The following is a 57,671-nucleotide window of genomic DNA, read 5'->3' on the forward strand; positions in this document are numbered from 1 at the left end:
CCAGCCCCGGCCCCGGCCCCGGCCCCGAGGCAGCCAAGGTCGAGACCAAAGAGTCCATGGCCAAGGTCGACCCCGTAGGAGCCTTGGACCAGCGGGAGTTCTGGTCCCCGTCACCCCGTACCGCCCTGCTGCGCCTACTGCACCTGACCACCGCGCTCGCGGTGGTCACGATGCTCGTCTCCCACCTGTCCACCCACCAGGTGGACGGCCTCGCTCCGGCCTACGGCTGGTCCCACACCGCACTGCGGACGCTGTTCTGGGTGGCCCTCGCGATCGCCGGCTGGTGCCTCGTGGCCACGGCGGCGGGCCACGCGCTCCTGGCGAAGGACGCGGATGCCGCCGTCGACCCGAGCGCCGTCCCCGCCGCCTACCGATGGTTGAACAGGGTCGCCTGGGCGGTCTTCGCCGGTGTCGTGGTGATCGCGGCCTGCTGGGGCAGCCGTGCCGAACCGACGCCGCAGACGCGCCTCGTGTCGATGGCGGAGAAGCGTCCAGAGCGTCTGACGGGCTTCGACTGGGCGTTCCAGGCCCACTACGCGGCCGCCGCCCTGCTCCTGGTCGTCCTCGCCGCGGCCAACTTCGCCCTGTCCCGCCGGAGCCCCGCCCGGACCGCGCCCGTCGTCCCGCTCCCGTACCGGCGCATGTGGTCCGGCATGGCGTGCACGGTCCTCACGGGCTTCGCGGTGCTCCTGGCCACCGGCTTCACCTCCGGGTTCGCCCTCCAGACAGCCCGGCTCCTCGGACACGCGGACAGGGCCACGCCGGCCGAACGGCAACCGCTGGAACTGCCGGACCTGTTCCATGTGACGGCCCTGCTGTGGGGCCTGCTGGTCGTCCCGCTGGCCCTCGCGGCCGCCGTCCTCCTGGCCTGCCACTACCTGTGGCCGGGGCTGCCCAAGGGCATGGACCTCGTCGAGAGGATCAGGGCCGACTACCCCGCCCGGCCACCGGTACCCTCACGCACGGTCAAGGGCATCGGCGCGGCCTGGCGAGGCGCCCGGCTCAAGTACCGGCTGCCCTTCTGGCTGGCGTCCCTGGGGATCGTCGGCGCGGTCGCCTCGGCGATACAGGGCGCTCTCGCCGTCGTCGCGGTCGTCCCCGGCCGGGACCCGGGCCCTGACTGGATCCGTCGGCACGTGTACGGCACGAGCACCGGAACGGGTACAGGGGCAGGCACGGGCGCGGGCGCCGACACCAGCGGACGAGAGGACTTCTTCTCGTTCTGCAGCGAGGTGCTCGGGACCTGGGTGCTCACGGGCATCGCCGTCGGCCTGGCGTTTCTCGGCCTACGCGCCTTCCGCAGCCCCAGCTGGCGCCGCAGCGTGGGCATCCTGTGGGACCTGCTCGCCTTCTGGCCCCGCCTGACCCACCCGATCGTGCCTCCCCCTTACGGGGGCCGCGCGGTCCTCGCGCTCGCCCAGCGCATCGAGGACAAGACCCGCGACGGCGGAAAGGTCGTCCTGTCGGGCCACAGCCAGGGCAGCCTGATCTGCGTGGCCGCGGCCCTCACCGTCACTCCGGGCGCCCGCGAACGGCTCGCCCTGGTCACCCATGGTTCACAGCTGATGTGGGCCTACGCACGGCTGTTCCCGGCGTACGTCGGCCACGCCACCCTCAACGGCCTGTACCGCCAACTCTCCCCCCGCTGGCGGAACCTGCACCGATGGAGCGACTACATCGGCGGCCCGGTCCTGGCGCACCCGGAGCGGGGCCTGCTGGGTCCCGCACCCACCGGTGCGGCGTGGAGGCTGATCGACGGCACATCGGTGAACGGGGACGGAGAGAGGGACGTGGACGTGGACGTGGACGGCGTCTGGCTGCGCAAGATGGGCGACGAGTACCAACTGCGCGACCCGCACAACGTCAACGCCCGTGACGGTCACCCCGCTTCACCGCTCCTGGCCCATAGTTCGTACTACGCCGATCCCGCGTACGACGTCGTGGTCCGGGAGCTGGTGGCCTCCATCGGCTCACCCGACTCCCGGACCGTCAACCGGACGTCCACCCCTCCAGCGTGAGGAGTCGCTGCTTGCGCTCCAGCCCACCCGCGTAGCCGGTGAGGGAGCCGTCCGCACCGATCACCCGATGGCACGGGCGGACGATCAGCAGAGGATTGGCACCGACCGCACCACCGATGGCCCGTACGGCGGCACGCGATGCCCCGATCCGTGCGGCGACCTCGCCGTACGTGGTGGTCGCGCCGTACGGAACGGAGTCGAGCGCGGCCCAGACCTTCTCCCGGAACTCGGTGCCGACAGCTCTCAACTCCAGCTGGAACTCCTTCAGTTCACCGGCGAAATAGGCGGCGAGTTGCCGCTCGGCATCCCGGAAGAGATCCGGGGCGTGCCGCCAGTCGGGCCGCACGCTGCGACCGCCTTTCTGACCGGGCACGGAGAGGGAGGTCAGAGCCCCGAACTCATCGGCGGTCAGCAGGAGTTGGCCAACGGGGCTGTCGACGTGCGCGTACTGGGTGCGGGCCATGGTCACTGCTCTTCCACTTCCGACTCGGCCGTCGTGGCGGGGTCTTGCCGGGCGGGGTCTTGCGGAACGGGGTCTTGCGGGGCGGGGCCGGCGGCTGCCAGGTGGCGCAGGGCGTACGAACGCCAGGGCCGCCAGGCGTCGGGAACGGACGCGTCCGGTGGGGCCACGTCGGGGTCGCCGAGGGCACGGGTCCGGATGACGGCGACCGTACGGGAATCCATACCGGGGAGGGTGAGCAGGACCTCCTCTGCCTCATCGCGATCGGCGCCGGAGTCGAGACGCAGCCGGCCGTCGGCGAGAGCGGCGGCGAGTTCGGTGAGTGCGGCGACAGTACCGGTGAGTGCGGTGAGAGCGCCGCCTGCCCTCGCGTCGGCCGCCTCTCCCGCCTCGGCGAGAACGGCCGACTCCGGGAAGACATGCGTGAGCCCTCCGCAGGGCGCGTCCAGCGCCTTCCCGTACTCCCGTACGAGCCGCTCGGCCCCATCCCGTCCGACGAGCGCGCGCACGGCGAGTTCCTCCGGGTCGGCGGCCCCCGGCGAACGCAGCCCGGGCCTGGCAGCCACCAGCGGAGCCAGCCGTGAATCGGCGCCCAGCCGCTCGTCGACGGCATACGGGTCGGCGTCGAGGTCGAAGAGCCGCCGCAGCCGCTGTACGGCGGTGGTGAGATCACGAAGATCCGTGAGGTGCAGCCGTGCGTCGAGCCAGCCGCCTGTATGTGTGGAGCTCACTCGCGACGGCTGCCCCGGGGCGCCCAGGGGCCGCTCCTCCACGGCCACGATGCCGGTGCCGTACGGGAGACGGAGGGTGCGCCGGTAGGTCCGGGAGCCCGGCGCACCGGACACGTCCTCGATGCCCGGCAGAGCCTCGGCCGCCAGCAGGTCGAAGACGGCCGTGGCCTGGTACGGGCCGCGGTGGGCGAGGCGCAGCGGGATCCCCGCCGAAGGAGTGGCCGTACGACGCGAGGCGGCGCCCCGGCGGGGCGCGGCGGCGCGCAGTTCGCTCGGGGTCGAGGCGTACACCGTGCGGATGGTGTCGTTGAACTGCCGCACGCTCGCGAAGCCGGCCGCGAACGCGATCTCCGTGATCGGCAGTTCCGTGGTCTGCAGCAGCACCCGCGCGGTGTGGGACCGCTGGGCGCGGGCCAGGGCCACCGGGCCCGCGCCCACCTCGGCGGTGAGCTGCCGCTGCACCTGGCGGGCGCTGTATCCGAGCCGCAGCGCGAGTCCGGCGACGCCCTCGCGGTCCACGATCCCGTCGCCGATCATGCGCATCGCCCGTCCTACGACGTCCGCGCGTACGTTCCACTCGGCGGAACCCGGTGCGGCGTCCGGGCGGCAGCGGCGGCAGGCCCGGAATCCGGAGCCCTGGGCGGCGGCGGCCGTCGGGTAGAACCGTACGTTCTGGCGTTTCGGCGTCACTGCGGGGCAGCTTGGGCGGCAGTAGATACCCGTCGTCTCGACGGCGAAGAAGAACTCACCGTCGAAGCGGGCGTCTCTGCTGCGCACGGCTTCGTATCTGGTGTCTTCGTTAATCACGCCTTCTATTGTGCGGGGGTGCCTGCGGCTGGGCTGGCGGGAATCGGACGTGGCGTTGTCTGCGGGTTGGGTGGGGGCTGGTCGCGCAGTTCCTCGCGCCCCTGGGGTGGTGGGTGGTGGGGTCGGTGCCGCGACGGGATATCCAGTCATGGCACGTTGCCGCGGCGATCGGACACCCCGACACGACCCCTCACGCCGGAAGGCCGAGTGCGGCTGGGTGGGGCCTGCGGTGCAGACCCCACCCGGCCGTTGTCTTTTGTCCTTTAGGGGCGCGGGGAACTGCGCACCCAGCCCCCACCGGGCCCGCACTGTCCACACCGTCCCAAGCCACCCCAATCTTTTAGGGGCGCGGGGAACTGCGCGACCAGCCACAGCGGGCCCGCACCCGACTACGCACGCCCAAGGTCACTGCCACCGACCCCGCTTGACCTCCATCGCAGCCCGCCCCTCAGCCCCCCGCCGCTTCCAGTCCTTCCGAATCTCCGCCCGAGCCCGCGCATCGGTCTTGGCCACAATCCGCTGGTTCTCCCGCAACAGCTTGCGATAACTCGTGAGCCGCCGCTCGGGAAGCACACCGGAGGACACCGCCTCCAGAACGGCACACCCCGGCTCCGCCACATGCGCACAGTCCTGGAACCGACACGACGCGCCAAGCTCCTCGATCTCGGAGAACACCTGCCCGACCCCACTCTCGGCGTCGAAGAGCCCCACGCCCCGAAGCCCGGGCGTATCGATGAGGACACCCCCGCCGGGAAGGACGAGCAGGTTACGGGTCGTGGTGGTGTGCCGCCCCTTCCCGTCCACGTCACGCGCGGCCTGCACGGCCATCACGTCCTCGCCGAGCAGAGCGTTGGCGAGCGTCGACTTGCCGGCCCCGGACTGCCCGAGCAACACCGACGTACCGCCGGAGGCAACCGCGGCGAGGACATCGAGCCCGTCCCCGTCCGTGGAGCTGACCGCCAGCACCGTCACACCGGGCGCCGCGGTCTCCACGTCCCGCACCAGATAGGACAAGGTCACCGCGTCCGGCACGAGGTCCGCCTTGGTCAGTACGACCAAGGGCTGCGCCCCCGATTCCCAGGCAAGCGCGAGAAACCGCTCGATCCGTCCGAGATCGAGCTCCACCGCCAACGACACCGCGACGATGGCGAAGTCGACGTTGGCGGCAAGGATCTGCCCTTCCGACCGCTTGGACGAGGTCGACCGCACGAAGGCGGTACGGCGTGGCAGATACGACTGGACGTACCGGGGATCGCCGCCGGCGTCGACGGCGGCCCAGTCCCCGGTGCAGATGACCCGCAAGGGGTCGTTCGGCGTCACGAACTCGGTGTCGACCCGGACGAGCCCGTCGGCGGTGATCACATCGCACTGTCCGCGATCGACCCGCACGACTCGGCCCGCCACGAGCCCGCGTTCGAGATAGGGGAGGAATTCATCCGCCCACGCGTCGTCCCAGCCGTAGGGCGCGAGCGGGTCAGCGGAGGAAAAGGTGGAGAGGGGTGGAGAGGAAAACAAGGGTGACCCTTCGAAGGGCGGCCCCGGCCGCGCGCACTCGGGCGCGGTGAAGAAGGGTGTCAGCCGGTGACCACGGAGGTGGATTCGATGAACTTCCGGATGCGGGCAGCGCCCATCTCAACGACAGCCATCGGTCACACCTCCCTGTTCACACCGGTACTACACCTGCGACGGGACAGCACCCGCCGCGAGAACGCCTTCACCCTAGCCCGCACCCCTCCGACCGGGCCAACGGTTTTTTGGCCTCGCTCCGACGTCAGGCGCCGGCCCCGCCCCGTCAGCCCGTGTACGTGCAGCTCCGCCCGTTCAACGTGAACTCGGACGGGGCCGTGTTCCCGTTCTTCAGCGAGGCGAGGAACCCGACTGCGAGGGAGTCCCCCGCGTCGACGGACTTGTTGTAGTCGGCCGGGGTGGCGGTCACCCGTGCGCCGTCCTGATCGAAGCTGCCGTCCCACATCTGGGTCACCTGCTGCCCGTCGGGGAACTTCCAGCCGACGCGCCAGGTGTCGAGGGCGTACAGGGACTTGACGATGACAGTGGCCTGGAAGCCGTCCGGCCACTCGTTGACCAGCTCGTACCGGGCATGGCAGACGGCGGGCTCACTGGGGTTGGTGTCGATGTCGTCGTGCTGTTCGGCGGAGGATGTGGAGTCCCCCTGGGGTTCCTTGTCAGCATCCGCCGCCCCCGCGCCCTTCCCCGATCCGGAGTCCGATTCCGATTCCGAGTCCGATGGTTTCGGTGAGGACGTGGACGAGGACACTGCGTCCGACGAGCCGGCCGGTGGAGAGTCGAACGAAGGCACCTCCTCCCCCACCGACTGCCGCCCCGCGGACTCCTCCTCCACGGATCCGTCGCCGGAATCGAAGGGCGCCAGGGAAACGACGAGCGCCAGCAGGGATACGACGACGGCCGTGACGAGCATCCCGGCACGGCCAATCCCGGCCTTGTCCTCCCGGTGTCCGGGTACGGACCCGTCCGGGTCGTCGCCGTCGGTCGCTCTTCGGCTGAGCCCCGACTCGACGGCTCTGCGCCGCCGCTCCAGATAGGCGAGCCCGCTCCAGCCGATCACCCCGCCCGCGAGCGCCGCGGGCAGGCCCGCCCCGCCGAGCCGCATACAGGCGGCGGCCTCGGCGCATTCGACGCACCGCGCGAGATGCCGCGACAGGTCGTCGGGCACGTCGGCACCGGGCGAGCGGGTGACCGCGTCGAGGAGCCGGGCGTAGCTGCGGCACTCCTCGGAGAGCGGAGTGTCCAGGTGGTTGCGGTGGCAGCGGTCGCGGAACACGCCGCGCACCTGCTGGAGTTCGTCGGCGGCACCCTCCGGGTCGAGACCGAGCCGCCGGGCCACGGCGGCGATCGGCAGCGCCTCGACCTCGGCCAGCCAGAGCAGCGCGGCGTCCGGTTCCTGCATGTCCCGCAGCCCGCGCAGCGCGAGCGGCCGGTTCAGGGGCGGCCCCGAAAAGCGGGCCGCCTTCTCGGAGTTGAGCCACAGGCGCAGTTCGGGGTCGAGGCGGTCGCCCAGGCCCCTGGCCTCCCAGGCGGCGGTCGTCTGGCGTACGGCGGTCAGGAGCAGCGGGATTCGGGGCAGCCGGGGCGTGCGGGCTCGGCGTCCGAAGCTGTTGCCGCCGGTCTCGGTCTCCGCGGCGCGGGCTTCGCGTACGCCCAGGGAGAACGCCTCGGAGGCAAGTTGGCGGGCGGTGGCGGAACCGCCGGTGCAGAGGTCGGCGTACGAAAGGACGGCGTCCCAGCACTCCGAGAACAGTGTTGCCTCGGCGGCGTCCTGAGGGGTCGGCAGGTCGGGCATGGGTGGGGACTTCACCTGCATCCACAAACGGGGTCAACTCACCTGGGTAATACGGGAGTTGGAGGGGACGTCTCGCGACGGACCCCGAGTTTTTCACGGTCCCTGCACAACTGACAAGCGGGACCGCCAAATCCGGTTACCCCCGGTCGTGCGTCCTCACCAGCCAACACGGCCCCGGACGCACGTCCCCACCAGGCCCTTGAACCCCATGAGCCCCCGGTTCTCAGCCCACAGAAACCTCGTTCGCCGGAAGACTGTCCATGAACGAACTCACCGAGAAGACCGCGTTCCCCGGCCCGGGAGGACCGTATCCGGGCGGCGAGGAGAGCCCGAACTCCTCCATCGTCGCGCGGTAGGCCTCCAGCAGCCGGATGTGGTACTCCAGCGGCGCGCCCTGCGGATTGGCCTTGCCGAGCGGCGTCGTCACCTCGGGGCACCACGTCGTGAAGCGGGGCGTGATGCCCTGGGACATGAAGAAGCGCAGCCCTTCGGTCGTCGACGCGATGGCCTCGTCGACCGTCGTGAAACCGAAGGGTTCCGCCATCTCCACGCCCGCCACGAAGTTGGGGATGACGTTGCGCGCGCCGAAGATCTCCGCCGAGTCGAGGATCCGCCTGTGCCACTCGTCGCGGCCTACGTATCGCGCCTTGCCGGGGCAGTACAGCTCGAACAGGCGGCGGTCCCACACCTCGTAGTTGGGGTGGTAGATCTGCACGCCGTAGTCCTTGAAGCGCTGTACGTCGTCGCGCGGGAGTGCCTGGGCGACCACCTTGCCGATCCACCGGCCCGGGAAGCGCTCCTCGATCGCCTTGGCGTAGTGCCCGTAGAAGTCGGCCTCGTCGCGCCCGGCGACCTTGGACGTGATCGCGCCACCGGTGAGTGTGTACGCGGTGGACGCCTTCGCGGTGTCGTAGCGGTCGATGATCTCCAGCGCTTCGAGGACCTCCTCGACGTCCTTCACACCGGTGTACGGCCGGCCCGCCGCCTTGTGCTGGCGCCAGTTGTGGTTGATGTCGCAGTACTGGCACTCCTCCTTGGCGCCGAAGTACTGGCAGACCCGGAAGACGGTGAGGTAGATCAGGTAGCCCCACTGGATCGTCGGGGCCACCTCCATCACGGACTTCCCGTTGGAGAGCGTGTGCCGGTAGTACTCCGGCATCGGGGGCACCCCGACGTCGGAGATCCGCTTCCCGTCTAGGTAGAGCCCGAGCATGCCGTGCTCGTCGGAGGCCACCCGGTACGGCGAGGCGGGATTGACGCGCACGGACACGACGGTGCGCCGCAGGTCGTACGGGCCGCCGGTGAGGATGATCTCCTCGGGCGGCCGCCTGAGCGCCGCCTCGCCCAGTTCGGGCAGGGTGCCGTGGTCGAAGGAGAAGATGAAGTACGACTTCGGTTTGACGTCCCCGTCCTCGTTGTCGGAGAGGGCCGAGTCGTCGAAGGCCACACCCCCACGGAGCAGGTCCTCCTTGAAGACGGCCTCCCGCGGTACGTGCGGGAACCTCTCCATCAGATCCTCGACCAGCGCGGTACGGCCGCCCATCCCGTCCTCCTCGCTCCCGGTGCTGCGTGCGACTCCTCACGGTATGCCCCGCCTGCCCGTCCTGGGGTGCCGGGTCCCCTCGGAGTGCGACTGGGCCCGACTGGTGCGATGCCCGTCTAGAGTCGCGCGCGTGACCTCCACCCCACCGGTACGCCTGCACCACGCGGATCACCCCGGTACGGCCCCGGCACTCCTCCTCGTCCACGGCTGGGGCGGCGACGGCGACGACTGGGTGCCCACCCTCCCGCACTGGCGGCATCGTGCGATCGTCCCGGACCTGCGGGGGCACGGCCGCTCCCCGAAGCCGGCGAAGGGGTACGGTCCGCACGACTTCGCCGCCGACCTGGCGGAGCTGCTGGGTCGGCTCGGTCCCGGCCCGGTGGTCGCCGTCGGCCACTCGATGGGCGGACAGGCGGTCACCGCACTCGCGGTGGAACACCCGGATCTCGTACGGGCGTTGGTGGTCGTCGATCCGGCGTACGGCGCCGACGAGGCGGAGGCGGTACGGATTCCCGGGGAGCAGCGCGAGCTCCGACGGGAGGGCTCGGAGTGGGCGGCACGTTTCGTGGAGGGGGCGTTCGTGGGTGGTACGCACGCTCGACTCCGGGACCGGCAGCGGGCGTTGATGGCGGCCATGGACCCGGACGTGCTCACTCAGTGCCGCGACGGTATGTACCTCGACCCGGACGCCTTCGGCCTGCGGCCCGCCACCCGCGCCTACCTCGCCCGCCGGACCCACCCCGTGCTGGGTGTGTATTCGAACGCCCTCGCCGCCGACTTCGAGCGCGGCACGCTCACGCATCCGGCGTCCCGCGTCGAGGTGTTCGAGGGGTGCGGGCACTTCCTGCACGAGGAGCGGCCCCGGGACTTCGCCGGTCTGGTCGAGGGCTGGCTGAGCGACATCTGATGTACGGGTGCTCGGCGGGGGTCAGTCGCCCCAGTCGAGCTGAGACTCCGGCACCCCCACCGACCTGCCGTACTCCACCGCGGCGGCGCGCCCCTCCGCGTCGCCGCGCGCGTAGCGGAAGACCCGGTCGGCGAAGACCACGAACACCTCGTCCGCCGTGTGGAAGTCGACGTACCAACCGCCTTGCCGGGCAAGTCCGTTGGCGAGAGATGCCGCCAGTGGTCCGGCGTCCTCGTCCGGTGCCTCGAAGTCCAGGAGGGTCCACTCCCCCGGCTGGGCGGGGGACGCGGAGGGCATCGAGATCCGTGACACCTTGGTCACCCGCAGGGGCACCGAGTCCAACTCGGCGCCCACCCGCAGGCTTTCGGCGATCAGTACTCCGGTAAGCATTCAGCGAGGCTACAACTGGGTGTGCGGGTCTACCGCGGTGCCTCGTCGGGGAGTTGGTACCAGAACTCGACCTCGGAGAAGTTGCAGCGGCCGTCGTGGGCGTCGTACACGCGGATCCGCCGGTACGAGACACGCTCGGGGAGCTTGACCTCGTACCACTGGGCGGCGGCGATCCCGCCGAGCGGGTGGAGGTCGGTCCACGTGGTGCCGTCGTCGTTCGAGCCGCGGAGGACCGTGCCGTTGGCGCGGGTCGGGTGGGTGGCGCGGGGGAAGACGCGGATGCGGTCGACGGTGATCGGACCGGCGGTGCCCGCGTCGATGTCGATCCAGCTCTCGGTGGCCGTCAGGTCCGTGTACGTGGCCGGGTCGCCGTCGAAGGCCCGCCAGCCCGCCGCCTCCTTGGTGCCGGTACCGGGCCACTGGGTGGTGGACGCCACGACCATGGACTGGGTCACGGCGAACTTCCGCAGCAACGTCTCGACGGAGACGAGGAGTTCGTGTGCGGTGTACACGTCGTCGATGCGCTGGTCCTCGCTCTCGCCGGTCGCCTTCTCGATGCGGTCGAGTTCGGTGGTGAAGGCCGCGTACGACTTCTTCGTCCAGTCGGCGGGGTTCGTCTTCCGTGCCCTGGTGAGGACTTGGGGGAGCGTCTCCGCGACGGCCACGGTCACGGCGGAGTCGCGGGTGCCGCCGCCGACGAGTGCCGCCGACACCTTGTAGGAGCGCGTGCCGTGGCGCAGGCCCTTGTCCTCGTAGGAGTACGAACGCGTGTCCTCCTCCACAACCTCCCACTCCCCGCCACCTGTTGAGCGGGAGAGCGTGAAGGTCAGGGCGTCCTCGGGCTTGTTCCAGCGGACGGTCGCGGTGTCGGCGTCGCGTTCGACGGAGAGCAGCACGGTCTGGGCCCCGAGGCGGTCCGCTGTCACCTCCGCGAACTCCGCGTCGCCCGTTGCCGCTAGGCCGGCGTGGACCGCGTAGGGGAAGGGCGTGAAGAGTGACGCGACGGTCACCCAGGTCTTTCCGTCCGCCGACACCTGGCCGTGCACGCGGTGGGTGCTGAGGTCCCGGACGATCCGCAGGTACGGCGTCGCGGCCAGGGTCTGCCCGTCGAGCCGTCGCGTGATCGGTGAGCGCGCGTCGTCCTGCCAGTCGTGGCGGCTGTCCCGGGTGCGGTTGTGGAAGACGAGCCGGCCGTCGCTGTCCGCCCCGAAGAAGAGGTGGCGGGTGTCGGCGGCGATCCGGTCGCGGAGCATCAGTCCGGTGAGCGGGCCGCGCGCGCCGGACACCCGGGCGGTGAGGGTGAAGCTGCCCGTCAACGGGCGGCTCACGTAGTGGAGTTCGTCCTCGATGGCACGGGACGGCACCTTGTAGTCGTCACCCTCGCCCAGCCCGTCGCCGCGTGCACCGAGTATCCGGACCGTCGAGCCGCGTACCGCCGCGCTGCCCGGCCGGGCCTTGAAGAGGGCGTCGTCCCGCCAGCCCGACTTCCTGAGGCCGGCCGAGACGGGAGCCGGCAACCGGGTCCGAATGGTGTGTGAAGTCCAGCCGGGGCCCTGGCCGTTGACCGCCGTGACCGTGTAGAAGTACGTCTCGCCGGGGCGCGCGGTCGTGTCGGTGAAGTGACGGCCCGTCTCCCTCGCCGAGAGGACCTCGTACGGGCCCTGCCGCCGGGTCGCCCGCCGCACCGCGTAGTGCGACGCGCCCGCGGTCGTCTGCCAGGTCACCGTGACGGCGCCGTCGCCGGGCAGGGTGTGCACGAAGTCGACGTGTGCGGGCGGGAGTTCGGCCTCGGACGCCGTGGGCAGCTTGAGGACCAGGCCGGTCTTCGGCGGCACGCTCACCTTGCCGCCGCGCACCGGGAGTTCCTTCCCGCTCACCAGGTCGAGGACCGAGGAGCTCGTCGATCCGGCGGCCGACTCCACCTCCACCTCGTACGCCCGCTCGTTCCCGTACGCCTTCCGCGTCGTGTTGAAGACGAAGAGGTAGCGGCCGTAGCGGGCCGTCAGCAGGTCCGGGTAGCCCGAATACGCGTGGTCCGCCTCGAAGTTCTCCCGGCGGACCGTTCCGACGCCCGGCTGGAACGTGATGGGTGCCAGTTCGCCGGCGAGGGCCTGCGGGGCCGAGGAGTCCCCGGTCTGCTGGTCCTCCATGAAGTCGACGTCGATGTTGTCCATGCGGGCCCAGTAATCCTCGTAATGGAAGCGCCCGTTGGTGTTGATCTGCACGATGTGGTCGCGGTTCGCCCGGCGGACGTGCAGGCGTCCGTTGCGGGCGAACCCCCGCTGGCGTTCGTTGAGTTGGCCCCACAGATGGAGGTCGCCGTCTCGCAGCGAGACGAACATGCAGTCCACATCCACCCAGGCGAACCGCTCGTAGTCGCCCGGCTTCACTCCGAGGGCCGTCAGCTCGGTCGGCGTGTAGTACGCGAAGTCCGTGTGCGGGTGGACGATTCCGGTCGGTTGCTGGGATTTCAGGTAGGCGTAGGTCTCGCCGAGGGTGAGGTCGTACTTGTTCTTGCCGGTGACCGATCCGAACGAGCTGAAGTACTGGTGGTCGGCGATCTGCTGCTGCGCGAAGCCGACCGCCTCGCGGGCGTGAGCGCGGGTGGCCGCCCAGTCGTCACCGGTGTACCGGTCGGTGTGCTCGGCCATGTGCCGTGCCAGGGACACGTAGTTGAGGATCCTGCCCTCGGAGATCCGCAACGCGTACCCGGGGAATCCGGGGAAGTTGGTGTTGCGCTCGTCGATCACCATCTCCATGCGCATGGTGCGCTTGAGGTTGTCGTCGAGGTCGGTCATACGGGCGAGGGAGCGGGCGTGCAGATTGCGCAGTGCCAGCTCCAGGATCCGGTCGTTGAGCTCCTCGTCGCCCCGGTGGCCCCAGGTCCGGTGGAACCACTCGGGCAGGTAGTTCGTGGCTTCACCGTAGTTGGCGACATAGCCGTTCTCGCGGGTGTGGCCCGCCTCGGTGATCGTGGTGAAGTGCTCGCCGAGGGGCAGTCGGCGCACCACGTTGCCGTCCTTGTCGAGCTTGGACCTGGCGAGGCCCTTGATGACGTACTTGAGGTAGTCCTCGGTCCAGCGGGCCGTGGCGTCGTGGTAGAAGAGCGAGTGGAAAAGGTCCAGGTCCTGGCCGTCCGGGCCGACGAGCACCTCCTCGCCGAGGAAGGGCAGCCAGCCGAGCGCCTCGCCCGCGATGCGGTGGCTGCGCGCCTTGCCCTCGTAGAAGCCGGAACCGATGACCCGCAGCCCTTCGTGGGCCTCCCAGGCACCCTCGTACGTGTACATCACCTGGTTGTAGATGTACGAGAGCCGTGAGCGGGCGTAGTCGAAGTTGGCCTTCAGCACCCGGCCCCAGGCGGCCCGGCGGGTGAGCGCTGAGCCGTCGAGGTCGACGCCCTTCAAAGACGTCTCCCCTTCCTCAGTGCCCGTCACGAACTCCTCGTCCAGGAACGCCTCGAAGGCCTCCCGGCCGTGGACATCGTTGTCGGCGATCAGGTTCTCGACGACGTAGAGGGCCTCGCCGAGCGCCCCGTAGTACCCGCCCCAGTCGCCCTGGTGGCCGCCGCGTGCGAGGAGCCTGGTGTCGGCGTAGTAGTCCCTGGTGTGGTTGTCGACGCACTTGAAGACACGCAGCAGCGCGGCCTTCCGCTCGGCGGCGGATCGCGCCGGGCACCAGCTCGACTGGGTCAACGCGGTGGCGTAGAAGCGGAGTTCGTCCTGGTAGCGGACGATGCTGAGCCGGGCGGTCGGCGACGCGTCGACCTTCGCCGAGTAGTCGTTGAAGAGCTTCACCTGTCCCGCCACATAGCCGTCGACCAGCGCCTGCTTCTGCTCGTCCGACACGTCCGCGACCGTGTCCGTGGGTGGCGTGAAGTCGGCCTGCGGTTCGTCGCTCACGTCGAGATACGCGCCGGTGTGGGTGTAAGCCCGGTAGTAGCCACGGGAGTTGGCGATGGCCTTGGCAACGAAGGCGTTGTCGTACGTCCGCAGGGTGATCTCGGCCTGCTCCCGCCCCTTCGTGTGTTCCAGCGGCAGCATCACCGTCGCGTAGAAGAAGCGGCCGGGCAGCGGGCGGTTGGTGCCGGTGTTCAGCGCCTCGTAGTCGCCGGAGCGGCGGTAGCCGATCTGCTCGCCGTTGATGTACGCGATCGTCTTGTACGTGGAGGTGTCACCGCCCCAGAACTTCACGGTGAGGTAGTTCTGGTGCAGCGGATCGACCTTCATGGTGAAGCGGAGGTCGCCGGTCTTGATGTCCGGCGTGGCGAGCGGTTTCGCCACCCGGGCCCGGTCGCCCACGTTGCCCTCCACGACCGCCGAGTCCGGGGCTTCCAGGCCGTGCGCCGCCTCGGAGTCCGGGTCGCCGAAGTCGACGAGGTCGAGGCGTCCGGCACCCGCGCCCTCCTCGTCCCCGGCGGCGGACGCCTGCTCGGGGGCCGCCCAGGACCAACCGGTGAGCGCGAGGGTGCCGGTGCCGGCGGCGGCTCCGGCGAGGACGGATCTTCTGGTGACGGACATGCGTGATCCTAACGAGACGGCACGGCACGATAGAAACCGATCTCTACGGAAGCTAGGGGTGACCGTTCGGAGTCGGCAAGACGTCGTACCGAAATTGATGCGCTCGATTCCACAATCCCCCAGGTCTGCGCGAGATTTCGAACCGACAACCGCTGACACGGCAGCCAGCCGTCCTACGAGAGACCGGTTGCTGGAAAAGGGGCAGCGATGCGCCCCTTTTAGGGGCGCGGGGAACTGCGCGACCAGCCCCAACCGGCCCGCAGCCTACGAACCGGCCTAAGCCGAGCGCCGCGTGGAGTCCCGCAACACCACATGCGTGCCAAGCACCAGATGCTGGCTGTCAGGAAGCTCCTCGCGGTGCAGCGCCAGCCGCACGGCCGCCCGGCCCAGCTCCTCCTGCGGAATGTTGACGGTGGTGAGCGACGGATAGACGTCCTTGGCGACCGGGATGTCGTCGTATCCCGCGACGGCCACGTCGTCGGGGATCCGCCGCCCGGCCTCGCGCAGGGCCTGGATCACGCCCGCCGCGACCATGTCCGTGCCCGCGAACACGGCGGTGAACTTCCGCCCCGAGGCGAGGAGTTCACGGGCGCCCTGATAGCCGTACGAGCGGGTGAAGGGACCGTCCAGGATCAGTTCGGGATCCGGGGTAAGACCCAGCAGTTCATGAGCCCGGGTGAAGCCGCTGATGCGCTGGCTGCTGGTGGACAGGGCGGGCGTCCGGCCCACGTAGGCGATGCTCCGGTGTCCCGCCGACAGCAGGTGCGTGGTCATCGCGAAGGCGCCGCCCTCGTTGTCGTAGTCGACGACCGTGGCCGGCACACCCGGGCCGAGCGGCGGCCGGCCCACCAGCACGAGCCGCGAGCCCACCCGGTCCAGGGCGTGCGCGAAGTGCGTCATACGGTCCTGGTACGCCTTGTCCTCCCAGGCACCGCCGACCACGATCACGGCGTCCGCGCGCTGCTCGCGCATCGTCTCCACCACGGCGAGAACCCGTTGCGGATCACCGTGCGTGGTGCACAGCATGCAGAGCCTGCCCTCGGCCGACGCCTGCTCCTCGACGCCGCGCGCGATGTGCGCGTAGAAGGGCCCGGTGACGTCGTCGACGACGAACGCCACGGTCTTGTTCGTCGAGCCGCCCAGCGCGCGGGCGTGCGCGTTGACCACGTAGTCGAGGTCCCGGATGGCCTTGAGCACCCTGCCGCGGGTGCTCGCGGCGACCGGGTAGGTGCCGCCCAGGACGCGGGAGACGGTCGAGGCGGAGACCCCCGCCCGCGCGGCGACGTCCCTGACCGTGGACGCGTCCCTGCTCGCCTCGGGCTCCGTCTTCTTGGCCACCGCTCGGCTCCCTCCCCGCATTGGTGCACGTCACCCTACGAGACGCCCGGGACGAGCCGGGCGCCGCGCTCCCCGCACGGGACGGGCACCGCGTATTGGAAGGTGACCGGGAAGGTGCGGGCTCATGCCGTGCGCTCCAGCGCCGTCTGGTCGATTCCGTGGGCCAACTCCCGTCCGGACAGCAGTCGTTCGGCCTCTTCCGCGACCGTGAGGCCGAGCCTGGCCACCTCGTTGCCCTGCGAGCCCGCGAGGTGTGGCGTGATGAACGCGTTCGGCAGGTCGAAGAGCGGCGAGTCGGCCGGCAGCGGCTCCGGGTCCGTGACGTCGAGGATCGCGCCGAGCCGGTCGGCGCGCAGCTCGTCGATGAGCGCGTCGTGGTCGAGGAGGGCGCCGCGTGCCGTGTTGATGAGCACGGACCCCGTGGGCATCAGGGCGAGCTCGCGGCGACCGATCAGGTGGTGGGTCTCGGGGGTCTGCGGGGCGTGGACGGTCACGATGTCACTGGTGCGCAGCAGGTCGTCGAGCGGCAGCAGGGGTACGCCGAGTGCGGCGGCCTCCGCCTCGGTCACGTACGGGTCGGCGAGGCTCACCCTCAGGTCGAAGGGGCGCAGCAGTTCGATGAGCCGCCGTCCGATGCGGGAGGCTCCGACGACGCCCACGCGGCGGCCGAAGTTGCCGACGCCCTGGACGATCTCCCCGTACGGGAAGGCGCGCTGGGCGCGGAAGCGGTCGCGGTGGGCGAAGAGGTCCTTGCCGGCGAGCAGGATCATCGCGAGCGTGTACTCGGCCACGGGCAGCGCGTTGGCGCCGGCCGCCGACGACACGACGAGCCCGCGCTCCCAGACGGCGGGTGCGGTGAGTCCCTTGACCGAGCCCGCCGCGTGCAGCACGGCCCGCAGTTTCGGGGCCGCGTCCAGCACGGTCTCGTCGATGCGGGGGCAGCCCCAGCCGGTGATCAGGATCTCGGCCTCGGCGAGCGCGTCCCGTACGCGGGGGTCGGTGAAGTCCTCGACCACCAGAGTGGGATCGATTTCTACCGCGTCACGCAGGCGGGCCAGTACCTCCGGTGGGAAGATCTGGGGCACGTTCTCGGGGGTCATGGCGAACAGTGCCAGGGGGCGGTCGGGCAAGGGAGGAGCCTTCCGGCTTGGTGAGTTCGTGGATAGCAACCGGTCTCTACGGTAGATGTCGGGGTGGAGGGGGTCAATGGACGGGTTCTTCGGGTCGTTTGTTTCTGCGGGTTCGTTGTGGCTGGTCGCGCAGTTCCCCGCGCCCCTGAAGGGGCGCGGCCAAGGTAGCTTCCATCCGTGGCCGGTCCTGCCGGCCATGGAGACTTCAACGGGAGGGTCGACCGATGGCAGAGCCGCTGACCAACTGGGCGGGCAACATCACGTACTCCGCCAAGGAGCTGCACCGGCCGCATTCGCTCGACGCGCTCCGGGCCCTCGTCGCGCGGAGTGAGCGGGTGCGGGTGCTCGGCAGTGGGCACTCGTTCAACGAGATCGCCGATCCGGGCAGCGGGGGCACGCTGCTCTCGCTGACCGCGCTGCCGCCGTCGGTGCAGGTGGACGCGGCGGCCCGTACCGTCCGGGTGGCGGGCGGAGTGCGGTACGCGGAGCTGGCACGGGTGGTGCACAGGCACGGGTTCGCGCTGCCCAACATGGCCTCGCTGCCGCACATCTCGGTGGCGGGCTCGGTGGCCACGGGCACGCACGGTTCGGGCAACGCCAACGGCTCGCTGGCCTCGGCCGTACGGGAGGTCGAGCTGGTCCTCGCCGACGGATCGACCCTCGCCATCGGTCGGGGTGACGAGCGCTTCGACGGGTCCGTGACCGCCCTGGGCGCACTCGGTGTCGTCACCGCGCTCACCCTGGACCTGGAGCCCGACTTCGAGGTCGCCCAGCATGTGTTCACCGGGTTCCCGCTCGCGGAACTGGACTTCGAGGCGGTGTCGGCGTCGGCGTACAGCGTGAGTCTGTTCACCGACTGGCGGCAGTCCGGCTTCGTCCAGGCGTGGGTCAAGCAGCGCGCGGACCAGCCGTGGGACGGCTTCCCGTGGGCCGCGCCCGCCACCGAGGCCATGCACCCGGTGCCGGGCATGCCGGCGGTCAACTGCACCCAGCAGTTCGGTGTGCCGGGGCCCTGGCACGAGCGGCTGCCGCACTTCCGGCCCGAGTTCACGCCGAGCAGCGGCGCCGAACTCCAGTCGGAGTACCTGTTGCCGCGCACGTACGCCCTCGACGCCCTGCGCGCCGTCGACGGGATCCGTGAGTCGATCGCGCCGGTGCTGCAGATCTGCGAGGTCCGCACGGTCGCCGCCGACCGGCAGTGGCTGAGCCCCTCGTACGGGCGCGACACCGTGGCCTTCCACTTCACCTGGGTCGAGGACACGGCGGCCGTGCTGCCCGTGGTGCAGCGGTTGGAGGAGGCGCTCGCGCCCTTCGATCCGCGGCCGCACTGGGGCAAGGTGTTCACCGTGCCGCCGGCCGTGGTGCGCGGGCGCTACCCGCGGATCGGTGAATTCAGGGCCCTGGCCGAGGAGTTGGACCCAGCGGGCACGTTCCGTAACGCGTTCGTCGGCGAGGTGCTCGGCGGGTGAGGGCGCAGACGACGGGCGGGTGACGGCTCCTGGCGGGTGACAGCTCGCGGGATCGGCGGGTGGCGGTCCGCGTGATCGGCAGTTGTCCCGCCGCGAGCGCCGGAGACTTTGTAAAGCCCCTTTCCTAACCCCTTGTCGAAAGTCCTCGCGGGTCATAGCCTTGCGCCGCGCCGGGGCCCCGTGGGTTCCGCCATGGCCTGAGGGACCGAGGGGGCACATTCTGGTGAAGCGCACGTCACGTGACATTCGCACCGCGAACCGCTACGGGGTGCTGCGCCAGATCATCGCCCACTCGCCCACGTCCCGGCAGGAGCTGGCGGCCGCGACCGGGCTGAGTCTCGCCACGGTCGCCACGCTGGTCGGTGAGCTGCTCGACCTCGGGATGCTGACGGAGGTCGGGTTCGAGGACTCCGCGGGTGGCCGCCCGCGGGGGCTCGTGGCCGTCAACGCGTCGGGGGGCGCGTTGATCGGCGTCGATCTGGCGGAGACGTACGTACGCGTCGAGCTGTTCGACCTCGCGCTGAACGTGCTGGCCCGCGCCGCCGTGGAGATGCGCCCCGGGGAGAGCCTGCCGGAGCAGGTGGTCGGCCATGTGGCCGCCGCCGTCGGGTCGGTGGTCGCGCAGGCCGGGATCGAGGGCGCGCGGGTGCTCGGCGTCGGGGTGAGCGTGCCGGGGCAGGTCGACCGGGCCACCGGGATCTCGGAGTACGCGCCCAACTCGGACTGGCACGACGTGCCGCTGCTCGACCTCCTCACCGGCCACATCGCCTACCCCCTGTACCTGGACAACTCCCTGCGTGCCGTCGCGGTGGCCGAGCTGTGGTTCGGGGCCGCGCGCGGGCGCGGGGACGCCGTGGTGGTCAACCTCGGGACCGGGGTGGGCGCCGGGCTCGTGCTGGGCGGCGGGCTGCACCGGGGGGTGAGCAACAGCGCCGGCGAATGGGGCCACACCACGATCGTCCTGGACGGACGGCTGTGCCACTGCGGCAACCACGGCTGCGTGGAGACGTACGTCGGCGCGCCCGGCATCATGCTGAACCTGCGGGAGCTCAGCCCGGACAGCGCGCTGCTGCACCCCGAGGACCAGACGGCCACCATCGACGCGCTGGCCCGCGCGACGCTCGAACACGACCCGGTGGCGCTCAAGGTGGTCCGTGACACCGCCCGTTACCTCGGCGCCGGTATCGCCGACCTGGTCAACCTGTTCAACCCCGAGGTGGTCGTGCTCAGCAGCTGGGTCGCGGCCACCCTCGGCGAGCCGCTGCTCGCCGAGGTGCGCGAGGCCGTCGCCCGGCACGCGCTGCCGCGGCCGCTGGCCGCCACCGAGATCGTGCTCTCCCTCATCCCCACCGATCCGGCCTGCCTGGGCGCCGCGACGTTCGCGCTTGAGGGAGCCCTCTCCTCGGCCGGCCAGAAACCCGGCGGCTCCAGGGCCGACCCGCGGAGACCCGGAGGCGACAGGGCCGCTCTGCGTCGCGTCTCCCCCGCGACGACCCGAACAGCACCGCCTTCCTGACTTCTTCCCCGCCTGAACGAGGCGCTCGCACGTCTCCCATGTCCGGTATCCCGGACGCTCCACAACACTTCGAACAGGCTTCGTCCAACCCCTTGCCGAAGCATTAGCCGAAGGTTAACGTCCCGCACCGCACCGCGATTTCGAGCCGCAGCTACCCAAGCCGTACTCAAGACAAGGACGTCAGCATGTCGGCACTGAGCAACAGCAACTGGAACCGTCGATCCGTACTGCGAGCCACCGCCGGGCTCGCCGCCCTCGGCCCGCTGGCCGCGTGCGGGGGCAACACCGGCCGGGAGGGCGGGGGTTCTTCGGGCAAGGCCCTCACGCAGTACTTCCACGCGTACGGCGAGGCCGGCACGCAGGAGGCCATCAAGAGGTACGCGAAGGCCTACGACGACGCCCGCGTGACCACCCAGTGGATCACCGGCAACAACTTCGAGAGCAAGCTGTTCTCGTCGCTGCTCACCGACAACGCGCCGGACGTCTTCGAGTTCCACCCTCAGCTCCAGCTGATCGAGAGCGGTCAGGTGGCGCCGCTGGACGACATCATCAATCCGGTCAAGGACGACTTCAACCCGGCCGACATCAAGTCGCACACGGTCGACGGCAAGGTCTACGGCGTCCGGATGATCGACGACCCGCAGTTCTTCTTCTACCGCAAGTCGCTGCTGGAGAAGGCGGGCGTGGGCGTCCCCCAGACCCTCGAAGAGCTCGCCGAGGCCGCCGCCAAGCTCACCACCGACAAGGTCAAGGGCCTGTTCATCGGCAACAACATGGTGTCGACGAACTACGCCCTGGTCTGGGCGGCCGGCGCCGACCAGCTGAACGCCAAGAACGAGATCGCCTACCACACCGACGACGTGGCCGAGGCGCTGAGGGTGTACCGCAAGATGTTCACCAGCGGCCACCTGCTCCTTGACGCCCCCGCCGACTACTGGGACCCCTCCGCCCTGGTCCAGGGCCTGGCCGCGATCCAGTGGTGCGGCATGTGGGCCATGCCCGTGATGCAGAAGGCCCTCGGCGACGACCTCGGGATATTCCCCTTCCCGTCGGCCGCCTCCGGCGCCAAGCCCGCGGTGTACAACGGCGGTTGGTCGATGTTCGTCAACGCCAAGGGCAAGAACGTCGACCTGGCCAAGGAGTACGTGAAGTGGCTCTGGATCGACCAGAAGGAGTACCAGGAGGACTGGGCGCTCAGCTACGGCTTCCACATCCCGCCGCGCAAGTCGATCGCCGAGTCCGCCGAGAAGCTGAAGTCGGGTCTGCCCGCTGAGGGCGTCAAGCTCTTCACCGACTACGGGCGCTTCGACAACATCTCCTGGACCCAGGCGATGATCACCGCGCTCGAAGATGTGATCGCCGAGTCGGTCCGCAAGGGCACGAACCCGGAGAAGGCCCTCGACGCCGCGGACAAGAAGGTCAACCGCGAGCTGACGAAGCTCTTCGGATAGGCCGACGGACAGGTATCGAGATGTCGACCACCACGACGCGCGATGCCACGCGCCCCGCCCCGGCCAAGGTCTCCAAGACCAAGCCGCGGCGGGGTCTGCACGGCAGCACGCTCAACTTCTGGCTCTTCACCGGCCCGTTCCTCATCGGCCTGGTGATCTTCGTCTACATCCCCATCGGGTGGAGTGTCTGGCTCAGCTTCTTCGAGGCGCGCTACACGGTCACGCCCGACAAGTTCATCGGCTTCGACAACTACAAGCTGATGCTGACGAACGGCGACTTCACCAAGTCGCTCGTCACCTTCACCGTCTTCGCCGTGATCATCGTGCCGGTCACCTGGGCACTGTCGCTCGGCCTCGCGCTGATGGTGCACCGGCTGCGGTTCATGAAGGCGTTCTTCCGGTCCGTCTTCTTCCTGCCGACCGCGTGCAGCTTCGTCGCCGCCTCGCTGATCTGGAAGATGTCCATCTTCAGCGGTGTCCGCTTCGGTCTGATGAACACCATCCTCAACGTGTTCGGGATCGAGAACGTCGCCTGGCTGGCCGACCCCAACCCGCCCTGGTACTGGCTGGTCATCGTCACCGTCCGACTGTGGCTCCAGGCCGGCTTCTACATGATCCTCTTCCTGGCCGCGCTGCAGAACATCCCGTCGGAGCTCTACGAGGCCGCCGCGATCGACGGCGCCAAGCCGGGCTGGCAGACCTTCCGCTACATCACGCTGCCCCAGCTGCGGGCCACGTCGACGGCGGTGATCCTGCTGCTCCTGGTGGCCGCGTACCAGGCGTTCGACGAGTTCTTCAACCTCCTCTCCAAGACGACCTGGGGCCGCCCGCCCCTCGTCGAGCTCTACTACACCGCCCTGGGCGACGACCAGGACTACGGCGCCGGCAGCGCGGGAGCGGTCATCCTGACCCTGCTGATCTGCATGGTGACGATGCTCCAGGGCAAGTTCATGGGCTTCGGAAGGGGGGAGGAGACCAAGTGACGACCCTCATGGAAACCCGCAAGACCGACGCGGAGCCTCAGAAGAAGCGCGAGCGCAGGCGCGACCGGCGTGGGGTCCTCGGCTCCGCCGGTCTCTACATCGCGACCGGCATCTGCGCCCTGCTCTTCCTGGTCCCCTTCTACCTGATCGTCCGCAACGCCCTCTCCACGGACGCCGAGATCACCGGCGAGGACTGGCAGTTCTTCCCCACGGACATCCAGTGGGGCAACATCACGGAGCTGTTCGACGACCCGACGGTCCCGTTCGCCCAGTCCCTGTGGAACTCGACGGTCGTCGGCGTCCTGCACACCGTCGGCACGCTGCTGGTCTGCTCGCTCGCGGGCTACGGCCTCGCCCGGATCCCGTACAAGCACGCGAACAAGATCTTCTACGCGGTTCTGGTGACCCTGATGGTCCCGGCCGCGGTGACCTTCGTACCGAGCTTCGTGCTGGTCTCGTCACTCGGCTGGGTGTCGAGTATGCAAGGTCTCATCGTTCCGGGGCTCTTCAGTGGTTTCACCTGCTTCCTGTTCCGGCAGTACTTCTTGGGGTTCCCCAAGGAGCTGGAGGAGGCGGCGCGCGTGGACGGGCTCGGGTACTGGGGTGCGTACTGGCGCATCGTCGTGCCCAACTCGCTGAACTTCTTCGCCGCGATCGCCACCATCACCTTCATCAGCGGCTGGAACGCCTTCCTGTGGCCGCTGGTCATCGGCCAGGACCAGGAGGCGTGGACCGTGCAGGTCGCGCTCTCCTCGTACATGACCAACCAGACCGTCAACTTCCACCTGATCTTCATGGCCACCGCCATCTCGATCCTGCCCCTGGTGCTCGTGTTCCTCTTCCTCCAGCGCTGGCTGGTGCAGGGGGTCGCGCAGACCGGCATCAAGGGCTGACCTAGGAGACCGATGTCCCTCCGCACCACCTCTTCCGTCGACTACGTCGAGGATGTCTCGCCCGGGAGCGGCGCGCTGCCGCCCCGGGCGTGGTACGCGTCCTCGGACGCCGCTTCCCTTTCGCTGAACGGCAGTTGGCGTTTCCGGCTGTCGCCGACCGCCGACGCCGAGGACGACTCCTTCGCGGCACAGGGGTACGACGCCGGGGGCTGGGCCGAGGTGTCGGTCCCCGGCCACTGGCCGCTCCAGGGGTACGGCTCGCCGATCTACACCAACCACCTCTACCCCTTCCCGGTCGACCCGCCCCGGGTGCCGACGGAGAACCCGACCGGTGACCATCTGCGGGTCTTCGACCTGCCGGACGGCTGGCCCGCCTCCTCGTCTTCGGGCGGGGGCGCGGTCCTCCGGTTCGACGGGGTCGAGTCCTGTGCCCGGGTGTGGCTCAACGGCACGGACATCGGTGAGTTCAAGGGGTCCCGGCTGCCGCACGAGTTCGCGGTGGGGCAGCTGCTGAAGCCGACGGGGAACGTGCTCGCCGTCCGTGTCCACCAGTGGTCGGCGGGTTCGTACCTGGAGGACCAGGACCAGTGGTGGCTGCCGGGCATTTTCCGGGACGTCACGCTGCTTCACCGGCCCGCGGGCAGCGCGCTCGACTTCTTCACGCACTCGTCGTACGACCATCTCGAAGGCGCCGGGACCCTGCGCGTCGACTCGGACGTCGACGGCCGGGTCCTCGTGCCCGAGCTGGACATCGATGTCGCGACCGGCGAGTCCGTGACCGTGCCGGTCCAGCCGTGGACCGCCGAGACGCCCCGGCTGTACGACGGGACGCTGGTCACGGAGGGCGAGCGGGTGCCGCTGCGCATCGGCTTCCGTACGGTCGCGCTTGAGGACGGCCTGATCAAGGTCAACGGCAAGGCGGTCCTCTTCAAGGGCGTCAACCGGCACGAGTGGCACCCCGAGCGGGGCCGCGCCCTGGACCTGGAGACCATGCGCCAGGACGTGCTGCTCATGAAGCGGTACAACATCAACGCCGTGCGCACCTCCCACTATCCGCCGCACCCGGCCTTCCTCGACCTGTGCGACGAGTACGGGCTGTGGGTCATCGACGAGTGCGACCTGGAGACCCACGGCTTCAGCGAGCAGGCCTGGCGCGACAACCCGGTGGACGACGACCGCTGGACCCCGGCGCTGCTCGACCGGGCGTCCCGCATGGTCGAGCGCGACAAGAACCACCCGTCGATCGTCATCTGGTCCCTCGGCAACGAGGCCGGAACCGGGCGCGGGCTCACCGCCATGGCCGAGTGGATCCGCGGCCGGGACGCATCGCGGCTCATCCACTACGAGGGCGACTGGGACTGCCGCGACACGGACATGTACTCGCGGATGTACGCCGACCACGCCGAGGTCGAGCGGATCGGCCGGGGCCTGGACGGCGGCCCGCTCAAGCGCCGCCAACTGCCCTTCATCCAGTGCGAGTACGGGCACGCCATGGGCAACGGCCCCGGCGGGCTCGCCGACTATCAGCGGATCTTCGAGGCGCACGACCGGCTCCAGGGCGGCTTCATCTGGGAGTGGATCGACCACGGCGTCAAGGACGAGCGGTACGGCTTCGCGTACGGCGGTGACTTCGGCGAGGAGCTGCACGACGGGAACTTCGTCTGCGACGGGCTGCTCTTCCCGGACCGGAAGCCGTCGCCGGGGCTCGTCGAGTACAAGAAGGTCATCGAGCCGGTCCGGATCGAGGGCGACGGCCCGGACGGCACCGTGCGGGTGACGAACGCGTACGACTTCGGCGATCTCTCGCACCTCGAGTTCGAGTTCTCGTACCAGGTGGACGGAGACCCCACGGGCGCGCACACGCTCACCGTGCCACCGCTCGCACCCGGTGAGTCGGCGGAGGTCAAGCTGCCCGCGCCCGCGCCCGCGCCCGACGGCGACGGCGAGGAGGTCCAGTGGACCGTCCGCGCGCTGCTCACCGCGGACACCCCCTGGGCGGGCCGGGGCCACGAGGTCGCGTGGACACAGCGGACCGTCACGCCCCGCGGCCCCCTTCCGGCGGCCACCGGTGCCCGTCCCGCGGCCGACGGCGACCGGATCACGCTCGGCCCGGCCGTCTTCGACGCCCGCACCGGTGACCTGCGGTCCTTCGCCGGGGTGGACATTACCGATTTGCGCCTGGACGTGTGGCGCGCCACCACCGACAACGACGAGGGCGCGTCCTGGCAGGACGACACCCGGTACGGCGTGCTGTGGCGGCAACTGGGCCTGCACCGCATGCGACACCGGCTCGACGGCGTGGAGTCGGACGGCGACGCGCTGACCGTACGGACCCGGGTGGCGCCCGCCGCCCGCGAGGTGGGCCTGCGCACGGTGTACCGGTGGACGTCCGACGGAACGCGACTGCGCCTCACCGTCTCGGTCGCTCCCGAGGGCGACTGGAAGGTGCCGCTGCCCCGTCTCGGCGTCCGCTTCGGGCTGCCGGCGGCCACGGAGTCCGCGGTCTGGTTCGGCAGTCTCGGCGAGGCGTACCCGGACACCAAGACCGCGGCGAAGCACCTTGCGTGGCACACGGACATCGACGACCTCCAGACGCCGTACGTCCGTCCGCAGGAGAACGGCGCCCGCGCCGACGTCCGCTGGGTGGAGCTCGACGGTCTCAGGGTCGACGGCGAACCGGAGTTCTGGTTCAGCGCCCGCCGCTGGACCAACGAGCAGTTGGACGCCGCCGAGCATCTGACCGACCTGACACCCGGCGACACGGTCTGGGTCAACCTCGACCACGGCCAGCACGGCATCGGTTCGCAGTCGTGCGGTCCTGGCGTACTGCCGCAGTACTTCCTGCGGGCCGAGCCGACGGAGTTCTCGTTCGTCTTCTCGGTGGCGGATTAGTCCAACTCACTGATCGATTAATCCATTGCCCGACTGATCGACATTCTGACACCGTCGTGATGTCCTCAGCGGCCGGTCGGCTCCCCGCCGACCGGCCGCGATTCACGTGCCCTGCAAGGGAGTTCCCGACGTGAGCGGCAGTATCGAGGTCCGTGGCCTGTCCCGGACCTTCCACACCACCGTGCGCCGCCCCGGCTTCATGGGCGCGGTGCGGTCCCTCGTCAATCCGGAGCGGGTCGCCAAGGAGGCCGTCTCCGACATCACCTTCGACGTCGCCCCCGGTGAACTCCTGGCCCTGCTCGGCCCGAACGGCGCGGGCAAGTCCACCACCATCAAGATGCTCACCGGCATCCTCACCCCCACGGCCGGCGAGGCGCGGGTCGCGGGCGTGGTCCCGTACCTGGAGCGCGAGCGCAACGCCCGCAACATCGGTGCCGTGTTCGGGCAGCGCACCCAGCTCTGGTGGGACCTCCCGGTGCGGGAGTCCTTCGCGATCCTGCGGGACATCTACGACGTGCCGGACGCCGAACACCGCACCAGGCTGGGCGAGTTCGACGAACTGCTCGACCTCTCCTCGTTCTGGGACACACGCGTACGGCATCTCTCGCTCGGCCAGCGGGTGCGCTCCGACCTGGCCGCCGCGCTGCTGCACGATCCGCCGGTGGTGTTCCTCGACGAGCCGACCATCGGGATGGACGTGGTGGTCAAGGAGCAGGTGCGCGAGTTCCTCCGGTACCAGGTGGAGGAGCGCGGGCGGACGGTACTGCTCACCACGCACGACATGACGGAGGTCGAGCGGCTCGCCGAGCGGGTCGTCCTGATCAACCACGGCCGGCTCGTCCTGGACGGCTCGCTGGACGAGATCCGCCGGAAGTTCGGCTCGACCTGGCAGGTGCGGGCCACCCTCGCCGATCCGCACGCGTCCGTGGGGTCGTTGCCGGGGATCACGCTGCTGCGGCGGGAGGGCCCGCAGGTCGTCTTCGGCCCGGAGGAACCGGAGGCGGCCACGGCTCCCACCGTCCACCAGGCCCTGAAGCAGGTCATCGAGCGGTACGAGGTGACCGACATCGCGCTGGACGAGGCCGACCTGGAGGACGTGATGCGGGCCGCGTACGCCCAGGCGGGGAGCGAGTGACCATGGCCGTCCTGAACGCCTGGCGGGTCACTCGTGTCACCCCGCTCGGCGAACTCCACACCCCGCCCCGGATGACCGCGGCCCTGCTGCGGCTCACCGTGCAGATGGTCCTCGTGGCCTCGCTGTGGCAGGGCCTGTACGCGGCCACGGGCACGACCGCGGGCCTGTCCCGCGAGCAGGCGGTCACGTATGCCGTTCTGGCCGTACTGGCCACTCGAATAAGGGAGTTGGACCAGTACGCGGGCCGGGACACCGTGCTCCAGCACATGCAGTTCGGCACGATCGTCTACTGGTATCTGCGCCCGATGGCACCCCAGCGCTACTACGCGCTCCGGGCCCTCGGCGAGCAGCTGTACGGGCTGGTGTGGGTGCTCGCCGGATACGCGGTCTGTCTGGCGGTGAGGGTCGTGGAGCCGCCCGAGTCGGCGGCGGTGGCAGGGGTGTTCGCGGTGAGCGCGCTGCTCGGCCAGTGGGTCCTCTACTACGTGATGCTCGCCATCGACCAGCTGTGCTTCTGGACGCTCCGCAACGGCGCCGCGATGCTGATCCTGATCTTCGCGCAGAACCTCCTGTCCGGGGTGTACGCGCCGCTGTGGTTCTTCCCCGACTGGTTCATCACCATGAGCGCCTTCCTGCCGTTCCAGGCGACGCTCAGCGTGCCGCTCTCGCTGTACGTGGGCCGTATCGAACTGTCCGACGCCGCACCGCAGTTGGCCCTGCAGGCCGTCTGGGTGGTGGCCCTCGCGCTGCTCACCCGGCTGCTGTGGCGGCGGGCGGCCCGGCGCGTGATCTCGCAGGGAGGCTGAGGCCGACATGTCGTCGCAGGCCTTGCAGGCTTTTCGTGTCGCGTGGCGGATCACGCGTCTCAACTTCCGCGCGCAGCTGGAGTACCGGTCCGAGTTCCTGATGATGATCGCGATCGGTGCGGTCTGGCAGGTGTCGGTGATCGTGTTCGCGACCGTGCTGCTCACCCGGTTCACCGGGATGGGCGGCTGGGACAGCGCGGACGTCCTGCTGATCGCGGCGATCCGGATGCTGGCCCACGGGCTGTTCGTGCTGTTCCTCGGGCGGGTGCACGGGGTCGGCCGGCACATCCAGGAGGGCGTGATCGACACGTATCTCGTCCGCCCGATGCCGGTCTACCGCCAGCTCCAGCTCGCCTACTTCCCCACGAACGCGATCGGTGACCTGACCGTGGCGGTGGGCCTGATGGTGGGCGCGCTGAGCCGCAGCGACCTGGACTGGACCGCGGGCCGGATCACGTACCTCGTCGTCTGCGTGCTCGGCGGGATGCTTCTGGAGGCGGCCCTGTTCACGGTGGTGGCGTGCGCCTCCGTGCGCTTCCCGGCCGCCGACTACTGGGGCCGCTGGCTGGAGGAGCTGCTCGGCACGTTCGGCAGCTATCCGCTCAACGTCCTCCCGAAGGCGGTCGGCGGCTTCCTCACCTTCGGCCTCCCGCTCGCCTTCGTCGCCTACTTCCCGGCCGCGGTCCTGACCGGGCACGGGGACAACTCCGGCGTGCCGTACTGGCTGGCGGCCGCGTCCCCACTACTGGGCGCGGTGGCGTATCTGGGCTCCCGGCAGCTGTGGAGGTGGAGTCTGCGGCACTACACCGGGGTGAACGGCTGAGCGCCTCTGTCTGAGCACGGCGGCGCCATCGAGACCCGGGTCAGGCCGGTCCGGATGACCCGGGTGATCTCTCCGGGCGTGCCAGGCGTACCGGGGTGAACAGTGCCAGTACGGCGATGAGCAGGCAGCACACACCGGCGACCGCGCCCACCGCCGCTGTGCCGTGGCGCTGGGCGGCCCATGTGAGAACGGCCGCGCCGACCGGGGCCGCCGAGTAGTGGATGGTCCAGAACGCGGAGGTGACCCGCCCCAGCAGGTGCTCGGGAGTCACTTCCTGGCGCAGGGACATGGAGCAGGTACCCGCCACGCTGGTGCAGCCCAGGAAGACCGCGGTCAGGGCGGCGACGGCCGGCACGCTGCCGGACCAGCCCACGCCCGCCAGCGCGAACGCGCAGACGGCCACGGCGCCGATCCAGGTCCGGCCGAAGCCGAGTCTGCGGCGCACCGGGGCCACGAGAAGGGCTCCGGCGATCGTGCCGAGCGCACCGGCCGCGAAGACGGTGCCGACCGTGCCGTCGTCCCGGCCGAGGTCGTGCTTGAGGTGGTAGATGAGCAGGTCGTTCAGACCGAGCGTCAGGAAGCTGAAGAAGGACAGCAGGACGGTCAGGACCCGCAGCACCGGGTGCCGGAAGAGGAAGGACGCCCCGGCGAGCAGGTCCTTTCCCAGCCGCTGCCGGACCGCGGCGGCTCCCCTCGCGGGATGTGTGCCGCCCTTGAACCGTACGAAGCCGATACAGACGGCCGACACACCGAAGCTCGCCGCGTCCACGCCGACGGCGGCCGCGGGCCCCGACCACGCCGCCACGAGGCCCGCGCACACCGGACCGACCACCCCGGCCGCCGCCGCGGTCGCGTTCAGCCTGCCGTTGGCCTCGGTGATCCGCTCCGCGCCGACCAGGTTCCGGACGACGGTGACGTACCCGACGGAGAACAGCATGCCGACCGCCTCGCACAGCGGCAGGATCACGTAGAGCAGCCAGATCTGCTGCCCGAAGATCCAGACCAGCGGAATGACCGCGTACAGCACCATGCGGACGAGGTCGCAGCCGATGAGCAGCTTCCTGCGGTCCACCCGGTCCACCACGACCCCGGCGAAGACCCCGGACACGACCGCCGCTGCCCCGCCGACGGCGGTCAGCAGACCCATCTGCGCGACGGACCCGGTGGCGTGCAGCACGAGCAGCGGCAGCGCGATCAGGGCGAAGGAATCCCCGAGGACGGACAAGGTCTGCGCCGCCCAGAAGACACCGAAGTTCCGGTCCCGCCGCAACGGACGTGCGCCGTGCGGCAGCGGCTCGCCCACAGCCGACTCACCGGCGGCGGCAGCGGATTCAGGTTCCGTTGACATACAACTCCCGCACCACGCAGCCCCCTTGCCCCGGTCCTGAAGCGATCAGCCTAAACGGGCGGCTCGGGGAGTCGAATGCCGCCCGGGCGATCCGCCCGGCAGAAATGGGTTGGCGTTCGTACGGCCGCGCACGGCAGAGTGGCGTGGTGAGCGAACTGTGGGCGCGCACCCTGACCTGGGCGGAAGTGGATCCGTCGCGACACCCGTTCGAGCTGGACGAGGACGCGGCGAAGGCATTGGCCGCTCTTGTCGCACCCTTGCTGCCCGACGCCGCCCCCAAGGCCGTCAAAGACCGCTGGTGGGGCTCGATGGACGCGTTCGCCGAGTTCCTGAACCCGATCAGCGAGTTGCTGGTGGACCGGTACGGCCGGTGGGCCTGCGGTTGGAACTGGTCGGTGGGTGAGGGCGACACCGACGGCGGGGTCGTCGACGCGTGGTGCTGTGCCGGCCACACCGTGACGACGGCGGACGCGACCGCCCCGCTGGCCGTCGCGGGGCTGCTCGAATGGCGTGACTGGATCGAGGATCTGGCGGAGCGGTTCGCCGCCTTGGCACCGCCGTCGTCCTCGTCCGAGTCCTCGTCCGAGTCCTCGTCCCCCGTTGATCCCTGGCACTGGGAGCGTGCGTGCACGCGGCTGGTGACGGTGGTGGCCGACCGGACGCGGGCCGAGAGCGGCTGGTACGGACACTGCGAGCAGGTCCTCGGCTGGTTCCTCGCCTTCAACGGCATCGACGAGGAGCGGGCCCGGAGGATCGTGGAAACCGCGGTCGGGGGGCGGTTCAGCAGCTGGGTCTCACCGGACGTCGTCGCGGTCGACGCGGTGAGTTCGCGGTTCGCCCGGACCATGGACGAAAACCGGTGACGTCCGGGTCCGGCCACCGGCAGGACGCCCTCGCCGACTGGCTGCGCGTTCGTCCCCGGATCTCCTGGCCGCGCTGGAACGGCACCCGCCCCGACGCCGCGGGAGCACCGGCGCGTGACGGCTTCCGGGACTTCTTCACCACCACCCGCGGCAGCCGCGACCCCGAAGGGACCGAGCGGGTCCTGACCGCGCTCGATCTGGCCCTCGCCGACGCGGAACAGGGCAGCCTGCTGAGCTTCGCCCTCATGGCGAACTGGCAGCGGACGGTGCTGTGTCGGGACTCTGCCGGTTTCCGCACGGCGCCGGCCTTCGCGAAGGGCGGACGGGAGCGCTACGGCCTCACACCCGATACGCGGGCACGGTTCGAGCGCTGCCTGTCCGAGAGCACTCAACCGGACCTGTCCCTCCCCTCACGCGCCGCCCGGACCTACCTCGACGTCCTGTTCTTCCATCCGTTCGAGGACGGCAACGCCCGCGCGGCCATGCTGGCGCTCGCCTTCACCCTCGCCCGCGAAGGTGTCCACCTCGACCAGGTCCACCCGCTGCAAGCCACCCGCTGGGCCGACGACGCCGAGGGCGCCGCCGATCTGGCGGTGCTGCTCGGGATCCTGATCTCCGCGGCAAAGCGCCGCACGGCTCAGTGGTCCGCGCAGCACGGCGTGGGATCCGGGACCTCGAACGGGACCAGCGTGCCGCCCGCGGCGGGCATGGCGGTCAGGACGAGTTCGCCGGTCTGCCACTGCGGCCGTACGTGACTCCTCGTCATGAGCCGCTGGTCCGGCGGGGGTTCGCCGGGCGAGCCGAGCACGGTGACGCGGTCGATCGCGGAGGCGGACAGGAGCTCCGCGACCGTCATCGTGCCTGTCAGGGCGTCGGAACCCGGGTAGACGACGGCCCGGCCCACCTCGTCGGGTGCACCGGCCGTCACCTCGTACTCCTTGGCCGTGAGCCGTCGCGCGGGCTCCTCGGAGGCCGTCGTGAAGGAGAACACGACCCTCGGCCGCTCCCCGCGCACCAGGTGCGTGCACCCGAACGCACCCCGGGGAAGGGCGAGTTCGGCTGCCAGTTCCAGCAGCAGGTGGTCCGCCGCGCGCAGGTCGCGTACACCCGTGTCGACCGTGATGACGTACTGGCTCACGCGGGCAGGACCCACACGGGGTTCGAGTAGAACCACAGGTCGGTCCACGGGTCGGCGTCGCCGACGACGTCGATGGCCGGGCCGTTGGGGTCAACGACCGCACCCATCAGGCCCGTTGCCGAGCGGTTGCCGTCGGTGCCGCGCAGCCGGACGTACAGCGGGCGGTCGACGCGGCCGAGGGAGTACGTGATCCGGACCGTGCCGGTCGACTTGTTCACCTCGTACGACTTGACGACCTTGGCCGTCGGCGCGGTGAACGTGTCCTTGTCGGAGACCTTGCCGGTGACATCGCCCTGGATGACGTCCACGCGGGCCAACTCGGGTACGAACCCGGCCCAGTTGGCGCCACTGGCCAGCGACACGTCCACCGTCAGTGTGACGTTCGTGCCCTTCTTGACGTGCAGGGCGCCGCCCAGGGTGGCCCAGCGGCCGCCGCCCGTGAGCCGTGCGTCGAGGCCGCTGATGAGCTGGCCGTGGTCGACCCAGACGCGTCCGGCGCGTATGCCGTCCATGACCGCGGCGTACGAGAAGCCGTCGGAGCCGACGTGGGTGCGGCTGTACTGGCCGGGCCAGTAGTCGCCCTGGGTGAGGTCGATCCTGCCGCTGTATACGGGGTCGGTGTGCTTGCCGTTGGCGGTGTAGTCGGCGTCCGGGCCGCCGCGCTTGGTGGTGTCCGTGTACACCTGGTGGGAGTCCGAGTTGGCGGTGATCCACCAGGCCTTGCCCTCGGCGAGGAGGCTGTCCCAGAGGCCGCCGACGGTGGAGGTCATCCAGTCGAAGCCGCCCCAGGTGCGGTAGCTCTCCGGCGGGTAGCCGGCGAAGGAGTTGGCGCTCGGGTTGTTGTCGTAGATGCCACGGGCCCGGCCCATACCGAGCGGCGCGGCGATACCGCCCGCCTGGTGGCCCGGCGCACCCTCGAAGCCGACCGCGATCTGGTGGCTCGCGGGGGTCGCGTCGCGCCAGGCGCGGATCTCGTGCGGGGAGTCGACGCCGCGCCGCGCGGGGTGGTTGGCGAGCATCAGGGCGTCCTTGACCTTGCGCCGCCTGACCTGGTCGGAGAGGAAGGCGAGGCCCGCGATGGCGAGCGCCTCGTTCGCGGGCGTCGAGTCGGAGGCGCCCTTCACGCTGCCGTCGTAGTCGGTCTCGAACTGCTTGAGGACGGAGACCTCGTTCTTGCCCGGGTGCACGAAGACGGTGCCGTGCTCGGCGGCCGGGATGTTCCACTCCAGGCCCTGGAAGACGAGGGTGTCCTCGTACGCGGCCCTGGCCTCCTTGATGTCCGGGTTGACCTTCTCGACGCCGATCTTCGCGTGCGTCACGTTGCCGTGGTCGGTGATGACCATCCAGTCCATGCCGTGCTTGGCACCCTGCCGGACCTGGTCGACGACGCGGTACTTGCCGTCGTTGCTGTACTGCGTGTGGATGTGGTGGTCACCGGCCAGCCAGAGGAAGCCCTTGCCCTTGCGGCTACTGGCCGACGTCTGCGCGGCGGCCGCCGCACCCGCCTGCCCGCCGAGCACACCGGTCGCCGCGAGACCCGCGCCGAGCAGGCCCGCGCGCCGCAGCATGGAGCGGCGCGACTGCTGCTCGGGGGTCAGGGCCTCGTCGGGCACGGAGGTGTCGAAGGCGGCGGGCAGAGCAGTACCGGCCTCGTGAGCGTGAGTGTGGCCGTGGTCGTGATGGTGGTGGTGATGATGCCCGTGCCCCATGTCGGCCTCCTGTGTCCGGCGCCACCGGTGCGGTCACGCGGTATGGAGACTCGATGTGAAACATGAACCTTCGGTGACGCCGGAGTGATCGCCGGGCGACCTTGGCACGGCAGATCACCTCGCCCCTCACTGTTCCCCCAACTGCCCTTGTCCGTCACACTGATTGACCTTGAACCTGAGCAGCGTTCAGCTTCCTCCGAGCACTTCAGTTTCCTCCGATTACTGGAGACACCCCCCATGAGAAGACTTATCGGCACCCTGATGGCCGGTGCGCTGGCCGTCGCCGGGCTCACCACCGCCGCCACCGCACCCGCCGCGGCCGCCGCCCCCTCGTCGGGCACCTTCAACGTCCTCACGTACAACGTCGCGGGCCTCCCCGAGGGGATCAGCTCGGGCAATCCGGAGAAGAACACCCCGCTGATCTCCCCGCGCCTCGGGGCGTACGACATCGTCAACGTGCAGGAGGACTTCAACTACCACGCGGCGCTGTACGCGGGCGACAACCACCCGCACCGCACGGCGACCAGCGGCGGTGTGCCCTTCGGCGACGGCCTCAACACCCTCTCGGACTACACCTTCGACGACTTCCAGCGGGTCAAGTGGAACGACTGCACCGGCACCAACTGCCTGACCCCGAAGGGCTTTTCACTCGCCCGGGTCCGGATAGCCGAGGGCGTGTACGTCGACGTCTACAACGTGCACACGAACGCGGACTCGACGGACGACGCCCTCGCCGCCCGCCGCAAGAACGTCGACCAGCTCTCGGACTTCATCCAGGCGAACTCCTCGGGCAACGCGGTGATCGTCATGGGCGACACCAACACCCGCTACACGCGTGCCGGTGACAACATCCGCACGCTGGCGAGCGAGAACGGCCTGACCGACGCGTGGGTCCAGCTGGTCCGCGGCGGCAACGCCCCCGCGCAGGGCAGCGAGGCGATCGTCTGCCCCACGACCGCGCCCACGAACGACTGCGAGGTCGTGGACAAGGTCCTCTACCGCGGCAACGACCTGGTGAACCTCTCCGCCGGCCGCTACAACAACGACTGGGCGAAGTTCCTGGACTCGGCGGGCGGCAACCTCTCCGACCACTTCCCGCACGCCGTCGACTTCTCCTGGACGCTGTCCTCGAAGCTCCGGTCGAGCGACGTCTTCGGCGGCCCGCACGGCACGGCGTTCAACGACGCGGACAACCTGCCGTCCGCCGTCTCCCCCCGTACGCTCACGCTGCGCGGCTCCTCCCGCCTGGACTCGGTGTCGCTGACCCATGACGGCGGTACGCCCCTGACCCACGGCGGCACGGGCGGCACGGCCACCTCCCTCACCCTCGCCGCCGGTGAACACCTCACCTCGGTGAAGCTCACCCGGGGCCAGAAGGACGGCCGGACCCGCGTCTTCTCGGCCGCCTTCACGACGGACAAGTCCCGTACGCTGTCGGCCGGTTCGGCCTCGTCCGACTCCGTGACGTACACGGCCCCGGCCGGCTGGCAGATCGTCGGCTTCACGGGCCGCTCGGGCACCGAGATCGACAAGCTGGGTGTGCTGTACGCACCGATCAGCTGAGCATCCGCGACATGGTGAGCTCCGCCCAGACGGTCTTGAACAGCCCGTCCGGGCGGGCTTCCGCACCCCACCGCTCGGCCAGCGCTGCGACCAGCAGGAGCCCGCGTCCGCCTTCGTTCGACGGCTCCCGGACGGTGGGCAACCGGTCCGCCCGGGCGTCGGCCACCTCCACCCGTACGGTGCCCTCGCACAGCAGCAGCCGCACACGGAAGTCACGCCCGTGCACCCGCCCGTGCCGCACGGCGTTCGCGGCCAGCTCGGCGACGACGAGGGTGACGGCCTCGTTCACCTCTGTGCCGTACGCACATCCCCACGCGTCGAGGCGGTGCGTGACGAGCCGCCGCGCCAGCCGGGCCCCTCGCGGTGTCGAGCTGAAGAGCTGGGTGAACATACGTACGGTGACGGGTTCTTGGACCCGGGCGTCTCCTGGCATGCCCCAACAGTCACGTGCCGCACAGCCGCCGACCAGCGACGCCACTCGTACGCTGAGTCAGCGTACGAGTACACGGAGTGGACAGTACGGGTAACCGACCGTGACCATGGGTGACTTGACCGGGTTGACACCGTGGCACGCGGAGGTATCCCTACATGTCCGAGAACAGCAGCAGCACCGCGAGCACCGAACCCGAATCGTCCGACAGCCTGAAGACGTTCGGCGTGGTTTTCAAGGGCTTCCGCAAACGCGCGGGGCTCACACAGGAGGAGTTGGCGCCCCTCGTACGGTACGCGGCCGCCACGATCGCCTCGATCGAGCAGGGCCGACGGCTGCCGCCACGGGATCTGGTCGAGCGGGCCGAGGACGTACTGGACGGCTTCGGAGTACTGAAGGAGGCCGCGAGATTCCTGGCCCGTAAGCCGGGGTTGGCGTCCTGGTTCCGCCAGTGGGCCGATCTCGAAGAGCAGGCGATCACGCTGTACACGTACGAATGCCGCCTGGTGCCGGGCCTGTTGCAGACGGAGGCGTACGCGCGGACGTTGTTCGCACACCAACTGCCTCCGCTGGATGATGAGCAGGTCGAGGCGCAGTTGCTTGCACGTGGCCAGCGTCAGCAGCTCTTGCGGGAACGGCCCAACACCACGTTCGGCTTCATCCTGGAGGAACACGTCCTGCTGCGCCGCATCGGCGGGTTGGACGTGACCCGCGAAGTGATCGAACGCATCATCGCCCTCGCCGAACTCCGCAATGTGGAGCTTCAGGTCATGCCTCTGGTCCGCGAGACCCACGCCGGGTTGGACGGCCCCATCCGCCTACTGGAAACCCCGGACAACCAGTGGTTCGCCTACTGCGAGGGGCAGCGGAACGGCCAGTTCATGACCGACCTGAAAGAGATCAGCATCCTTCAGAGGCGGTATGCCAGGATGCGAGGACAGGCTCTCCCCCTCGAAGACTCTCTGAGCCTGTTGCGGCAGATGCGAGGAGCGCTATGAGCACCAGCACCACCGAACTGGCCTGGTTCAAGAGCAGTTACAGCGGTGGGGACGGCGATGACTGCATAGAAGTCGCCCTCTCCTGGCGCAAGTCGACGTACAGCAGCGGTGGCGACGGAGACTGCGTAGAGGTCGCCACCTGCCCCACCACCATCCACGTCCGCGACTCCAAGAACACACGCGGTCCTCAGCTCGCCCTCTCCCCCACCGCGTGGGCGGACTTCGTGGGGTTCGCCGCACATGATTGAGACCCCGCACGACCTGCATTACGAGGTGCGCGGCAGCGGGCCCGTACTACTCGTCATTCCCGGCGGAGCCGGGCACCCCATGGGCCTCGACGGCCTGACGGACCGGCTCGCCGACCGGTTCACCGTCGTGACGTACGACCCGCTCGGCCTCGCACACGGCCGGCTCGGCCTGCCCGTCGAGGAGCAGCGGGTGGAGGCGTGGAGCGAGGGTGCGCACCGGGTGCTCGGAGAGGTGCTGCCGGACGGCGAGTCCGGGTACGTCTTCGCGACCAGTGCGGGCGCCGTCCCGGCACTCGACCTGCTGGCCCGGCATCCGGAGCGGCTGCGGCACGTGGTCTCGCACGAGCCGCCCGTCGTACGGGTACTGCCCGACGCCGCGCGCCAGCTGGCCATGTTCGCCGACGTGTACGACACCTGTCGCGCGGCGGGGCTGAAGGCCGCCGGGGCACGGATGACGGCCGGACTCGAGGAGCGGACCCCGGACGCGCTGGAGCCGGAGGCAGCGGAACCCGGGTCCCAACCGCTCTCGGCCGACGAGGAGTTGTCCAACCCCATGGCGCTCTTCCTCACCCGCGTGATGCCCCGGTTCACCTCGTACACACCGGACTTGGCCGCCCTCACCGCCCTCTCGCCCCGTCTCACCTTCGCCGCCGGCACCGACTCGCGCGGCCAACTGCTGCACCGGACGGCCGCGTTCACGGCCGAGCTCAGCGGCAGCGGCTTCGTCGAGTTCCCGGGCGGTCATATCGGGGCCATCACTCATCCCGTCGAGTTCGCGGAGTGCCTGGCCGAGTGCCTCGCGAAAGCGCCGCCTCCCGACGCCACCCCAGATGTCCCGCTGACCACCTAGACGAGCGCCTGCACCTCGGCGTATGTCGGCGCGACGCCCTTGACGGGCCGACCGGCCCGGATCTCCGCCACCGTCTCCAGGGCAGCACCCAGGGCCCGGCGGTAAAGGAGGGAACCGAGACTGATCCTGCGTACGCCCAGGTCGCCGAGGGCGGGGACGGTCGGGCCGGTGGGTGAGTAGAGGATGTTGAGGGGCACGTCGAGGGTCTTCACCAGGGCGGCGATCCGGGGCGGTTCGGAGAGCCCGGGGACGAACACACCGTCGGCGCCCGCCTGTTGATAGGCGTCGAGGCGGCGCCTCGTCTCCGGTCCGGCACCATCACTGTCCCGCTCACCGCCGCCTAGCCAGTACGTGTCCGTGCGGGCGTTGACGAAGAGGCCCGGCACCGCGGCCTTCACCGCCGCGATCTTCGCCGCGTGGAGCCCGGCGGGGGCGAGGGTGCCGTCGGGACGGCCGTCCTCCAGGTTGATGCCGACGGCCCCGACCGCCGCGAGTTCCCGGGCCACCTGGGCGACCTCGTCCGGGTCGTCGCTGAACCCGCCCTCGGTGTCGACCGACAACAAGAACGGCCCGTTTCCCAAGGCCAGGGCCAGACTCAGCGTCGCGTCCCTGGTCGCCGCCGCCCCGTCGGGCAGTCCGGCCGCCGCGGCGACCCCCAGGCTCGTCGTGCCGATCGCGGCGAAACCCCGGGCTGCCAGGGCGGCGGCCGACGCGTGGTCCCAGGCGTTGGGAAGCAGCAGCGGGGCGGGGGCGCGGTGGAGGTCGGCGAAGGTGGTCACGGCTTCCGCGGATGCTTCCTGTTCGGTCATACGGCAACGCTAGAGGCGGAACACTTCGGCACCGGCCGAACGGTTCGGGGACTCCGTGCGAACGGTCCACGGGCCCCGGCCGAACCGGAATCACCACCGAAGGCAACCTCCCGCCCCTCGGCGGCGACCTCCGGGCATGACTTCCGCAAGACGCACCACTGTCACCACTGACACCACGGCCACCGCTGCCCCCACGCACCGCCGTCGCCGCATCGCCCGCAAGCCCCTCGCGGGAGCACTCGCGGCGGTCGTCGCGCTCACCGGAGCCTGGTACGCCACGGCGACAGCGGCACCGACGGCGACCGCCGACGCTCTCACCGTCACGAACACCACGGTGAAGCTGCCCGCCAAGTTCCCCTATCTCTCGGCGGGTTACAACAACACCCGCGAGTGGACCCGCACCGCGACCGCCGTGGCGCCCAACGGCACCCTGCGCGTCGCCTGGCCGGCCTCCGACGGTGTCCACGTCACGGCGCTCACCGCGGCGGGCAAGCGGTCCGGAGCCGACACGGTCGTGAAGGGCACGAAGGAGGTCGGCGGCCTGGTCGCGCACAACGACGGCTTCGCCCTGCTGACCCGGGTCTCCGACACCAACAAGTGGAAGGAGACGGCCGCGGCGCTGATCCGCTACAAGAACGGCAAGCAGGCGTTCCGTAAGAAGCTCACCGGAACCGCCAGCAACGACACCGCACCGATCCTCGACGGCCAGCTCGCCTGGAACGGCACGAAGTACGGCGCGTACTTCGTCGTCCACGGCGCGGGCGGTTTCGCGGACGGCCACTTCGGCGACAAGCTCGCGTACGTCAGCTCCAAGGGCGCCAAGCTGAGCGGCGGTTGGGGCTGGGGATGCAGCCACAACGAGGGCATCGCGCTGCGCGCCGAGACCTCCGGCGCCTTCACCTCCCTCTGCTTCGACGACTGGCGCTCGGGCCTGTTCGTCTCGACGGGCATCGGCGCGCCGGACACGGCCCCCGTGGTCCAGCGGGAACAGTGCTGGGCGGGCTACTGCGGCGGCACGTTCGCGGGCCGCACCGGTGACCTGGTGAAGTCGTCCACTGGCCGCTACGCCACCGCCTTCGCCTCCCGCGGCGCCGCCTCCGCCGCCAAGAACCCGGACGACTCAAGCGGCCGCGGCTGGACGGTGAAGCCGAAGACGAAGACCCACCAGGTGGCCGTCGCCTTCCTCAAGAACCGCAACACGCCCTCGGGCAAGCCGGTCCACCTCACCAAGTCCCCGACCACCGAGCACGTCAACGTCCGCGTCGCCCCGTACGGCAAGAACCGTCTCCTCGTCTTCTGGGAGTCCCTGAAGAACGCCAAGTGCGCCGACGGCACGTGCACCGGCACCTTCACGGGCACCCACTTCCGGCTGGTCGACTGGAACGGGAAGGTCCAGGGCGCGGACAAGGTCGTCAAGGAGCGGATCACGGGTGACATCGCGGTCCTCAAGGACGGGACCCTGACCTGGGCCTACGCTCCGGTCACCCCGGCCTACACGACCGCCCTCACCGGGGCGTCGCCGACCGCCACGTCCCTGAAGATCGCCCGCCTCACTCCCTGACGGCCTTCCACGTCTCACGGCCGGATCGCCCACCGGCTCACGGCCGGATCTCGTACACCACGTTGAACGGCGTCTGCGCCGCGCGGCGGAACCCGGTGAAACCGGCGTCGGTGATCACCTGGCGGACAGCGGTCTCACCGGCCTGTGCGCCCAGGGCGTAACCGCCTGGCTGGGACAGGCTGTTGGGCACGCAGAGGAACGTGGAGCCGCTGTAGTAGAGCCGGCCGACCGGGTTGAAGTTGTCTTCGAGCCGGTCGGAGGCGAACGGCTCCACCAGGAGCCAGGTCCCGTCCGGGGCCAGCGTTTCCCGCACCCGCCGGGCCGCGCCGAGCGGGTCGCCCATGTCGTGCAGGCAGTCGAACATCATCACCAGGTCGTAGTTCGTGCCGGTGAAGGTCTGTGCGGTGGACACCTCGAAGGTGACCCGGTCGGTGACCCCGGCCTCGGATGCCTTCTTGCGGGCCAGCTCGATCGACGTGCCGTGGTAGTCCGAGCCGACGACGGTGGCGCGCGGGTAGGCCTCGGCGAGGAGCAGCGACGTGGAGCCGAGTCCGCAGCCGATGTCGGCCACGCGCGCGCCGGCGGTCAGCTTCGCGTCGACCCCCTCCAGCGCCGGGATCCAGCTCGGGATCAGCTCGGCCACGTAGCCGGGCCGGTAGAAGGCGTCGACCCCGACGAAGACGTCCTCGTGGTGCTCGTGCCATCCGAAGCCGGCTCCGGTGCGGAAGGCTTCGGTGATCCGCGGTTCGGCGCGCAGCATTCCCAGTGCGGTGAGGAAGGCCGCGGACACGTTGGGGCCGTTCGGGTCGGCCAGGCAGAACGCCTGCTCCTCGGTCAGTGCGAACCGTCCGGTTTCCGGTTCGTAGTCGGCGTACCCGCCGGCGGCCTGTCCACGCAGCCACTCGGTGACGTAGCGCGGGTGGCACCCGGTGCGTCGGGCGAACTCCTCGGGCGTCGCCGGACCCTCCGCGAGCGCGCGGTAGAGACCCAGCCGATGGCCGATCGCGACAGAGCCGGCGGCTTCGGTCGCCGCCAGGTCGGTCACGAACCGACCCAGGAACTCGTTGACCTTCTCGTGGTCCATCCCAGTTCTCCTTCGTGTCGAACCGGCTCGTGCCGGTCACGAGAGAAAGGATTGACGCGCGCCCTGTCACGGCCCTCGCACGGGCTATCGTCGTGCTAACAGGCCCAGTTCGTCCTCGTCGCACGCGTATGCCGGACACGGGGGGTGCCATGGCAGTCGGGCGTTCGTCGCCGTCGCCGTCGGTTCGTGTGGAGGTGCTCGGGCCGCTGCGGCTCGTTGTGGACGGCGCTTGCGTGGACGTACCCGGTCCGAAGCGGCGTGCGGTGCTCGCGCTGCTGGCGATCGCCGAGGGACGGACCGTGACGGTCGACCACCTCATGGACGCGCTGTGGCCCTCGGAGGTACCCGAATCAGGGCGTCAGGCCCTGCACAACCAGGTGTCCCGGCTGCGCGGACACCTCGGTCCCGCGGTGGCCCGGTTCGAGACGCGGCAGGACGGCTATCGACTCGCACTCGGACCCGCCGAACTGGACGCCGCGCAGGCGCGGGCGCTGCTGGCGACGGCGCGTACGACGGCACAGCGGGACCCGGACGGCGCGTTCCGCCTGCTCCAGGAGGCGCACGGGCTGTGGCGAGGGCCGGTTCTCGCCGACCTCACCGACATCACGCCGGTCGCCACCGCGGTCGAGGAGTACGCGCAGCTGCGCCATGAGGTGACCGACGCGCTGATCGCCGGTGCCGTCGCCACGGGACAGGCCGACGGGATCGTGGGGCTGGCCGCCGCGTCATCGGCCGCCGCCCCTCTACGGGAGCCCGCGGTCCTCCTGTTCATGCGGGCGCTGGCGGTGACCGGGCAGGCGCCGGAGGCCCTGCGGGTCGGACGGGAGTACCGGCACCGGCTGGTCGACGAGACCGGCCTCGACCCCTCACCGGCGCTGGACCAGCTTGAGCGCGAGATCATCACAGGCGCCGACGGTTCGGCGTCCGGCCGGCACGAGGCGCCCGGGGCGGCCGCCGGGCCCGGGATGCCGGCCCGGCCGACCACCCGGCTGATCGGCCGTGCGGCGCAGGTCGCGGCCCTGCACCGGCTCCTGGCGGCCGAGCGGCTGGTGACGCTCGTCGGTCCCGGCGGTGTCGGCAAGACCCGGGTCGCCCTGGAGGTCGCGCGGCAGAGCGGCACGGTGACGGTGCTGCTGCTCGCGCCGGTCACCGATCCCGCCGCCATCCCGCACGCGCTGGCGGCGGCCCTGAACCTGAAGGTCGACCGGGGTGACGTGCTGTCCGCCTGCGTCGCCGTGCTGAGCGGCCGTCCCGGTCTGTTGGTGGTCGACAACTGCGAGCACCTGCTCGACGGCGCACGGGACATGGTGGACACGATCCTCTCCACATGCTCCGGCATCTCCCTGCTGGCCACCAGCCGCGAACCTCTCGGCCTCGCCGCCGAACATGTCTCACGGCTGGCGCCGCTGCCGCTGCCCCGTCCCGATCGGGACCCTTCGCGGGTTCCGTCCGTGGCGCTCTTCCTGGACCGGGCCCGCCGGGTTCGACCCGGGCCGCCACCGACGCCGGCACAGCTGCGTACGGTCGCCGACATCGTGCACCGGCTCGACGGGATGCCGCTGGCCATCGAGCTCGCGGCCGGCCGGCTGTCCACGTTCTCCCTGGCTGATCTGCGGGGCCGCCTCGACCGCTCGCTCGACCTGCTCGGCGGGGGCAGCCCCAGCGCGGATTCCCGGCACCGGACGCTGCGCGCGACCGTCGAGTGGTCGTACCAGCTCCTCACCGAGGACGAACGGCGGCTGTTCCGGCATCTGTCGGTCTTCGTCGACGGTGTCGACCTCGACACCGCGGAGCGGCTCGCCGCCGACCTGGACCTGGAGAGTGACCCCGGAAGCACTCTGGCCCGCCTCGTCGACGCCTCCATGATCGAGGCCTCCTTCGAGGGGGCCACCCGTTTCCGCATGCTGGAGACGCTGCGGGCCTTCGGTCTCGACCGGCTCGCGGCGACCGGCGAGGACAAGGCCGCGGCCGAGCGCCTGCTGCGCTGGGCCGTCGAGCTGACCTCGTGGATCGGCGCCGTCATGGCCACTGAACGGGAGCCCGAGGCCGACGCCGTCCTGCGCCGCGAACTGCCGAACCTGCGGGCCGCGTGGCGGCTGGTCCGCGGCCAGGGACCGCTGGACGACGCCGTGTCGATGGTCACCGCGCTGTTCGAGGCGGTCGCCTACCGCGACCTCGTCGAGATTCGCGACTGGGCAGCGGAACTGGCCGACGACCCGGCGCTCGCCGGGCAACCGGGCGCCGTGGCCGTGCTCGGAGTCGCGGCGGAAGCCGCCTACCACCGCGGTGACTACCACCGGGCCGACCGGCTCTCCCGTACCGGGCTGGAGAAAGCGGCCGACAGCACCGGATCATGGCACTGCCTGATGGTCCTCTCGGTGGCCGACCTGGCTCGCGGCGCCTACGACGACGTGGTCGAGCACTCCCTCGCCGCGGTCGATCTCGCCGGCCCACAGCGGGAGAACCTCGGGATCGCCGCCCTCGCGAAGGCCTATTCGGGCGATCTGGACGAGGCGCGGAGACTGAACGACCGAGGGCTGGCCGCCGCGGTGTCGCCCTCGATGCTCTCGTGGGGCGCATACGTCGCCGGGGAGATCGACAGCCTCGCGGGCCACAGCGAGCCGGCTGAACGACACTACCTTCGTGCCATCGACCTGGCCCGCGCCTCGGGCGCCACCTTCCTCGTCGGCGTCGCGACCGTCGGGCTCCACTCGGTACGCGCCTGCGCGGGCCGGGTCCACGAAGCGCTGGACGGCTACCGCGACGTCATCGACTACTTCGCCCGCAACGGCAACTGGACCCACCTGTGGACCGCCCTGCGCAACCTCGCCGACCTGCTGCGCCGACTCGGCGACGACGAACCGGCGGCCCTGATCGACGCCGCGGCCGACCAGGCCCCCGACGCACCCGCCGTCGAAGGCACCCGCCCCGCCCCGGACCGCTCTCACGGCGCCGAACCCACCGCGACCGCCACGGCGACACCGATCCCCGGCCGACCTGCCGTCCTCGACGTGGCACGGCAGGCGATCGAGCGGAACCTCAGACGACTGTGACGGTCCCGTCGTCCTCCAGCCGGGCCCGCACCTCGGCGCCTCCGCTCCAGCGGACATGGATCTCGTCCGTCTCGTCCACGCTCACAGCCACCGACTCCTCCAGTGGCGCGGGGTCCGGCTCGGCGGTGAGGCGTACGAGGGCGACTAGGAGGGTGTCCGCGGACGCCGTGACGCCTGCCAGACCGTCGGGCGAGTCCAACAGGCCATGGAGGGGGAGAAGTTCGGCCCGCGATCCCTCCCCCGCCGCCCAGCCGGTAACCCGTACCGGAGTACCGTCGGACGCCCCCGAGACACGGAACGCCCGTACCTCCACCGCGCCCTCGGCCAGCACGAGGCTCGTGACCCGGGCGCCGGAGGCCGTCGTGTGCCGGGAGGCCGCCCAGCCCTCACCCGCCCCCAACGGCTCGATGCCGGTGCGGCTCGGGTCGTCGCCCACGATCACACTGTTGTCGTACGACGCCGAAGGCTCCGTGACCGTCGAGTACCCGAGCCGCGTGTAGAACGGGTCGTAGCGGACGTCCTCGCTGCCGTGGTTGTGCAGGCGGACCAGTCCGTCCGAACGGGTCGACTGGAGCAGCCAGTTGGGCGGGCCGACCGGCCGGACCTCGTCCTGGCGTTCCACCGGTCCTGGCCGCTCGGCCGCCGTCCACACCTCGTGCTCCGGCGGCAGCAGCAGACCGAGGAAGCCCTTGCTCGCCCAGTACGGGGACGCCGGGCCCGAATAGCCTTGCAGGGCAGCCGGGTTGGGGCCGTGCCAGCCCAGGGTGAGCAGGCCGTGGTCGTCCACGGCCCCCCGGTCGAGGAAGTACTTCAGCGCGCCGGACGCCAGCCGGCGCGTCTCCCCCGACGGCAGCGGCGTACGGCCGGTGAGCGCGCCCAGCCACAGCGGTGCCGTCGTCGCGAAGCGGTACGTCAGCGAACGGCCCTGGTGCATCGGCGCGCCGTCGCCGCCGAACAGGCGGGCGTAGTCCGTGAGATGGGCCGACAGCCGGCCGCCGTACAGGTCGAGCAGCCGCTCGTCGTCCGCCAGCCAGGCGTGCAGCACCGGGTACAGGTGCATCGCCCAGCCGTTGTAGTAGTCGAAGGCCCGGCCGTCACCGTCGGTGTACCAGCCGTCTCCGACGTACCACTGCTCGATGCGTTCGAGGCCCCGGTCGACGGCCGCTCGGGACGCCTCGGGCTCGTAGCCGATATCCCCGAGGAAGCCGCCGACCGTCACCGGGAACAACTCCCAGTTGCAGGGCCAGGGTTCGGCCGTCAGTGCGTCCCCGAGCCACTCCGCGGCCCGCTGCCGTACGCCGTCGTCGAGGCGGTCCCACAGCAACGGCCGGGTCAGGCGCAGGGCGAGGGCGATCGACGCGGACTCCACCAGGGGCTGGCTGCGGTGCTCGATGCGCGGCCAGACGCCGGCGGTTCCGGCGGCGAGGCCGTCTGCGTACCGCTCCAGGGCCTTCTCGTCGCGGCGGAAGGCCGCCAGCATCAGCGTACGGGCGTATCCCTCCAGGCCGTCGGAGAGGCGGCCCGCCCAGCCCGTGTGCTCACCGGGCAGGTGGTAGAGGGCTCGGTCCTCGGAGGCGTACGGCTCCACGGCGGCGAGCAGGGAGTCGGCGGCCGCCTCCCAGTGGGCGCGGGTGTAGCCGGTGTACGGGCTGAGGATGCGGTCCTCGGGAACGCCCGCCGGGTCTCCTGCGGAGGCGGCTGCGGGGTCGACTGCGGGCATCGGTCGGGCTTCCTGTTCTCGCTCGGGTCGTGCGGTGTATCCACGTGTGTACCTGGGGCGCCCCGGTTCCGGACGGGACGCCCCAGGGGTCCAGCTCACCTCACCAGGCGCTCGGGCACCAGGCCTTGGGCGACGAGTTCGTCGCGGACTATCTCCGCGTACGCCGTCGCGCCTCGCGTGGAGGTGTGGGTGTTGTCCCGCTTCTCGTTGTAGAGGTAGAGGGCCTTGGAGCCTTCGACGCCCAGCGATTCGACCATCGCCTTCGTCTTGGCCGTGAGGTCGATGAGCGGCACGTCGTGCGCGGCGGCGACCGAGCGGGTGACGGCCGGGTGGTCGACACCCAGGCCGTTCACCAGGAGGGCCGTGCCGTTGTTGAGGGTGCCGTCGGTGTTGAACCAGCGGCGGACGATCGGGGTGACCAGGACCGGCTTGCCGCCCTTGTCGCGTACTCCGGCGACGAGCGTTTCGAGGTTCGCGCGGTACGTCGCCTCGTCGGTCTGCTTGTCGTTGTGGGCGAGTTGGACGAGCACCAGGTCGCCCTTGCGGATCTGCGGCTGGACGGTCGCGAAGAGCTGGGGGTTGGCGAGGTAGGTGACCGTACTCTCGCCGGAGTCCGCGTAGTTGGCGACCGAGACGCCCTTGCGGAGGTACTGCGGGAGGTGCTGGCCCCAGCCGGAGTAGGGATCGCCGGGCTGGTCGCAGACCGTGGAGTCGCCGACCAGGAAGATCTGGCGGGTGTGGTGGCGACCGGCCGGGGTGACTCGGATGTCGGCGAGCGCGGGGGCCGAGCCGCCGATGACGAGGTCGAGGCCGGGGGTGCCCGCGGGACCGGTGGGCTCGCCCTCGGGGGTGCGGACGTTCACGGTGAAGCTGCGGGCCACCGGCTCGCCGGCCTCGGTGGGCGTCTCGGGGAGCAGGGAGCGCCGGGTCTCGCCGCTGATGGCGGTGCTCGCCGCCGCGCTGCCGCCGAGCCGGACGCGTACGTCGTAGGTGCCCGGAGCCAGGTCGAAGTGACAGGCCGTCGCGGTGCAGTTCTCGATGCCCGGGGCGCGGCCGTGCGCCTGTGCCGGGGTGGCGGACACGGCCGGAGTGGCGGACAGGGCCGTGGCCGCGGTCAGCGCGGCCAGCAGGGTGATCGTGGGGCGTCTCAGGCGATTCGTACGTCTCAGGCGGTTCGGGCGTCTCAAGGGGACTCCTCCAACAGGGCGACGGGTCCTGGCGGCTGGACCGTACCCCTGAATGGCAAGCGCTTTCTAGAGGTGTGCGGCAGGTCAGAGAACCGGGGCCCTGCCGCACGCCCCGGCGAACACTCCTGGCAGCGGGCATGGCTGAGAGGACTCCGACCGCCCGAGTGACGGAGGGCCGGAGTCCTCTTGCCTGTCAGGTCCTGCCTGTCAGGTCAGCTCGCCCGGGTCCACTGCTGGTTGGTGCCCCCGTTGCAGGTGAAGGTGATCAGCGCGGCACCGTCGGCGGTCGATCCGCCGTTCACGTCCAGGCACTCGCCGGTCGCGCGGGACTTGAGGGTGACGTAGGAGCCGGTGGTGGTGACCGACCACTGCTGACTGGTCGCCGAGCCGCAGTTCTCCTGCGTGACGGTGTCGGCGTTCTCCTGCACGCACAGGGAGCTGCCCCGCACCATCAGCTGGGAGTAGCCGCCGCCGACCGACTTGAACCAGTACTTCTGGTTGTTGCCGCCGTTGCAGGTGTACTGCTTGATCTGGGCGCCCGCCCACAGCGACTGGCTGGTCACGTCGGCGCACTTCGAGGAGTGCCGGGCGGCCAGCGTGTTGTACGTGGCGCTCGTACCGGTGACCGTCCCGGCGCTCGTGTCGACCGTGACCTCCGGCGACCAGGACATCGACATGGTGGTCGAGTTCGGGAAGCTCAACGGCAGCCAGACGTAACGGGAGTCGTTGACCGTGCCGCCGAAGGCGTTGCCCCAGCGGTCGCCCATGTAGAGGTAGGAGGTGCCCGAACTCCCTTGCACGGGAAGGACGTAGGCGGTCTGCGAGCCGTACGTCGTCGAGTCGCCGACGTTCTTCATCGCCGTCCAGGGACCCGCGATCGACGTCGCCGTGGCGTACTGCTGCTGGTTGGGGTTCCAGCCCGTCGCGCCCGAAGTCAGCATGAAGTAGACGCCGTTGCGCTTGAAGAGCGCCGGAGCCTCACGGTGACCGCCGTGCCAGGGGTCGGCGACCAGGCTCGCGATGCCGGTGAAGTCGGCCGTCAGCCGGTAGATCTGGAGGTCGTAGTTCTCGCGGGCGGCGGAGATCATGTAACCCGCGCCGTCCGTGTCCACGAACACCGTGATGTCACGGGACATGTGCTGGCCGAGCGGGCGGAAGCTGCCCTTCCAGGCGTAGTTGCCGTCCACGGTGTCCGACACGGCGACCGCGGCACGCGCCTCGCTGTAGTCGGTGCCGTTCTCCTTGTGCATCCACATCACGAACTTGCCGGTGGCCGCGTTGTACATGACCTTCGGCCGCTCGATGTTCGCGGTCGCCAGCTCGGGGTCGGTGGCCTCGGTCAGGACGTGGTTGCGGAACTCCCAGTTCTTCAGGTCCGTGGAGCGGTAGGCGTCCACGTACCGGAAGGTGTTGTCGGGGTTCCGGTGCTCGCCGAACCAGTAGTAGTACGAGCCGACCTTGATGACCCCGCCGCCGTGCGCGTGCACGGGGTTGCCGTTGACGTCGGTGAACTGCGTGCCGTTGGTGATGGTCTGGGGGGCGGCGCTCGCCGGGCCCGCGGTCGCCAGGGCTCCGGCGAGCGCGAGGCAGAGGGCGAGGAGGATCGCGTACGCACGTCTCGTGAACGACGTCATGGAAGACTCGCGTCTCGTCATCGGAGGCTCTCCTTCAGGACGGTGAAGTGGCGGGCAGAGCCGGTCAGACCGGGCAGCTGCCGGATGGGGGTCCAGGTCCTGAGACCGTCGAGACTGTCGCTGTAGTAGTACTTCTTCTCGGCATAACCGTCGAAGTAGATCCGCCAGCCGCCGTTGTCGAGCCGCACGAGCGCCGGGCCCTCGCGCCAGCTGCCCCAGCCCGCCCAGTCGCCGGTGCCGACGAAGGTGTAGGGCCCGGCGAGCTTGTCGGCGGTGGCGTACTCCAGGTACTTGGTCGTCTCCTGCTTGGTGACGGCGTGGTACTTGCCGGCGTGCCGGACGATGAACGTGTCGATGTAGTTGGCGCGGTCCAGGCCCGAAATGGCCCTGGGGACCGACCAGTTGCGCAGTGACGCGTTCGTGGCGGTGAGGAGGTGCGGACGGAATATGGAGTTGTTCGCGGTGTCGAGCGAGACGACGACGTTCACGCTGCCGTTCGCGGGGTCGACGAACCACTCGGGGGCCCAGGTGCGGGCCAGGCCGGGCGTGGGGAGGGTGTGGTTGGCGACGAAGGACCAGTTCGTACGGTCCTTGCTGCGCGCGAACCCGATGGTGTTCCCGGTCCAGTTGGTGGTGTAGACGATCCAGTAGTACCCGTCGGTGTGCTTGATGACCGACGGGTCGCGGATCAGGCCGGTGGGCGGGGTGAAGGCCGGTCCCTTCAGCAGCGAGTACGTCAGTGCGTCCGGGGACTCGTAGACGTACATGTTGGATTCGCTGCTGTTGGTGAACGCCGTCATCGTGTAGCGGGTGGCGGCCGCGGACTTGCGGACGCGCGTGTCGGCGACCGGGATGCCGAAGTCCGGTGTGCCGTCCGGCTTCCAGCCCAGTTTCTGGATGCGGGTGTGCCGGTTGGGGTCGTTCAGCGGGTCGCCGACGATCTCCTTGTACTGGCGGGCGTGGTAGACGATGACGTCGGTGCGCCCGTCCTCGGCGACCGCGAAGGTGTTGTGGCCCGGGCCGTACTGCTTGGTGGTGTCGTTGCTGGTGAAGACCGGGGTCGGCGACTTGGACCAGCTCGCGGGGTCCATGAGGTCGCTGTCCGCGTCGGCGGTCAGCAGGCCCATGCAGTAGTTGTGGTCGGTGGCGCTGGCGGAGTACGACATGAAGACACGGCCGTTGCGTGCGATGACCGACGGGCCCTCGTTGACCTTGAAGCCGATGACCTCCCAGGGCAACTCCGGTGTGGTGAGCCGGACTTGGGGGCCCTTCAAGGTCCACGGGTTCGCCATCTCGGACAGCCAGACCGCGGTGTTGTTGTCCATGCCGGGCTCGTGCTGCGCCCAGGAGAGGTAGCGGGTGCCGCGGTGGGTGAAGGTGGTGGCGTCGAGCGAGAAGGTCTCCCACGCCGTCTTGAGCTGGCCCTTCTCGGTCCAGGTGCCCTTGAAGGGATCGGCGTTGGAGTTCTCGAGGACCCAGATGCGGATGGCCCAGATGTCGTTCGCGGGCGCGGCGGCGAAGTAGATGTACCACTTGCCGTCGATGTGGTGGATCTCCGGCGCCCAGATGTGCGCGCCCATGTCACCGCTCTCGTGCTTCTTCCAGATCACGGACTCGGCGGCCTTGCCGAGCCCGCGCAGGGTGCGGGAGCGGCGCAGGATGATCCGGTCGTACTCGGGAGCGGTGGCCGTGAAGTAGTAGTAGCCGTCGGTGTGACGGTGGATGTGCGGGTCGGCCCGGTTGCGGACGAGCGGGTTGACGTAGGAGGCGCTCACTCCGTCGGCATCCAAGGTGGCGGCCTGGGCCATCCCCGGCACGGCCGTGAGCGCGCCCGCGGCCAGTGCGCCCTTCAGGACGAGTCTGCGGCTCGGGACTTCGGGACTCTCGTCAAGGCGGCTCATGTCGTCCCCTCACGCTGAACATCCGATATATCGAACGGTATCTGTCATTCCGAACGCCGAAACGGTAAGGGTGTGTTACGAGGAGGTCAACGGGTCGGACGCTTCGAAAAAGTCGGACACTTTCGGACCCAAGTTTCTGTTATCCGTCCGAGGCCGCCTCCGTCTCCACTCACGTGAACAAGAACATCCGCGTACGGGCGGCGGGAGCGGGCGCGGCGCTCGCCGTCGCCGTCGCCGCGACAGGAGTCGCAGGAGTCACGGCACCGGGCGCGGTGGCGGCTCCCGCCGGGGCCCAGGACGTCACCGCGGCGGTGCTCGCCGACCGTGACGTCACGCTGCGGGGCGACGCGGTGGTGACCGTGCCAGCCGGGAAAACCACGTACGACGGGGTGTTCCGCGGCGAGGGCACGCTCACCGTGCGCGGCTCCGGGACCCTGGTCCTGACCAAGGACAGCGACTTCACGCTGCCGAAGTCCCGGCAGCGGCAAGCGGTGGGGACGCAGGGCGGCAACCACCCGTACGTCACCACGACCAACCCGGACCCGCCCGCGATCACGGTCGAGCGTGGCGCGACCCTGCAGTACGGCGACGGCGGCACCACCGGGCTGATCGGCCACTTTCCGTACAACACCCCGGCTTTCCGTCTCAACCAGGACAACATCAGGGTCGACGGCACCCTGCGGCTCTCCCTGAAGAGCGCCTACAACCTGGGCACCATCAGCGGTTCCGGGCTGATCACCCAGCCGAGGTTCCTGTGGGGCACCTGGGACCTGTCGGGCACCCACTCCTTCTCCGGGGTGATCGACAACGGCACGCAGGTGAACGCCGGACGCCCGGAGTTCGCGACGGCGCTGCCGAACATGCGCAAGATCCTCAACCAGGGCACGTACACCGTGGACACCCCGCTGGGCCAGACCGTCACCATGGGCATGGACTTCTACCAGCGCGAGTACGGCAGTGACATCAACGTCCAGTCGCGGCCGGGCAGCAAGGTCGTGCTCACCGGCCAGTACAGCTGGTCGAACCAGGGCGGCGACACCGACCCCTCGCTCAGCGACCCCGCACTGAACTGGACGCCCGCGCGCAAGAACATCAACAAGCGCGGCACCAACATCAAGGGCGCCAACGTCCAGTGGGGCGACGGGACCACGAACAAGATCTTCATGCCGGGCACGTCCGAGACGGTCTACATCAACCTCCTTGCTGCCAGGTCCCGTTCGCTGCTCACCTTCGACTACAACGGGCCGGTGACCCTGGGTGCGCCCATCGGCGGCGGCGTGTTCCACGACACGCTGTCCACCCCCGGCGCCGGGGACATCGTCATCAAGGGCACGAAGGGCAACGACGTCACCTTCGCCGCCGTCCAGTACTACAACGGCTCGACGACCGTCCAGAAGGGCGCGGTGCTGCGACTGGGCAGCGGAAAGCCGGGCGGCGACGGAGGGCTGTACACCAAGGGCGACCTCTACAAGGTGGTCAACGACGGCTCGCTGGTGCTCCGCAACACCTCCAAGCCTCTTGCCCTGTCCCGGATCGGCGGCAGCGGCTCGCTCACGCAGTCGGGCGCCGCGACGGCGACACTGACGGGCGGCGCGGTGACGTACACGGGGACGACGACCGTCACCAAGGGCACGCTCGCACTGGACGGCTCAACTCTGGCCCGCAGCAAGGCGATTCGGCTCACCACGACGGACGCGCGGCTCGACGTGCGCAGGGCCCTCGGGCAGACGCTGAACCTGACCACGTCCCTGTCCGGCAAGGGCAGGGTGGTCGGCTCGGTGACGAGTACGGGGAAGGTCTCGGGCGGGGTGACGGTGACCGGGGACTATACGCAGCGCTCGGGTGGTGAACTGGCCGTAGGTGAGCGGGCGTTGAAGGTCGGTGGCAAGGTCGGGCTGGCGGGGAAGCTGGATGCCCGCCTGGACGCCCGTACGGCTTCTTCGGAGGCGAAGGCGGCGAAGGTCGTGCTCATCGACCACGCCGGAAAGACGAAGACGACCGGCACGTTCACCGGGCTCAAAGAGGGCGCCAAGGTCAAGGTGGGCAAGACCGAGTACCGGATCAGCTACCGGGGCGGCGACGGCAACGACGTCGTCCTGACCACCGACACCGCGAGCCCGTCCGCGACGGCCCGGGCCGCCGGGGACTCCGCCGTGCCGAAGGCCGCGGGTGCGGCGAGCACAACCGCCGAGAGCTCCGTACCGCGCGTCTGGTGGCTGGTCGCCGCCGCGCTGGGGCTGCTGGCGGCGCCGGCGATTCCGCTGGCCCTGAAGCGGCGTGCCGCCCGGTCACGGGGCGGGCGGCACGCCTCCACGAGGTGACGGGACGCGCGGCGTCCCGTCTGGGCCCTCCGGGCGCGATAATGAACGAATGACGAAGGAAGAAGAGCGCGGCAGCGCGGCCGTGGGCATCGCGTTGTCGGTGGGCACCTCCGTGGGAATGTCCATAGGGGTCGTACTCGGGCTGCTCGTGTTCGACAACCTCGCGCTCGGAATCAGCCTGGGCATGTGCGTCGGCGTCGCGATCGGCTTCGCCGTCGGAGCCGCCGTCGCCCGGCAGCAGCCGCCTGACGGCCCGCCGAACGACCCTGGATCCGCCTGATGCTCACCCCTCACACCGTGTGAAGGTCAGCGGGCAGCGCCGGCCACCTTCCGGGCCGCCCGCAGGTAGTCGAGCACCAGCGGGCGGTGGTCGTCGGTGTGGGCTGCGAGTGCGAGGCGGCTGGGGGCGATGCCGTGGACCGGGCGGGTGACGACGCCGCCGAGGCTGATCAGGGGTGCGTTCCCGGCGGCGACCAGGCAGACGCCGCGGCCGTCCACCAGGGCCTCGTACGTCTCGTCGGTGCTGGCGATCTCGGCGCCGACGCGCGCCGGACGGCCGCCGCGCTCGTCGAGGGCGAGCCAGTGGTCGCGCAGCGCCCCGGCGCTCTTCGGCAGGGCGAGGAACGGCTCGTCCAGCAGATCGGCGAAGTCGACGGACTCCCGGGCGGCCAGCGGGTGTTGCTCGCGCAGGGCAAGCAGGCGCGGCTCCTCGGCGACCACGACGTACGTGTAACGGTCGAGGTCCGGGATCGGCAGCCATACGAAGGCCACGTCGACCGTGCCGTCCGCGAGCCCGGCGCTGGCGTCCTCCCAGGCGATCTGCCGGAGCCGGACGGTGGCCTCGGGGCGGGCCTCCGTGAAGCGGGAGCGGATCGCCGGGAGCAGGCCGCCGCGGGCCGGGCTGGTGCTCATGCCGACGACGAGGGTGGCCGCCTGCTCGGCCTTCGCGCCCTCGGCCGCGTCCAGGGCATCCTGCCAGGCGGCGAGGACCTTGCGGGCGTACGGCAGGAGGGCCTTGCCCACGGGTGTCAGCTGCACGCCCCGGCTGTCGCGCTCGAACAGCGGCGCCCCCAACTGCCCCTCCAGCGCCCGGACTTGCTTGCTCAGGGCGGGCTGGGAGACGTAGAGGCGTGCGGCGGCACGGGTGAAGTGCAGCTCCTCGGCCACGGTGACGAAGTACCGCAGGTCCCGCGTGTGGGCGTCCATAACCCTTGGTTATCACGACGGGTCTTGGACGGGCGAGCCCTCTCGGTACGAGGCTTGTCGGCAGAGGGAAACACGACCGACGAGGAGACCGTAATGAGCAAGGTATGGCTGGTGACAGGGGCGAACAGCGGTTTCGGGCGGGCGATCACGGAGGCTGCCGTCGCCGCCGGGGACGTCGTGGTGGCCACCGCCCGCCGTCCGGCCACGCTCGACGATCTGGTCGCGGCCCACCCGGACCGGATCGAGGCGCTGCCCCTGGACGTCACGGACCCGGCGGGGATCGAGGCGACCGTGCGGGACGTGGCCGCGCGCCACGGCCGGATCGACGTGCTGGTGAACAACGCGGGCCGCAGCCATGTCGGCGCGTTCGAGGAGACCACGGACGCCGAACTGCGGGAGCTGTTCGAGCTGCATCTGTTCGGACCGGCCGCCCTGGTCCGGGCTGTGCTCCCGCACATGCGCGCCCGCCGCTCCGGCGCGATCGTGCAGCTGAGCAGCATGGGCGGCCAGCTGTCCTTCGCCGGATTCGCCGCCTACAGCGGTACGAAGTTCGCACTGGAGGGCATGTCCGAGGCGCTGGCCGACGAGGTGCGGCCGCACGGCATCAAGGTACTGATCGTCGAACCGGGGGCCTTCCGCACCGGCCTGTTCGGCAACATCAGCGCCAGCCCGGAACTGGACGCGTACGCCGACACGGTCGGACCGACCCGCAACATGGTCGCCGCCGGCGACGGCACCCAGCCCGGCGACCCCGCCAAGGCCGCCGCCGCGATCATCACGGCCCTGGAGGCCGACAACACACCGCTGCGCCTGCCCCTCGGCGACGACGCGGTGGACGCCGTGGTCGGACACCTCGACGGGGTCCGTACGGAGATCGCCGCGTGGGAGAAGGTCGCGCGGGCGACGGCGTTCGGCGACTGAGGCGGGGCGAGGCCTCGCACACGTGCGGGCGGGCGGGTGCGGGGACCGGGGCCGGGCCAAGGCCAGGGCCGAGAAAACCCCGTGCGGGCCTCCCCGCCTCGTTGCTACCGTTCCCGCCATGAAGCGCGCCCATATGACGACGACGCCGGAGAGTGTCCCGGCGCGCTGAGCGATGAGCCAGTCCGAAGCCCCGGGGCGAGTGCCCCGGGGCTTCGGCGTACCCGGTCACTCGCCCGGATCCGTACCGTCCGCGAGGAGACCGCCACCATGAACGACAACAGCCACCAGAGCAGCCACGACCATCGCCGACTCGGCCGCGAGCTCGGCCTGTTCGACACCGATCCGCTGATCGGCGCGGGGCTGCCGTACTGGCTGCCCGACGGCGCGGTCGTACGGCACACCCTGGAGGAGTACATCCGCGGGGAGGAGCGGCGGGCGGGATACCGGCACGTGTACTCGCCGGTCCTCGGCAAGCGGGAGCTGTACGAGATCTCGGGGCACTGGTCGCACTACAGCGAGGACATGTTCCCGCCGATGGAACTGGGCGCGGAGCAGGTCGTGCTGCGGCCGAGTCTGTGTCCCCACCATGCGGTGATCTACCGTTCCCGCTCCCACAGCTACCGCGAACTTCCCCTGAGAATGGCCGAGTTGGGCGACATGTACCGCTCCGAGCTGTCCGGTGTGCTGGGCGGGCTCACCCGCGTACGCGCGATCCACCTCAACGACGCGCACATCTTCTGCACCCTGGACCAGGTGGCGGAGGAGGCCCGGGCCGCGCTGGAGATGATCCGCCGGGCGTACGACGCGCTCGGCATCAGCCCGGCCCGCTACCGGCTCTCCCTGCCGGGCCCGGGTGGCAAGTACGTCGCCGCGCCGGAGCTGTGGCGGCGGTCCACCGCGTTGCTGACCGAGGTCCTGGACGGCTCCGGGTTGCCGTACGAGGCGGCCGAGGGCGAGGCCGCGTTCTACGGGCCGAAGATCGACGTCCAGGTCGCCGACGGCGCGGGCCGGGAGTCCACCCTGTCCACCGTGCAGATCGACTTCCACCAGCCGGAGCGGTTCGACCTGCACTACATCGGCGCGGACGGCGCGAAGCACCGGCCGGTCATGGTGCACCGCAGCGTCATCGGCAGCGTGGAGCGGGCCGTCGCCCTCCTCATCGAGAAACACGGCGGAGCCTTCCCGGCCTGGCTGGCCCCGACCCAGCTGGTGGTCCTGCCGGTCTCGGAGGCCCAGTCGCCGGACGCCGTCTCGTTCGCCCGGCGTTGTACCGAACGCGGGCTGCGCGCCGAGATCGCCGGCCCGGAGAGCGGCACTCTGGGCGCCCGCGTGAGGGAGGCCCGCCTCGTCCCCTACCAGGCGGTGATCGGTGCGAAGGAGGCCGCCGACGACCGGGTCGCGCTGCGACTGCGGGACGGGCGACGCCTGGACCCGCAGCCGGCCGGGGAAGTCGTCGACCGGGTCGCCTCGGTGGTCGACGCCCATAGCACCGGGCCCCTTTAGGGGCGCGTTCAGGGGCGCGGGGAACTGCGCAGTCTTTTAGGGGCGCGGGGCTGTGACATATGCGGCTCCGCCGCGTGGGCGCGACCAGCCCCACCGGCCCGCAGCGTTCGTACGGCCTGCGGAGCGCTCAGACGCTCTCCCGGCGCCCTCGCAGCCACACGTACACAGGAATCCCCGCGAACAGGAACAGCACCCCCTGATAGACCGCCGCATACCCCGCCCCCGCGATCAGCCAGAAGGAGAACGCGAAGGAGAGCCCGGCAACGATCAGGTCCCGGACCAGACCCGCGGGGCGAACCCGCTCGCGGGTCCCCCGGGCCAGCCAGTACAACTGGGCCGCGGCCGACAGCAGATACGGCACGCACCCGGTGAAGGTGGTGATGAGGACGAGGACACGGAAGGTGGTGCCCGGGCCTGCCGTGTAGTTCAGGGCGATCAGCAGCGAGCCGAGGACAGCGCAGGCCAGGACCCCGAAACCAGGCACCCCGCCCTTGCC

The 57,671-nt window shown here is 70.3% G+C and carries 44 protein-coding genes and 1 pseudogene (2 of these 45 cut by a window edge); 23 read left to right on the top strand and 22 right to left on the bottom strand.

What is annotated here, in order from left to right:
• Window positions 1-2,018: the 3' portion of a hypothetical protein gene (locus tag AB0I18_RS05000; protein WP_363103955.1), read on the top strand. The gene continues 613 nt to the left of window position 1, outside the view; the window shows 2,018 of its 2,631 coding nt (coding positions 614-2,631); its start codon lies beyond the left edge, outside the window; the stop codon is at window positions 2,016-2,018.
• Here the strand turns inward: AB0I18_RS05000 and AB0I18_RS05005 are convergent.
• The 5 genes from AB0I18_RS05005 to AB0I18_RS05025 form a co-directional block, all read right to left on the bottom strand.
• Window positions 1,990-2,481, bottom strand: coding sequence for a methylated-DNA--[protein]-cysteine S-methyltransferase (locus AB0I18_RS05005; RefSeq protein WP_363103956.1), 492 nt, complete (start codon window positions 2,479-2,481; stop codon window positions 1,990-1,992). The genes AB0I18_RS05000 and AB0I18_RS05005 overlap by 29 nt on opposite strands.
• Window positions 2,482-2,483: 2 nt before the next feature.
• Window positions 2,484-4,013, bottom strand: coding sequence for an AlkA N-terminal domain-containing protein (locus AB0I18_RS05010; RefSeq protein WP_363104003.1), 1,530 nt, complete (start codon window positions 4,011-4,013; stop codon window positions 2,484-2,486).
• A 408-nt stretch (window positions 4,014-4,421) separates the two neighbouring features.
• Window positions 4,422-5,531: a ribosome small subunit-dependent GTPase A gene (gene rsgA, locus AB0I18_RS05015; RefSeq protein ID WP_363103957.1), complete on the bottom strand. Its 1,110-nt coding sequence runs from the start codon at window positions 5,529-5,531 to the stop codon at window positions 4,422-4,424.
• Window positions 5,532-5,808: 277 nt separating this feature from the next.
• Window positions 5,809-7,335 carry a cellulose-binding domain-containing protein gene (locus AB0I18_RS05020; RefSeq protein ID WP_363103958.1) on the bottom strand — a complete coding sequence of 509 codons (1,527 nt, stop codon included), beginning with the start codon at window positions 7,333-7,335 and terminating at the stop codon, window positions 5,809-5,811.
• 223 nt (window positions 7,336-7,558) lie between these two features.
• Window positions 7,559-8,878, bottom strand: coding sequence for a radical SAM protein (locus AB0I18_RS05025; RefSeq protein WP_363103959.1), 1,320 nt, complete (start codon window positions 8,876-8,878; stop codon window positions 7,559-7,561).
• 130 nt (window positions 8,879-9,008) lie between these two features.
• Here AB0I18_RS05025 and AB0I18_RS05030 point away from each other — a divergent pair, with 130 nt between their 5' ends.
• On the top strand, window positions 9,009-9,785 hold the full coding sequence (locus tag AB0I18_RS05030) for an alpha/beta hydrolase (RefSeq protein ID WP_363103960.1): 777 nt from the start codon (window positions 9,009-9,011) through the stop codon (window positions 9,783-9,785).
• Window positions 9,786-9,806: 21 nt separating this feature from the next.
• Here AB0I18_RS05030 and AB0I18_RS05035 read toward each other — a convergent pair whose 3' ends face one another.
• From AB0I18_RS05035 to AB0I18_RS05050, 4 genes are all read right to left on the bottom strand, one after another.
• Window positions 9,807-10,175: a hypothetical protein gene (locus AB0I18_RS05035; RefSeq protein ID WP_363103961.1), complete on the bottom strand. Its 369-nt coding sequence runs from the start codon at window positions 10,173-10,175 to the stop codon at window positions 9,807-9,809.
• Window positions 10,176-10,204: 29 nt separating this feature from the next.
• Window positions 10,205-14,692 (bottom strand): Tat pathway signal protein, encoded by a 4,488-nt coding sequence (locus AB0I18_RS05040; protein WP_363103962.1) that lies wholly within the window; start codon window positions 14,690-14,692, stop codon window positions 10,205-10,207.
• 276 nt (window positions 14,693-14,968) lie between these two features.
• Window positions 14,969-16,030, bottom strand: coding sequence for a LacI family DNA-binding transcriptional regulator (locus AB0I18_RS05045; RefSeq protein WP_363103963.1), 1,062 nt, complete (start codon window positions 16,028-16,030; stop codon window positions 14,969-14,971).
• Window positions 16,031-16,152: 122 nt separating this feature from the next.
• Window positions 16,153-17,160: a hydroxyacid dehydrogenase gene (locus AB0I18_RS05050; RefSeq protein ID WP_363103964.1), complete on the bottom strand. Its 1,008-nt coding sequence runs from the start codon at window positions 17,158-17,160 to the stop codon at window positions 16,153-16,155.
• Between the two features lie 224 nt (window positions 17,161-17,384).
• On the opposite strand from AB0I18_RS05050, the gene AB0I18_RS05055 reads away from it, so the two are divergent.
• The 9 genes from AB0I18_RS05055 (at window position 17,385) to AB0I18_RS05095 (ending at window position 29,128) form a co-directional block, all read left to right on the top strand.
• Complete coding sequence (locus tag AB0I18_RS05055) at window positions 17,385-18,629, top strand: FAD-binding protein (RefSeq protein WP_363103965.1); 1,245 nt, start codon at window positions 17,385-17,387, stop codon at window positions 18,627-18,629.
• A gap of 223 nt (window positions 18,630-18,852) precedes the next feature.
• Window positions 18,853-20,145, top strand: coding sequence for an ROK family transcriptional regulator (locus tag AB0I18_RS05060; RefSeq protein WP_363103966.1), 1,293 nt, complete (start codon window positions 18,853-18,855; stop codon window positions 20,143-20,145).
• 185 nt (window positions 20,146-20,330) lie between these two features.
• Window positions 20,331-21,596, top strand: coding sequence for a sugar ABC transporter substrate-binding protein (locus AB0I18_RS05065; protein WP_363103967.1), 1,266 nt, complete (start codon window positions 20,331-20,333; stop codon window positions 21,594-21,596).
• A 20-nt stretch (window positions 21,597-21,616) separates the two neighbouring features.
• A complete protein-coding gene (locus AB0I18_RS05070; RefSeq protein ID WP_363103968.1) occupies window positions 21,617-22,579 on the top strand; it encodes a sugar ABC transporter permease in 963 nt (320 codons plus the stop codon).
• Window positions 22,576-23,472 (top strand): carbohydrate ABC transporter permease, encoded by an 897-nt coding sequence (locus AB0I18_RS05075; protein WP_363103969.1) that lies wholly within the window; start codon window positions 22,576-22,578, stop codon window positions 23,470-23,472. The genes AB0I18_RS05070 and AB0I18_RS05075 overlap by 4 nt, the downstream gene beginning before the upstream one ends.
• 12 nt (window positions 23,473-23,484) lie before the next feature.
• Entirely contained in the window at window positions 23,485-26,364 is a 2,880-nt protein-coding gene (locus AB0I18_RS05080; protein ID WP_363103970.1) for a glycoside hydrolase family 2 TIM barrel-domain containing protein, read from the top strand.
• Between the two features lie 130 nt (window positions 26,365-26,494).
• A complete protein-coding gene (locus AB0I18_RS05085) occupies window positions 26,495-27,499 on the top strand; it encodes an ATP-binding cassette domain-containing protein (protein WP_363103971.1) in 1,005 nt (334 codons plus the stop codon).
• Between the two features lie 2 nt (window positions 27,500-27,501).
• Complete coding sequence (locus tag AB0I18_RS05090) at window positions 27,502-28,305, top strand: ABC-2 family transporter protein (RefSeq protein WP_363103972.1); 804 nt, start codon at window positions 27,502-27,504, stop codon at window positions 28,303-28,305.
• Between the two features lie 22 nt (window positions 28,306-28,327).
• Complete coding sequence (locus AB0I18_RS05095) at window positions 28,328-29,128, top strand: ABC-2 family transporter protein (RefSeq protein WP_363104004.1); 801 nt, start codon at window positions 28,328-28,330, stop codon at window positions 29,126-29,128.
• A 40-nt stretch (window positions 29,129-29,168) separates the two neighbouring features.
• Here the strand turns inward: AB0I18_RS05095 and AB0I18_RS05100 are convergent, their stop codons facing one another.
• On the bottom strand, window positions 29,169-30,476 hold the full coding sequence (locus tag AB0I18_RS05100) for an MFS transporter (protein ID WP_363103973.1): 1,308 nt from the start codon (window positions 30,474-30,476) through the stop codon (window positions 29,169-29,171).
• Between the two features lie 146 nt (window positions 30,477-30,622).
• Between AB0I18_RS05100 and AB0I18_RS05105 the strand changes: the two genes are divergently transcribed.
• Both AB0I18_RS05105 and AB0I18_RS05110 read left to right on the top strand, forming a co-directional pair.
• Entirely contained in the window at window positions 30,623-31,339 is a 717-nt protein-coding gene (locus AB0I18_RS05105; protein ID WP_363103974.1) for a hypothetical protein, read from the top strand.
• A complete protein-coding gene (locus tag AB0I18_RS05110; protein WP_363103975.1) occupies window positions 31,336-32,094 on the top strand; it encodes a hypothetical protein in 759 nt (252 codons plus the stop codon). Before AB0I18_RS05105 ends, AB0I18_RS05110 begins: the two co-directional genes overlap by 4 nt.
• Here the strand turns inward: AB0I18_RS05110 and AB0I18_RS05115 are convergent.
• Window positions 31,977-32,477, bottom strand: a complete 501-nt coding sequence (locus AB0I18_RS05115; RefSeq protein WP_363103976.1) for a hypothetical protein — start codon at window positions 32,475-32,477, stop codon at window positions 31,977-31,979. The genes AB0I18_RS05110 and AB0I18_RS05115 overlap by 118 nt on opposite strands.
• The gene (locus AB0I18_RS05120) at window positions 32,474-34,186 is read right to left on the bottom strand and encodes a PHP domain-containing protein (protein ID WP_363103977.1); all 1,713 of its coding nucleotides are present in this window, start codon (window positions 34,184-34,186) and stop codon (window positions 32,474-32,476) included. Before AB0I18_RS05120 ends, AB0I18_RS05115 begins: the two co-directional genes overlap by 4 nt.
• Window positions 34,187-34,423: 237 nt before the next feature.
• On the opposite strand from AB0I18_RS05120, the gene AB0I18_RS05125 reads away from it, so the two are divergent.
• Window positions 34,424-35,749, top strand: a complete 1,326-nt coding sequence (locus AB0I18_RS05125) for a jacalin-like lectin (RefSeq protein WP_363103978.1) — start codon at window positions 34,424-34,426, stop codon at window positions 35,747-35,749.
• On the opposite strand, the gene AB0I18_RS05130 is transcribed toward AB0I18_RS05125, so the two are convergent.
• Window positions 35,742-36,182, bottom strand: a complete 441-nt coding sequence (locus AB0I18_RS05130; protein WP_363103979.1) for an ATP-binding protein — start codon at window positions 36,180-36,182, stop codon at window positions 35,742-35,744. The two genes, AB0I18_RS05125 and AB0I18_RS05130, sit on opposite strands and share 8 nt — an antisense overlap.
• Before the next feature lie 155 nt (window positions 36,183-36,337).
• On the opposite strand from AB0I18_RS05130, the gene AB0I18_RS05135 reads away from it, so the two are divergent.
• From AB0I18_RS05135 to AB0I18_RS05145, 3 genes are read left to right on the top strand one after another with little or no spacing between them, the layout of a single operon-like run.
• Window positions 36,338-37,177: a helix-turn-helix transcriptional regulator gene (locus AB0I18_RS05135; RefSeq protein WP_363103980.1), complete on the top strand. Its 840-nt coding sequence runs from the start codon at window positions 36,338-36,340 to the stop codon at window positions 37,175-37,177.
• On the top strand, window positions 37,174-37,425 hold the full coding sequence (locus AB0I18_RS05140) for a DUF397 domain-containing protein (RefSeq protein ID WP_363103981.1): 252 nt from the start codon (window positions 37,174-37,176) through the stop codon (window positions 37,423-37,425). Before AB0I18_RS05135 ends, AB0I18_RS05140 begins: the two co-directional genes overlap by 4 nt.
• Complete coding sequence (locus AB0I18_RS05145) at window positions 37,418-38,275, top strand: alpha/beta hydrolase (RefSeq protein WP_363103982.1); 858 nt, start codon at window positions 37,418-37,420, stop codon at window positions 38,273-38,275. Before AB0I18_RS05140 ends, AB0I18_RS05145 begins: the two co-directional genes overlap by 8 nt.
• On the opposite strand, the gene AB0I18_RS05150 is transcribed toward AB0I18_RS05145, so the two are convergent.
• Window positions 38,272-39,084 carry an isocitrate lyase/phosphoenolpyruvate mutase family protein gene (locus AB0I18_RS05150; RefSeq protein WP_363103983.1) on the bottom strand — a complete coding sequence of 271 codons (813 nt, stop codon included), beginning with the start codon at window positions 39,082-39,084 and terminating at the stop codon, window positions 38,272-38,274. The genes AB0I18_RS05145 and AB0I18_RS05150 overlap by 4 nt on opposite strands.
• Before the next feature lie 136 nt (window positions 39,085-39,220).
• Between AB0I18_RS05150 and AB0I18_RS05155 the strand changes: the two genes are divergently transcribed.
• Entirely contained in the window at window positions 39,221-40,645 is a 1,425-nt protein-coding gene (locus tag AB0I18_RS05155) for a hypothetical protein (protein ID WP_363103984.1), read from the top strand.
• 37 nt (window positions 40,646-40,682) lie between these two features.
• Here AB0I18_RS05155 and AB0I18_RS05160 read toward each other — a convergent pair whose 3' ends face one another.
• Window positions 40,683-41,729: a class I SAM-dependent methyltransferase gene (locus AB0I18_RS05160; protein WP_363103985.1), complete on the bottom strand. Its 1,047-nt coding sequence runs from the start codon at window positions 41,727-41,729 to the stop codon at window positions 40,683-40,685.
• A 149-nt stretch (window positions 41,730-41,878) separates the two neighbouring features.
• Here AB0I18_RS05160 and AB0I18_RS05165 point away from each other — a divergent pair, with 149 nt between their 5' ends.
• Window positions 41,879-44,782, top strand: a complete 2,904-nt coding sequence (locus AB0I18_RS05165) for a BTAD domain-containing putative transcriptional regulator (protein ID WP_363103986.1) — start codon at window positions 41,879-41,881, stop codon at window positions 44,780-44,782.
• Here AB0I18_RS05165 and AB0I18_RS05170 read toward each other — a convergent pair.
• From AB0I18_RS05170 to AB0I18_RS05190, 5 genes and pseudogenes are all read right to left on the bottom strand, one after another.
• A complete protein-coding gene (locus AB0I18_RS05170) occupies window positions 44,769-46,502 on the bottom strand; it encodes a DUF2264 domain-containing protein (RefSeq protein WP_363103987.1) in 1,734 nt (577 codons plus the stop codon). The genes AB0I18_RS05165 and AB0I18_RS05170 overlap by 14 nt on opposite strands.
• Before the next feature lie 95 nt (window positions 46,503-46,597).
• Entirely contained in the window at window positions 46,598-47,653 is a 1,056-nt protein-coding gene (locus AB0I18_RS05175) for a rhamnogalacturonan acetylesterase (RefSeq protein WP_363104005.1), read from the bottom strand.
• A 248-nt stretch (window positions 47,654-47,901) separates the two neighbouring features.
• The gene (locus tag AB0I18_RS05180) at window positions 47,902-49,344 is read right to left on the bottom strand and encodes an RICIN domain-containing protein (RefSeq protein WP_363103988.1); all 1,443 of its coding nucleotides are present in this window, start codon (window positions 49,342-49,344) and stop codon (window positions 47,902-47,904) included.
• Window positions 49,341-50,123 (bottom strand): glycoside hydrolase family 43 protein, encoded by a 783-nt coding sequence (locus tag AB0I18_RS05185; protein WP_363104006.1) that lies wholly within the window; start codon window positions 50,121-50,123, stop codon window positions 49,341-49,343. The genes AB0I18_RS05180 and AB0I18_RS05185 overlap by 4 nt, the downstream gene beginning before the upstream one ends.
• 36 nt (window positions 50,124-50,159) lie before the next feature.
• Window positions 50,160-51,224: pseudogene (locus AB0I18_RS05190) on the bottom strand (glycoside hydrolase family 43 protein); the annotation flags it as partial.
• 173 nt (window positions 51,225-51,397) lie between these two features.
• On the opposite strand from AB0I18_RS05190, the gene AB0I18_RS05195 reads away from it, so the two are divergent.
• Together AB0I18_RS05195 and AB0I18_RS05200 are read left to right on the top strand one after the other, a co-directional pair.
• Window positions 51,398-53,545, top strand: a complete 2,148-nt coding sequence (locus AB0I18_RS05195; protein WP_363103989.1) for an autotransporter-associated beta strand repeat-containing protein — start codon at window positions 51,398-51,400, stop codon at window positions 53,543-53,545.
• 49 nt (window positions 53,546-53,594) lie between these two features.
• Window positions 53,595-53,825: a hypothetical protein gene (locus AB0I18_RS05200; protein ID WP_363103991.1), complete on the top strand. Its 231-nt coding sequence runs from the start codon at window positions 53,595-53,597 to the stop codon at window positions 53,823-53,825.
• Between the two features lie 26 nt (window positions 53,826-53,851).
• Here AB0I18_RS05200 and AB0I18_RS05205 read toward each other — a convergent pair whose 3' ends face one another.
• Window positions 53,852-54,751 carry a LysR substrate-binding domain-containing protein gene (locus AB0I18_RS05205; RefSeq protein ID WP_363103992.1) on the bottom strand — a complete coding sequence of 300 codons (900 nt, stop codon included), beginning with the start codon at window positions 54,749-54,751 and terminating at the stop codon, window positions 53,852-53,854.
• Between the two features lie 93 nt (window positions 54,752-54,844).
• On the opposite strand from AB0I18_RS05205, the gene AB0I18_RS05210 reads away from it, so the two are divergent.
• The gene (locus AB0I18_RS05210) at window positions 54,845-55,672 is read left to right on the top strand and encodes an oxidoreductase (protein WP_363103993.1); all 828 of its coding nucleotides are present in this window, start codon (window positions 54,845-54,847) and stop codon (window positions 55,670-55,672) included.
• A gap of 267 nt (window positions 55,673-55,939) precedes the next feature.
• On the top strand, window positions 55,940-57,175 hold the full coding sequence (gene thrS, locus AB0I18_RS05215; RefSeq protein WP_363103994.1) for a threonine--tRNA ligase: 1,236 nt from the start codon (window positions 55,940-55,942) through the stop codon (window positions 57,173-57,175).
• A 127-nt stretch (window positions 57,176-57,302) separates the two neighbouring features.
• Here the strand turns inward: thrS and AB0I18_RS05220 are convergent, their stop codons facing one another.
• Window positions 57,303-57,671 carry the end of an amino acid permease gene (locus tag AB0I18_RS05220; protein WP_363103995.1) on the bottom strand. The gene runs 996 nt beyond the window's last position, so the window shows 369 of its 1,365 coding nt (coding positions 997-1,365); its start codon lies off the right edge, out of view; the stop codon is at window positions 57,303-57,305.

This window comes from Streptomyces sp. NPDC050704 (assembly GCF_040654355.1).
In the GTDB taxonomy this organism is placed as follows: Bacteria; Actinomycetota; Actinomycetes; order Streptomycetales; family Streptomycetaceae; genus Streptomyces.

Excerpts from the sequence above, each read along its gene's own strand:
- AB0I18_RS05005 (WP_363103956.1), bottom strand. The coding sequence starts at position 2,481 with ATGGCCCGCACCCAGTACGCGCACGTCGACAGCCCCGTTGGCCAACTC.
- AB0I18_RS05020 (WP_363103958.1), bottom strand. The coding sequence starts at position 7,335 with ATGCCCGACCTGCCGACCCCTCAGGACGCCGCCGAGGCAACACTGTTC.
- AB0I18_RS05025 (WP_363103959.1), bottom strand. The coding sequence starts at position 8,878 with ATGGGCGGCCGTACCGCGCTGGTCGAGGATCTGATGGAGAGGTTCCCG.
- AB0I18_RS05035 (WP_363103961.1), bottom strand. The coding sequence starts at position 10,175 with ATGCTTACCGGAGTACTGATCGCCGAAAGCCTGCGGGTGGGCGCCGAG.
- AB0I18_RS05040 (WP_363103962.1), bottom strand. The coding sequence starts at position 14,692 with ATGTCCGTCACCAGAAGATCCGTCCTCGCCGGAGCCGCCGCCGGCACC.
- AB0I18_RS05055 (WP_363103965.1), top strand. The coding sequence starts at position 17,385 with ATGGCAGAGCCGCTGACCAACTGGGCGGGCAACATCACGTACTCCGCC.
- AB0I18_RS05065 (WP_363103967.1), top strand. The coding sequence starts at position 20,331 with ATGTCGGCACTGAGCAACAGCAACTGGAACCGTCGATCCGTACTGCGA.
- AB0I18_RS05070 (WP_363103968.1), top strand. The coding sequence starts at position 21,617 with ATGTCGACCACCACGACGCGCGATGCCACGCGCCCCGCCCCGGCCAAG.
- AB0I18_RS05080 (WP_363103970.1), top strand. The coding sequence starts at position 23,485 with ATGTCCCTCCGCACCACCTCTTCCGTCGACTACGTCGAGGATGTCTCG.
- AB0I18_RS05090 (WP_363103972.1), top strand. The coding sequence starts at position 27,502 with ATGGCCGTCCTGAACGCCTGGCGGGTCACTCGTGTCACCCCGCTCGGC.
- AB0I18_RS05100 (WP_363103973.1), bottom strand. The coding sequence starts at position 30,476 with ATGTCAACGGAACCTGAATCCGCTGCCGCCGCCGGTGAGTCGGCTGTG.
- AB0I18_RS05120 (WP_363103977.1), bottom strand. The coding sequence starts at position 34,186 with ATGGGGCACGGGCATCATCACCACCACCATCACGACCACGGCCACACT.
- AB0I18_RS05125 (WP_363103978.1), top strand. The coding sequence starts at position 34,424 with ATGAGAAGACTTATCGGCACCCTGATGGCCGGTGCGCTGGCCGTCGCC.
- AB0I18_RS05130 (WP_363103979.1), bottom strand. The coding sequence starts at position 36,182 with ATGCCAGGAGACGCCCGGGTCCAAGAACCCGTCACCGTACGTATGTTC.
- AB0I18_RS05135 (WP_363103980.1), top strand. The coding sequence starts at position 36,338 with ATGTCCGAGAACAGCAGCAGCACCGCGAGCACCGAACCCGAATCGTCC.
- AB0I18_RS05140 (WP_363103981.1), top strand. The coding sequence starts at position 37,174 with ATGAGCACCAGCACCACCGAACTGGCCTGGTTCAAGAGCAGTTACAGC.
- AB0I18_RS05145 (WP_363103982.1), top strand. The coding sequence starts at position 37,418 with ATGATTGAGACCCCGCACGACCTGCATTACGAGGTGCGCGGCAGCGGG.
- AB0I18_RS05150 (WP_363103983.1), bottom strand. The coding sequence starts at position 39,084 with ATGACCGAACAGGAAGCATCCGCGGAAGCCGTGACCACCTTCGCCGAC.
- AB0I18_RS05155 (WP_363103984.1), top strand. The coding sequence starts at position 39,221 with ATGACTTCCGCAAGACGCACCACTGTCACCACTGACACCACGGCCACC.
- AB0I18_RS05160 (WP_363103985.1), bottom strand. The coding sequence starts at position 41,729 with ATGGACCACGAGAAGGTCAACGAGTTCCTGGGTCGGTTCGTGACCGAC.
- AB0I18_RS05165 (WP_363103986.1), top strand. The coding sequence starts at position 41,879 with ATGGCAGTCGGGCGTTCGTCGCCGTCGCCGTCGGTTCGTGTGGAGGTG.
- AB0I18_RS05170 (WP_363103987.1), bottom strand. The coding sequence starts at position 46,502 with ATGCCCGCAGTCGACCCCGCAGCCGCCTCCGCAGGAGACCCGGCGGGC.
- AB0I18_RS05180 (WP_363103988.1), bottom strand. The coding sequence starts at position 49,344 with ATGACGAGACGCGAGTCTTCCATGACGTCGTTCACGAGACGTGCGTAC.
- AB0I18_RS05185 (WP_363104006.1), bottom strand. The coding sequence starts at position 50,123 with ATGACGGCGTTCACCAACAGCAGCGAATCCAACATGTACGTCTACGAG.
- AB0I18_RS05200 (WP_363103991.1), top strand. The coding sequence starts at position 53,595 with ATGACGAAGGAAGAAGAGCGCGGCAGCGCGGCCGTGGGCATCGCGTTG.
- AB0I18_RS05205 (WP_363103992.1), bottom strand. The coding sequence starts at position 54,751 with ATGGACGCCCACACGCGGGACCTGCGGTACTTCGTCACCGTGGCCGAG.
- AB0I18_RS05210 (WP_363103993.1), top strand. The coding sequence starts at position 54,845 with ATGAGCAAGGTATGGCTGGTGACAGGGGCGAACAGCGGTTTCGGGCGG.
- thrS (WP_363103994.1), top strand. The coding sequence starts at position 55,940 with ATGAACGACAACAGCCACCAGAGCAGCCACGACCATCGCCGACTCGGC.